At 73.3% G+C, this 55,535-nt stretch carries 56 protein-coding genes (2 of these 56 cut by a window edge); 24 read left to right on the forward strand and 32 right to left on the reverse strand.

The window, feature by feature from the left end:
- Positions 1-25, reverse strand: partial view of a ferric reductase-like transmembrane domain-containing protein gene (locus tag ACZLKG_RS09620; RefSeq protein ID WP_463648604.1) — the 5' end (the start) only. Its footprint begins 1,022 nt before the window's first position; the window shows 25 of its 1,047 coding nt (coding positions 1-25); it begins with the start codon at positions 23-25; its stop codon lies beyond the left edge, outside the window.
- A gap of 195 nt (positions 26-220) precedes the next feature.
- Here ACZLKG_RS09620 and argF point away from each other — a divergent pair, with 195 nt between their 5' ends.
- The gene (argF, locus tag ACZLKG_RS09625) at positions 221-1,231 is read left to right on the forward strand and encodes an ornithine carbamoyltransferase (protein ID WP_425708630.1); all 1,011 of its coding nucleotides are present in this window, start codon (positions 221-223) and stop codon (positions 1,229-1,231) included.
- Between the two features lie 99 nt (positions 1,232-1,330).
- Here the strand turns inward: argF and ACZLKG_RS09630 are convergent, their stop codons facing one another.
- Entirely contained in the window at positions 1,331-2,542 is a 1,212-nt protein-coding gene (locus ACZLKG_RS09630) for an N-acetylglucosamine-6-phosphate deacetylase (protein WP_425708631.1), read from the reverse strand.
- A 160-nt stretch (positions 2,543-2,702) separates the two neighbouring features.
- Between ACZLKG_RS09630 and ACZLKG_RS09635 the strand changes: the two genes are divergently transcribed.
- Positions 2,703-3,068: a hypothetical protein gene (locus tag ACZLKG_RS09635; protein WP_425708632.1), complete on the forward strand. Its 366-nt coding sequence runs from the start codon at positions 2,703-2,705 to the stop codon at positions 3,066-3,068.
- Positions 3,069-3,240: 172 nt separating this feature from the next.
- Positions 3,241-3,648, forward strand: a complete 408-nt coding sequence (locus ACZLKG_RS09640) for a hypothetical protein (RefSeq protein ID WP_425708633.1) — start codon at positions 3,241-3,243, stop codon at positions 3,646-3,648.
- Positions 3,649-3,722: 74 nt separating this feature from the next.
- Here the strand turns inward: ACZLKG_RS09640 and ACZLKG_RS09645 are convergent, their stop codons facing one another.
- A complete protein-coding gene (locus tag ACZLKG_RS09645; RefSeq protein ID WP_425708793.1) occupies positions 3,723-4,352 on the reverse strand; it encodes a TetR/AcrR family transcriptional regulator C-terminal domain-containing protein in 630 nt (209 codons plus the stop codon).
- A 333-nt stretch (positions 4,353-4,685) separates the two neighbouring features.
- Between ACZLKG_RS09645 and ACZLKG_RS09650 the strand changes: the two genes are divergently transcribed.
- The gene (locus ACZLKG_RS09650; RefSeq protein WP_425708634.1) at positions 4,686-5,321 is read left to right on the forward strand and encodes a GNAT family N-acetyltransferase; all 636 of its coding nucleotides are present in this window, start codon (positions 4,686-4,688) and stop codon (positions 5,319-5,321) included.
- A 142-nt stretch (positions 5,322-5,463) separates the two neighbouring features.
- On the opposite strand, the gene ACZLKG_RS09655 is transcribed toward ACZLKG_RS09650, so the two are convergent.
- The 6 genes from ACZLKG_RS09655 to argC all read right to left on the reverse strand — a co-directional run bounded on the left by ACZLKG_RS09655 (position 5,464) and on the right by argC (position 12,157).
- Positions 5,464-6,756 carry an argininosuccinate synthase gene (locus ACZLKG_RS09655; RefSeq protein ID WP_463648605.1) on the reverse strand — a complete coding sequence of 431 codons (1,293 nt, stop codon included), beginning with the start codon at positions 6,754-6,756 and terminating at the stop codon, positions 5,464-5,466.
- A complete protein-coding gene (gene argR, locus ACZLKG_RS09660; RefSeq protein ID WP_463648606.1) occupies positions 6,753-7,307 on the reverse strand; it encodes an arginine repressor in 555 nt (184 codons plus the stop codon). Before argR ends, ACZLKG_RS09655 begins: the two co-directional genes overlap by 4 nt.
- Positions 7,304-8,617, reverse strand: a complete 1,314-nt coding sequence (locus ACZLKG_RS09665) for an acetylornithine transaminase (protein ID WP_463648691.1) — start codon at positions 8,615-8,617, stop codon at positions 7,304-7,306. Before ACZLKG_RS09665 ends, argR begins: the two co-directional genes overlap by 4 nt.
- A 227-nt stretch (positions 8,618-8,844) precedes the next feature.
- Entirely contained in the window at positions 8,845-9,879 is a 1,035-nt protein-coding gene (gene argB, locus ACZLKG_RS09670) for an acetylglutamate kinase (RefSeq protein WP_425708637.1), read from the reverse strand.
- Positions 9,876-11,081, reverse strand: coding sequence for a bifunctional glutamate N-acetyltransferase/amino-acid acetyltransferase ArgJ (argJ, locus tag ACZLKG_RS09675; RefSeq protein ID WP_425708795.1), 1,206 nt, complete (start codon positions 11,079-11,081; stop codon positions 9,876-9,878). The genes argB and argJ overlap by 4 nt, the downstream gene beginning before the upstream one ends.
- An 11-nt stretch (positions 11,082-11,092) precedes the next feature.
- Complete coding sequence (gene argC, locus ACZLKG_RS09680; protein ID WP_463648607.1) at positions 11,093-12,157, reverse strand: N-acetyl-gamma-glutamyl-phosphate reductase; 1,065 nt, start codon at positions 12,155-12,157, stop codon at positions 11,093-11,095.
- Between the two features lie 363 nt (positions 12,158-12,520).
- Between argC and ACZLKG_RS09685 the strand changes: the two genes are divergently transcribed.
- From ACZLKG_RS09685 to ACZLKG_RS09700, 4 genes are read left to right on the forward strand one after another with little or no spacing between them, the layout of a single operon-like run.
- The gene (locus tag ACZLKG_RS09685) at positions 12,521-13,543 is read left to right on the forward strand and encodes a hypothetical protein (protein WP_463648608.1); all 1,023 of its coding nucleotides are present in this window, start codon (positions 12,521-12,523) and stop codon (positions 13,541-13,543) included.
- Entirely contained in the window at positions 13,543-13,713 is a 171-nt protein-coding gene (locus ACZLKG_RS09690; protein ID WP_463648609.1) for a hypothetical protein, read from the forward strand. The genes ACZLKG_RS09685 and ACZLKG_RS09690 overlap by 1 nt, the downstream gene beginning before the upstream one ends.
- A 14-nt stretch (positions 13,714-13,727) precedes the next feature.
- The gene (locus ACZLKG_RS09695) at positions 13,728-14,711 is read left to right on the forward strand and encodes a quinone oxidoreductase family protein (RefSeq protein WP_463648610.1); all 984 of its coding nucleotides are present in this window, start codon (positions 13,728-13,730) and stop codon (positions 14,709-14,711) included.
- A gap of 50 nt (positions 14,712-14,761) precedes the next feature.
- Positions 14,762-15,601 (forward strand): hypothetical protein, encoded by an 840-nt coding sequence (locus tag ACZLKG_RS09700; protein ID WP_463648611.1) that lies wholly within the window; start codon positions 14,762-14,764, stop codon positions 15,599-15,601.
- 6 nt (positions 15,602-15,607) lie between these two features.
- On the opposite strand, the gene ACZLKG_RS09705 is transcribed toward ACZLKG_RS09700, so the two are convergent.
- Positions 15,608-16,108 (reverse strand): flavodoxin domain-containing protein, encoded by a 501-nt coding sequence (locus ACZLKG_RS09705; RefSeq protein ID WP_463648612.1) that lies wholly within the window; start codon positions 16,106-16,108, stop codon positions 15,608-15,610.
- A 258-nt stretch (positions 16,109-16,366) separates the two neighbouring features.
- Here ACZLKG_RS09705 and ACZLKG_RS09710 point away from each other — a divergent pair, with 258 nt between their 5' ends.
- The 3 genes from ACZLKG_RS09710 to ACZLKG_RS09720 are packed head-to-tail and all read left to right on the forward strand — an operon-like array spanning position 16,367 to position 18,052.
- Positions 16,367-16,783, forward strand: a complete 417-nt coding sequence (locus ACZLKG_RS09710; RefSeq protein ID WP_463648613.1) for an SseB family protein — start codon at positions 16,367-16,369, stop codon at positions 16,781-16,783.
- Positions 16,780-17,049, forward strand: coding sequence for a hypothetical protein (locus ACZLKG_RS09715; protein ID WP_463648614.1), 270 nt, complete (start codon positions 16,780-16,782; stop codon positions 17,047-17,049). Before ACZLKG_RS09710 ends, ACZLKG_RS09715 begins: the two co-directional genes overlap by 4 nt.
- 4 nt (positions 17,050-17,053) lie before the next feature.
- Positions 17,054-18,052 (forward strand): hypothetical protein, encoded by a 999-nt coding sequence (locus ACZLKG_RS09720; protein ID WP_463648615.1) that lies wholly within the window; start codon positions 17,054-17,056, stop codon positions 18,050-18,052.
- A gap of 121 nt (positions 18,053-18,173) precedes the next feature.
- Here ACZLKG_RS09720 and pheT read toward each other — a convergent pair whose 3' ends face one another.
- The 3 genes from pheT to ACZLKG_RS09735 all read right to left on the reverse strand — a co-directional run bounded on the left by pheT (position 18,174) and on the right by ACZLKG_RS09735 (position 22,936).
- Complete coding sequence (pheT, locus tag ACZLKG_RS09725) at positions 18,174-20,807, reverse strand: phenylalanine--tRNA ligase subunit beta (RefSeq protein WP_463648616.1); 2,634 nt, start codon at positions 20,805-20,807, stop codon at positions 18,174-18,176.
- A 1-nt stretch (position 20,808) separates the two neighbouring features.
- A complete protein-coding gene (gene pheS, locus ACZLKG_RS09730) occupies positions 20,809-21,903 on the reverse strand; it encodes a phenylalanine--tRNA ligase subunit alpha (protein WP_463648617.1) in 1,095 nt (364 codons plus the stop codon).
- A 118-nt stretch (positions 21,904-22,021) separates the two neighbouring features.
- Positions 22,022-22,936, reverse strand: coding sequence for a LysR family transcriptional regulator (locus ACZLKG_RS09735; RefSeq protein ID WP_425708657.1), 915 nt, complete (start codon positions 22,934-22,936; stop codon positions 22,022-22,024).
- 152 nt (positions 22,937-23,088) lie between these two features.
- Between ACZLKG_RS09735 and ACZLKG_RS09740 the strand changes: the two genes are divergently transcribed.
- The 3 genes from ACZLKG_RS09740 to ACZLKG_RS09750 all read left to right on the forward strand — a co-directional run bounded on the left by ACZLKG_RS09740 (position 23,089) and on the right by ACZLKG_RS09750 (position 27,482).
- The gene (locus ACZLKG_RS09740; RefSeq protein WP_463648618.1) at positions 23,089-24,114 is read left to right on the forward strand and encodes an ABC transporter substrate-binding protein; all 1,026 of its coding nucleotides are present in this window, start codon (positions 23,089-23,091) and stop codon (positions 24,112-24,114) included.
- A 151-nt stretch (positions 24,115-24,265) separates the two neighbouring features.
- Positions 24,266-26,008, forward strand: a complete 1,743-nt coding sequence (locus ACZLKG_RS09745) for a thiamine pyrophosphate-binding protein (protein WP_463648619.1) — start codon at positions 24,266-24,268, stop codon at positions 26,006-26,008.
- 88 nt (positions 26,009-26,096) lie between these two features.
- Entirely contained in the window at positions 26,097-27,482 is a 1,386-nt protein-coding gene (locus ACZLKG_RS09750) for an NAD(P)/FAD-dependent oxidoreductase (RefSeq protein ID WP_425708660.1), read from the forward strand.
- A 128-nt stretch (positions 27,483-27,610) separates the two neighbouring features.
- Here ACZLKG_RS09750 and ACZLKG_RS09755 read toward each other — a convergent pair whose 3' ends face one another.
- A complete protein-coding gene (locus tag ACZLKG_RS09755; protein ID WP_463648620.1) occupies positions 27,611-28,090 on the reverse strand; it encodes an aminoacyl-tRNA deacylase in 480 nt (159 codons plus the stop codon).
- 84 nt (positions 28,091-28,174) lie between these two features.
- Here ACZLKG_RS09755 and ACZLKG_RS09760 point away from each other — a divergent pair, with 84 nt between their 5' ends.
- The 6 genes from ACZLKG_RS09760 (at position 28,175) to ACZLKG_RS09785 (ending at position 34,557) form a co-directional block, all read left to right on the forward strand.
- The gene (locus tag ACZLKG_RS09760; RefSeq protein WP_463648621.1) at positions 28,175-28,786 is read left to right on the forward strand and encodes a hypothetical protein; all 612 of its coding nucleotides are present in this window, start codon (positions 28,175-28,177) and stop codon (positions 28,784-28,786) included.
- Between the two features lie 46 nt (positions 28,787-28,832).
- Entirely contained in the window at positions 28,833-29,255 is a 423-nt protein-coding gene (locus ACZLKG_RS09765) for a CBS domain-containing protein (protein WP_463648622.1), read from the forward strand.
- A gap of 289 nt (positions 29,256-29,544) precedes the next feature.
- Positions 29,545-31,650, forward strand: coding sequence for an HNH endonuclease signature motif containing protein (locus ACZLKG_RS09770; RefSeq protein ID WP_463648623.1), 2,106 nt, complete (start codon positions 29,545-29,547; stop codon positions 31,648-31,650).
- 10 nt (positions 31,651-31,660) lie between these two features.
- Positions 31,661-33,373, forward strand: a complete 1,713-nt coding sequence (locus ACZLKG_RS09775; protein ID WP_463648624.1) for an ABC-F family ATP-binding cassette domain-containing protein — start codon at positions 31,661-31,663, stop codon at positions 33,371-33,373.
- A gap of 155 nt (positions 33,374-33,528) precedes the next feature.
- Entirely contained in the window at positions 33,529-33,909 is a 381-nt protein-coding gene (locus ACZLKG_RS09780; RefSeq protein ID WP_463648625.1) for a class I SAM-dependent methyltransferase, read from the forward strand.
- Between the two features lie 102 nt (positions 33,910-34,011).
- Positions 34,012-34,557 (forward strand): DUF488 domain-containing protein, encoded by a 546-nt coding sequence (locus ACZLKG_RS09785; RefSeq protein WP_425708667.1) that lies wholly within the window; start codon positions 34,012-34,014, stop codon positions 34,555-34,557.
- 22 nt (positions 34,558-34,579) lie between these two features.
- Here ACZLKG_RS09785 and ACZLKG_RS09790 read toward each other — a convergent pair whose 3' ends face one another.
- From ACZLKG_RS09790 to ACZLKG_RS09835, 10 genes are all read right to left on the reverse strand, one after another.
- Complete coding sequence (locus tag ACZLKG_RS09790; RefSeq protein WP_425708668.1) at positions 34,580-35,443, reverse strand: TrmH family RNA methyltransferase; 864 nt, start codon at positions 35,441-35,443, stop codon at positions 34,580-34,582.
- Between the two features lie 70 nt (positions 35,444-35,513).
- Positions 35,514-35,894, reverse strand: coding sequence for a 50S ribosomal protein L20 (gene rplT / locus ACZLKG_RS09795; RefSeq protein ID WP_425708669.1), 381 nt, complete (start codon positions 35,892-35,894; stop codon positions 35,514-35,516).
- 30 nt (positions 35,895-35,924) lie between these two features.
- Positions 35,925-36,119 (reverse strand): 50S ribosomal protein L35, encoded by a 195-nt coding sequence (gene rpmI, locus ACZLKG_RS09800; RefSeq protein WP_425708670.1) that lies wholly within the window; start codon positions 36,117-36,119, stop codon positions 35,925-35,927.
- An 80-nt stretch (positions 36,120-36,199) separates the two neighbouring features.
- A complete protein-coding gene (gene infC / locus ACZLKG_RS09805; protein ID WP_425708671.1) occupies positions 36,200-37,291 on the reverse strand; it encodes a translation initiation factor IF-3 in 1,092 nt (363 codons plus the stop codon).
- 368 nt (positions 37,292-37,659) lie between these two features.
- Entirely contained in the window at positions 37,660-38,463 is an 804-nt protein-coding gene (locus ACZLKG_RS09810) for an SseB family protein (protein ID WP_463648627.1), read from the reverse strand.
- Positions 38,460-39,281, reverse strand: a complete 822-nt coding sequence (gene priA / locus ACZLKG_RS09815; RefSeq protein ID WP_463648628.1) for a bifunctional 1-(5-phosphoribosyl)-5-((5-phosphoribosylamino)methylideneamino)imidazole-4-carboxamide isomerase/phosphoribosylanthranilate isomerase PriA — start codon at positions 39,279-39,281, stop codon at positions 38,460-38,462. The genes ACZLKG_RS09810 and priA overlap by 4 nt, the downstream gene beginning before the upstream one ends.
- Positions 39,278-39,934: an imidazole glycerol phosphate synthase subunit HisH gene (gene hisH, locus ACZLKG_RS09820; RefSeq protein WP_425708674.1), complete on the reverse strand. Its 657-nt coding sequence runs from the start codon at positions 39,932-39,934 to the stop codon at positions 39,278-39,280. The genes priA and hisH overlap by 4 nt, the downstream gene beginning before the upstream one ends.
- On the reverse strand, positions 39,935-40,702 hold the full coding sequence (locus tag ACZLKG_RS09825; protein ID WP_425708675.1) for a hypothetical protein: 768 nt from the start codon (positions 40,700-40,702) through the stop codon (positions 39,935-39,937).
- Positions 40,699-41,298, reverse strand: coding sequence for an imidazoleglycerol-phosphate dehydratase HisB (gene hisB, locus ACZLKG_RS09830; protein ID WP_463648629.1), 600 nt, complete (start codon positions 41,296-41,298; stop codon positions 40,699-40,701). The genes ACZLKG_RS09825 and hisB overlap by 4 nt, the downstream gene beginning before the upstream one ends.
- Positions 41,295-42,482, reverse strand: a complete 1,188-nt coding sequence (locus ACZLKG_RS09835; protein WP_463648630.1) for a histidinol-phosphate transaminase — start codon at positions 42,480-42,482, stop codon at positions 41,295-41,297. Before ACZLKG_RS09835 ends, hisB begins: the two co-directional genes overlap by 4 nt.
- Before the next feature lie 249 nt (positions 42,483-42,731).
- On the opposite strand from ACZLKG_RS09835, the gene ACZLKG_RS09840 reads away from it, so the two are divergent.
- Positions 42,732-43,100, forward strand: coding sequence for a DUF952 domain-containing protein (locus tag ACZLKG_RS09840; protein WP_425708678.1), 369 nt, complete (start codon positions 42,732-42,734; stop codon positions 43,098-43,100).
- A gap of 118 nt (positions 43,101-43,218) precedes the next feature.
- Positions 43,219-45,372 carry a RecQ family ATP-dependent DNA helicase gene (locus ACZLKG_RS09845; protein WP_463648631.1) on the forward strand — a complete coding sequence of 718 codons (2,154 nt, stop codon included), beginning with the start codon at positions 43,219-43,221 and terminating at the stop codon, positions 45,370-45,372.
- Positions 45,373-45,435: 63 nt separating this feature from the next.
- On the opposite strand, the gene hisD is transcribed toward ACZLKG_RS09845, so the two are convergent.
- Positions 45,436-46,773, reverse strand: a complete 1,338-nt coding sequence (hisD, locus tag ACZLKG_RS09850; protein WP_425708680.1) for a histidinol dehydrogenase — start codon at positions 46,771-46,773, stop codon at positions 45,436-45,438.
- A gap of 126 nt (positions 46,774-46,899) precedes the next feature.
- Between hisD and ACZLKG_RS09855 the strand changes: the two genes are divergently transcribed.
- Both ACZLKG_RS09855 and ACZLKG_RS09860 read left to right on the forward strand, forming a co-directional pair.
- Entirely contained in the window at positions 46,900-47,442 is a 543-nt protein-coding gene (locus tag ACZLKG_RS09855; RefSeq protein WP_425708681.1) for a DinB family protein, read from the forward strand.
- Between the two features lie 29 nt (positions 47,443-47,471).
- On the forward strand, positions 47,472-47,720 hold the full coding sequence (locus tag ACZLKG_RS09860; RefSeq protein ID WP_425708682.1) for an RNA-binding S4 domain-containing protein: 249 nt from the start codon (positions 47,472-47,474) through the stop codon (positions 47,718-47,720).
- Positions 47,721-47,733: 13 nt separating this feature from the next.
- Here ACZLKG_RS09860 and ACZLKG_RS09865 read toward each other — a convergent pair whose 3' ends face one another.
- The 7 genes from ACZLKG_RS09865 to ACZLKG_RS09895 form a co-directional block, all read right to left on the reverse strand.
- On the reverse strand, positions 47,734-48,333 hold the full coding sequence (locus tag ACZLKG_RS09865; RefSeq protein ID WP_425708683.1) for an SRPBCC domain-containing protein: 600 nt from the start codon (positions 48,331-48,333) through the stop codon (positions 47,734-47,736).
- Positions 48,330-51,890, reverse strand: a complete 3,561-nt coding sequence (gene dnaE / locus ACZLKG_RS09870) for a DNA polymerase III subunit alpha (protein WP_425708684.1) — start codon at positions 51,888-51,890, stop codon at positions 48,330-48,332. The genes ACZLKG_RS09865 and dnaE overlap by 4 nt, the downstream gene beginning before the upstream one ends.
- Before the next feature lie 117 nt (positions 51,891-52,007).
- Entirely contained in the window at positions 52,008-52,478 is a 471-nt protein-coding gene (locus ACZLKG_RS09875) for a GNAT family N-acetyltransferase (RefSeq protein WP_425708685.1), read from the reverse strand.
- 32 nt (positions 52,479-52,510) lie between these two features.
- Positions 52,511-53,446 carry an RluA family pseudouridine synthase gene (locus ACZLKG_RS09880; protein ID WP_425708686.1) on the reverse strand — a complete coding sequence of 312 codons (936 nt, stop codon included), beginning with the start codon at positions 53,444-53,446 and terminating at the stop codon, positions 52,511-52,513.
- On the reverse strand, positions 53,439-54,506 hold the full coding sequence (gene lspA, locus ACZLKG_RS09885) for a signal peptidase II (protein ID WP_425708687.1): 1,068 nt from the start codon (positions 54,504-54,506) through the stop codon (positions 53,439-53,441). The genes ACZLKG_RS09880 and lspA overlap by 8 nt, the downstream gene beginning before the upstream one ends.
- A gap of 7 nt (positions 54,507-54,513) precedes the next feature.
- Positions 54,514-55,296 carry a DivIVA domain-containing protein gene (locus ACZLKG_RS09890; RefSeq protein ID WP_425708688.1) on the reverse strand — a complete coding sequence of 261 codons (783 nt, stop codon included), beginning with the start codon at positions 55,294-55,296 and terminating at the stop codon, positions 54,514-54,516.
- 140 nt (positions 55,297-55,436) lie between these two features.
- A protein-coding gene (locus tag ACZLKG_RS09895; RefSeq protein WP_425708689.1) for a YggT family protein crosses the window boundary here: on the reverse strand, positions 55,437-55,535 show its final stretch. Its footprint extends 204 nt past the window's final position; only the last 99 of its 303 coding nucleotides appear in the window; the start codon falls outside the window, past its right edge — the gene reads right to left on this strand; it ends in the stop codon at positions 55,437-55,439.

Below are 55,535 nucleotides of genomic sequence, written 5' to 3' on the forward strand. Positions count from 1 at the left end.
GGCGTCCTGCCTCTGTCCTGGTCATCGGTGACCATCCTGTTCCCCCGGCCTGCGGGCGAAGCTCGTCGTCGAGCGCAGCACCCCTTCCGCTCACCGCTGTAATAAGGGTCCGCGCCCGTGGCCACACCCGGTCGGCCCGAAGTCGGAACGGACCACGAGGCGGGCCGGGAGCGAGCCGTTCGCCGTCGGGCACGTCCCGCGACCTACGTACGCTTGTGGCATGACCACCGCCCACTCCCTCACCGGCCGCCACCTGCTCAAGGAGCTCGACTTCTCCCCCGCCGAGTGGCTGCACCTCGTCGACCTCGCCGCCCGCCTCAAGGCCGAGCGCCTCGAGGGCCGCGAGGAGCGCCGGCTCACGGGTAAGGCGGTCGCGCTCATCTTCGAGAAGACCTCCACCCGCACGCGCGCCGCCTTCGAGGTCGCCGCCGCCCACCAGGGGGCCGCGACGACGTACCTCGACCCGTCGGGCTCGCAGATCGGGCACAAGGAGTCGATCCCGGACACCGCCGCCGTGCTCGGTCAGATGTACGACGCCATCGAGTACCGGGGCGACCACCAGGCCACCGTGGAGACGCTGGCCGAGCACGCCGGCGTCCCCGTCTACAACGGCCTCACCGACGACTGGCACCCCACCCAGATGCTCGCCGACGCCCTGACCATCAAGGAGCAGGTGGCCAAGCCCTTCTCCGACGTCGTGCACGCCTACCTGGGTGACGCCCGGTTCAACACCGGCCGCTCCCTGCTCGTCTCGTCCGCGCTGCTCGGCATGGACGTGCGGATCGTCGCGCCCGAGGCCTACCAGCCGCCGCCGGACGTGGTCGAGGCCGCCCGCGCCATCGCCGAGACCACCGGCGCCCGCATCACGCTGACCTCGGACGTGGCTCAGGGGGTGCGCGGGGCCGACGCCGTCTCCACCGACGTGTGGGTGTCCATGGGCGAGAAGAGGTCGGTGTGGGACGAGCGCGTCGCCGCGCTGCGGGGCTACCAGGTGACCGGCGACGTCATGGCCGCCACCGGCAACGACTCCGCGATCTTCCTCCACTGCCTGCCGGCGTTCCACGACCTGGGCACCGCCGTCGGGCGCGAGGTCTACGACGCCACCGGCATGGACGCGCTCGAGGTCACCGACGAGGTCTTCCGGTCCCCCGCCTCGAAGGTGTTCGACCAGGCCGGCAACCGGATGCACACGATCAAGGCCGTGCTCGTCGCGACGCTCGCGGGGGTCTGAGGCAGCTCGCGGAATGGCAGGACGGAACTCGCCGGAACGCCGGCACACACTCGCTGAAACGCCATGCGGAACTCGCCGGAACGCCGGCCGGGCCGCGCGTCAGCGCACGAGATCCCCGTCCCGGTAGACGGATGTCGGGCGCAGGTCGTGATCGGTGAGGACCACGTCGGTGCGGGTGCCAGGAGCGAGGCGACCGACGTCGGTCCGACCCAGCACCCGCGCCGGCCCGGCGGAGGCCATGAACACCGCGTCGACGAGCGGCACGCCGGCCCCGTGAACGGTGCGCACGACGTCGATCAGGTGGCTCGTGCTGCCGGCGAGCGCCCCGCCGTCGGCGAGGCGAGCGACGCCGTCGGTCACCGTGACGCGCAGGTCGGCGAGGTGGTGCGCGCCGTCGGGCATGCCGGTCGCGGCGGTCGAGTCGGTGACGAGGACCGCCGCGTCGCGTCCGACGATCTCGACGACGTCGCGCACGAGCGACGGGTCGAGGTGCACGCCGTCACCGATGAGCTCGACGACGACGAACCCCCTCGCGGCTGCGGAGAGGATCGCGGGGATCGGACCCGGGTCGCGGTGGCTGAACGGACGCATGCCGTTGAACAAGTGCGTGACGGTGGGCCTGTGCGAGCGGGGCGCGGGTCCGGCCGCTTCCACACTCGCGTCTACGAGGAGCCGGGCGGCGTGGGCGATCGCGGCGCGGGTGGTGGCGGCGTCGGCGTCGGTGTGGCCGAACGACGGGAGCGCGCCGCCGCGCGCGAGGGCCGCGACGACGTCGTCGGCCCCGGGGAGCTCGGGCGCGAGCGTCATCGTCGCGAGGTGCCCTCGGGCGAGGTCGATCAGCTCGGCGGTGAGCGCCGCGTCCGGCGGGCGGATCGCGTCGACATCCTGCGCGCCCGCGCGGGCGGCGGAGAGGAACGGTCCCTCGAGATGGATGCCGGCGAGCTCCCCGGCCTCGCACAGGTCGGCGAGCAGGCGGATGCGGGACGTGAGCGCCTCGGGAGGCGCGGTGACGAGGGAGGCGAGCATCGTCGTCGTGCCGTGGGAGCGGTGTTCGCGGACGGCGCGCAGTGTGGTGGCGGCGTCGACGGGGTCGGGGAAGCCCACGCCGGCACCGCCGTGATTGTGCAGGTCGACGAGTCCCGGGAGTACGTAGCCGTCGGTCTCATGACGGTCGACGCCCGTGAGGTCGAGGTCGCTCACGGGCGCGACGTCGACGATGCGGCCCGCCTCGACGACAACCGCGGCGTGCTCGAGCACCTCGTCCGGCGTCACGACCCGGCCGAGGAGCGCGAACCGGGCGGAGGTGGGCATGGTGCCAGCCTGCTACACGGGCGGCGGGGCGCGACGTCGCGGATCGCGCAGGGACCAGGGACCAGGACCCCGGCCGGGGCCGAGGGTGCGGGCGTGCGGCGTCAGGATCCGCCCTGGAACGTCGCGGCCGGCGGCGGTGCCCTCCGGCTACCGTGGCGCCATGCCTGGACGCCTCACCCGCACCCTCACCGGCGTGCTCGCCGCCGGTCTGCTCGCCACCGGCCTGGCCGCCTGCGGCGGTGGCGACGAGCTCTCCGAGGCCGACGCGTGCGAGCAGTACGAGACCACGTACAGCGAGTTCGAGGCGCGCGCCGCCGAGCAGGACAACGCCTCCGACGACATGTCGATGTTCGAGGAGTACGAAGGTGAGCTGACCTCGCTCGCCGAGCAGTCCCCGGACAACCTCGCCACGCTGTTCGAGTCCGAGGCCGAGCTCATGGCCTCCATCGCCGACGGCACCGCCGAGATCACCGACCTCGAGGCCTCCCAGCAGAACAGCCAGGCGATCGCCGACATCTGCGGCTGATCCCGGAGTCCGGTACAGGCTGCGGAGCGGGAGCCGTGCGGCCGTCCGCCCTATGATCGCCAACGGGTCGCGCGTCCCGCACCGACGACTCGCGCGTGTTGTCGTGGCCCCGTACCCACGAGACGCTCGTGCCGCTTCCGACCGATACCGACGACAGTCACGGAGAGCACCGATGATCAGCCGCCGTTCCGCCGCCGCCCTCCTCGCTGCCGGCACCCTGGCCACGACCCTTGCCGCGTGCGGCGGAGGGGGCGAGGAGCTGTCCGAGTCCGAGGCCTGCGACGAGTTCTCCACCATCTACCAGGACATGGAGAACCAGACGATCGAGCTCACCGACTTCACGGACATGGACGCCGTGTCGGACATCTTTGCCGAGTACGGCGAGCGGACCCGCGAGCTCTCCGAGCAGTCGCCGGACAACCTGCGTCCCCTGTTCGAGCAGGAGGCCGAGTTCGGCGAGAGCGTGAGCGGCGGCGACCAGCCGGACGCGGACGTCATCGCGAACAACGCGGAGAACGAGGCCGCGATCCGCGAGATCTGCGGGGAGTTCAGCGGCCTCGGCGGCGGCTCGGTCGGCTGACGGATCCCGGTCCGGCGGATCGGCCGGCAGGTCACGGGTCCGGCGACCGTCGGGCGCCTGCATGGACCGCACACTCAGTCGAGCGCCGTCAGGCCTCGAACCACGCGGTCGAGACCGTCCCGGAACGCGGCGTCCAGGTCCAGCGCTCTGGCCGGTGCGTCGCTGAGCTCCGTGAGCCATGGATGACGACGCGCGACTCCGGTGCGGTCCAGGCGCCGGACCTCACCGTCCCACCAGCCCTCGAGGCTCGCGAACGACCGCCGCGTCTCCTGCTGCTCCGCGACGAGCAGCAGGCCCATGCCCTGGATATAGGCGCTGAACGAGACGTACCGGTCCCGCGACACCTCGGCACCGAGGCCGAGCGACCGGAAGGCCTCGACCGCCGAGCGCGCGGCCGCCAGGACGGCAGGCACGAGCGGCGGACGCGTGCTCGCGAGCACCGGGACCAGCCAGGGGTGGCGGCGGTACGCCGTCCACTCGTCCAGGCCCAGGCGTCGCAGGACCGATCCAGGCACCGGATCCTGCGCCTCGCCCATCGTCCGGGCGGCGAGCACGCGCTGCACCATGGCCGCCACGAGCCGGTCGCGACTGCCGACCTCGCGCTGCACGCGGAGAAGCGGCACCCGGGCACGCGCCGCCACGGCACGCAGGGTCACCCCCTCGGTACCGTCGGAGTCGGCGATGGCGACCGCGGTGTCGAGCATCGTCACCCACTCGTCCCTGGAAGCAGGACCGTCGGCGGATCCGGAACTGCTCGGCGCACCCCCGACGGGCGCGCCACCGGCGGTCGAACCCCCGGCGGCTGCGTCGAGGCGTCCGCGATCACGACGGCGCCGGTACGCGCGCGCCTGGCAGGAACGTGAGCAGTAGCGCCGCGGCCGCCCCGTGCGCGCGGCCTCGTCGATCTGCTCCCCGCACTCCGCGCACCGCACGCCGCGCCACCCTTTCGTCACAGATTCAGTGTGACGAAACTACTGGAGGACCTGCCGACGTCGAGGGACGGTGATCGTCCCAGACGCCGACCCGGGAGCCGCCCCATGCCCGCCATCGCCCGCCGTCCCACCGCCCGTCGCGCCACGGCCGCGGACCTCGACCGCACCGTCGACCTGGCCCTGGACGCATTCGCCGACGAGGCCGTCATCACCTGGCTCATCCCCGAGCCCACCGCCCGCCGGGCCTATCTGGAGCAGACGTTCAGCGCCTCCGTGGCGGACGCGGTCCGGGCACGCCTGGTCGTCGTCGCGCAGGCACCGGGCGGCAGGCTGACGGCCGCGTCGTTCTGGCAGCCCCGCCACCAGTACGACGACGCGGATCCGCCGTCGGCGAGGGACGAGCAGGCAGGTCCGAACACGGAGACGAGCGACGACGACGGACCGACAGGCGCGCGCCTGGCCGCGCTCCTCGAGGCGACCGGCACCCGGCAACCGGACGTCGCCCACCTGCACCTCTCCGCCATGGCGGCGCTGCCTGACCAGCGCGGTCGCGGGTCCGGGTCCGCCATGGTCGCCGCCGGTCTGAAGCACGCGGCCGAGCTGGGGCTGCCGGTCTACCTGGAGGCATCGACGCCGGGCAGCCTCCGCCTCTACGCACGCCACGGGTTCGTGTCCCTCGGCGCATCCATCCGGCTCCCGGACGGCGGCCCCACCCTGCAACCGATGTGGCGCGACGCCTGAACAGCGCACAGGTTCACGAGAGCGGGGGTCGTGCGCGAGATCGCTGGATATCACCCGCGATCTCGAGCACGACCCCCGCTCTCGTCGAGGTGACGTGAGTTGAGGCGGAGTGAGGAGCTGCAGAGTCCCCCTCCGCCCCGCATCAGTCGGTGAAGAAGTCCACCCCGTTGCCGAACTTCTCGTCGCGCGCCGCCGACAGCTTCGAGGTGAGGCCGTAGATGTCGATGAAGCCGACCGAGCTCGACTGGTCGAACGTGTCCCCGGCGTCGTAGGTCGCCAGGTTGAAGTCGTACAGCGAGGAGTCCGAGCGGCGCCCGGTGACCGTCGCGCGGCCGCCGTGCATCGTCATGCGGATCTCGCCGGAGACGTAGCGCTGCGTCTCCGCCACGAACACGTCGAGGGCCTTCTTCAGCGGCGAGAACCACTGGCCGTCGTACACGAGCTCGGCCCAGCGCTCCGAGACCCGCCGCTTGTAGCGCGCGAGCTCCCGCTCGACGGTCACGTTCTCGAGCTCCTTGTGCGCGGCGAGCAGCGCCATGGCGCCGGGCGCCTCGTACACCTCGCGCGACTTGATGCCCACGAGCCGGTCCTCGACGACGTCGATCCGACCGATCCCCTGCGCGCCCGCCCGGCGGTTCATCTCCTGGATGGCCCGCAGCGGGGTGACGGCCACGCCGTCGATCTCGACCGGGATCCCCTGCTCGAACCGGATGATGACCTCGTCCGGCAGCGGCGGGTAGGTGGGGTCGTCGGTGTAGCTGAAGATGTCCTTCGTCGGGGCGTTCCAGATGTCCTCGAGGAAGCCGGTCTCGATGGCGCGACCCCACACGTTCTGGTCGATGGAGAACGGGTTGTTCTTCGTCGTCTCGATGGGCAGGTCGTGCTTCTCGGCGTACTCGATGGCGACGTCGCGGGTCAGCGCGAGGTCACGGACCGGCGCGATGCACTTGAGCTCCGGCGCGAGCGAGGTGATGCCCACCTCGAAGCGGACCTGGTCGTTGCCCTTGCCGGTGCAGCCGTGGGCGACGGTCGTGGCGCCGAACCGCTTCGCCGCGCGCACGAGGTGCTTGACGATGACCGGGCGCGAGATCGCGGACACGAGCGGGTAGGCGTCCTGGTAGAGGCCCTGGGCCTGGAGCGCCGGCATGCAGTACTCGGCGGCGAACTCGTCCTTGGCGTCGGCCACGTAGGCGTCGACGGCGCCGCAGTCGAGCGCGCGCTGGCGGATGACCTCGAGGTCCTCACCGCCCTGCCCGACGTCGACGGCGACCGCGATGACTTCCGCGCCCGTCTGCTCGCCGATCCAGCCGATGGCGACGGAGGTGTCGAGCCCGCCGGAGTAGGCGAGGACGACGCGATCCTTGGCCCCGCCGGTGGTGCCGGTGCCGGCCCCGCCCGAGGGAGCGGGGGTGGTCGGGGAGGTCTCGGTGGTCATGCGTCCTTCCTTTCGGCCTCATCGGGCCTGGTCGACTCCGCGTGGGAGGTGGAACGGGGCCCGCCGCGGCGGGCCAGCTCGAGGAGCCGGGCGACGAGCCCGGCGGCGGTGGGGTCGTCGCGCGTGATGACGAGGACCGTGTCGTCGCCGGCCACGCAGCCGAGCACACCCGGGAACCGGGACTGGTCGACGGCGGAGGCCAGCAGCTGGGCGGCGCCCGGCGGGGTGCGCAGGACGGCGAGGTTCTGTGCGTGGTCGGCGCTGACGAGGACCTCGACGCACCACCGTTCGAGGCGCGCGTGAACCTGGGCGGCGTCGGTGATCGGCGCGGGCGCGACGAGGGCGGGCAGCGCGTAGACCTGCGAGCCGTCGGAGCCGCGGACCTTGACGGCGCGCAGCTCGTCGAGGTCCCGGGACACCGTGGTCTGTGTGACCGTCACGCCCCGCTCCGCGAGCAGACCCTGGAGCTCGGACTGCGAGTGGACCTCCGCCGTGGAGATCAGCTCCTCGACGAGCGAGTGCCGCGCGGCCCTGGTGGTCGGGGCGCTCACCGTGGGATCTCCTCGACGCCGGTCGCGTCGGTGTCGGCGTCGGCGTCGGCGTCGGCGTCGGCAGAATCGCGCTCACTCGTCACGGGTGGCGGGGCAGAACCGCGCTCACTCGTGGCAAGGGCGCGCTCGACGCGGCCGAGAGCCAGGGCGAGCTTCTCGGCGGCCTCGGCCACGTCGTCGTCGGACAGGACGAGCGCCGGGGCGAGGCGGATCGCATCCGGCTGGACCGGATTGACGATGAGGCCGGCGTCCTGGGCGGCGGAGCTGATCGCGGCCGCGTGCTCGCCGCTCAGCTGGACGCCGATGTGCAGGCCCGCGCCGCGGGTCCCGGTCACGAGCGGGGACCCGACGGCCTCCACGGCGGCGCGCAGCGCGGAACCGGTCCGGTCCACGCTCTGAAGGAAGCCGGGCGCCCCGACGACGTCGAGGACCGCGAGCGCCGCCGCGGCCGCCACGGGGTTCCCGCCGAACGTCGTGCCGTGGGCGCCGGGACCGAGCTGCGCGGCGGCGTGCTCGCCGAGCGCGATCGTGGCGCCGATCGGCATGCCGCCGCCCAGGCCCTTGGCGAGGGTGACGACGTCGGGCACGAACCCGCCGCCGAGCTCGGGTCGATGGTGGCCGAGCCAGGTGCCGGTCCGGCCGATGCCGGTCTGGATCTCGTCGATCACGACGAGCGCTCTCGCCTCCCGGGCGGCCTGTCCGGCCGCCGCGAGGAACCCGTCGGGCAGCGGCGTGACGCCGGCCTCGCCCTGGACGGGCTCGAGGAACAGCCCGGCGACGTCGCCGACGGCGAGCTCGCGGCGCACCGCGTCGATGTCCCCGGGGGCGACGAAGGTGACGTCGGGGCCGAGCGGAGCGAACGGTTCGCGGTAGGCGGCCTTGTGGGTGAGCGCCAGCGCGCCGAGGGTGCGGCCGTGGAAGGCGTGCTCGAGGGCGAGTATCCGGCCCGGGCGGCCGGGGCCGAAGCGCGCCGACCCGTGGCGGCGGACGATCTTCACGGCTGCCTCGTTGGCCTCGGTCCCCGAGTTGGACAGGAACACGCGCGAGCCCTCGGGGGCGCCGCCGGGCACCGCGATCCCCAGGAGCCGCTCGGCGAGGCGCACCTGCGGCTCGGTGGTGAAGAAGTTCGAGACGTGCCCGAGACGGGCGACCTGGTCGGCGACCGCGCCGACGAGGGCCGGGTGGCCGTGACCGAGCGAGAGCACGGCGATGCCGCCGAGCAGGTCGAGGTAGGTGCGCCCCTCGGAGTCGGTGACGTGCGTGCCCGACCCGGAGACCAGCTCCAGGCGCGGGACGCCGAACGTGTTCATCACGGCGCCCGTGTAGCGGTCCTGCCAGGTGCGCGGCTCGGCCGACGCGGCGGGGGCGTCGGTGGCGGCGCCGGGCGACCCGGCCGAGGCGAAAGTCCCCTCACTCGTCGAGTCGGGGGAGTCGGCAGAGGCGGAAGTCCGCTCACTCGTCGGATCGGACGAGTCAGCGGGGATAAAAGTCCCCTCACTCGTGGGGCGGGGGTGATCACCGGGGTGCGGCGTCGTCGTCATGCGGGCTCTCCCCTGGTCTCGGTCGCGGCGTCGGCGGTGGGGGCGTCGTCGGGCAGGACGAGGGTCCCCACGCCCTGGTCGGTGAAGATCTCGAGCAGCATCGAGTGCGGCTTGCGGCCGTCGATGACGTGCGCCTGGGGCACGCCCGCGCGGACCGCCCGCAGGCAGGCCTCCATCTTCGGCACCATCCCGGCCTGCAGGCTCGGCAGGAGCGCGGCGAGCCGGCTGGCGGTGACCTGCGACAGGAGGGAGGAGCGGTCCGGCCAGTCGGCGAACAGCCCCTCGACGTCGGTGAGCACCACGAGCTTGCGGGCACCCACGGCCGAGGCCACGGCGGCCGCGGCGGTGTCGGCGTTGACGTTGAGGACCTGACCGGCGTCCTCGACGTCGACGGCGATCGTGGAGACCACGGGGATGCGTCCGGCGTCGAGGAGGTCGGTGATCGCGTCGGGGTTGACGGTGACGACGTCACCCACGTGCCCGACGTCGACGCTCTCGCCGTCGACCACGGCCCGGCGGCGGCGCGCCAGCAGCAGCCTCCCGTCCTCCCCCGACAGGCCGACGGCGTGCGCGACGTCGTGGTTGAGCAGCGTGACGAGCTCGCGCTGGACCTGTCCGGTGAGCACCATGCGCACGACGTCCATCGCCTCGCCGGAGGTGTAGCGCAGCCCGCCGCGGAACTCCGAGTCGATGCCGAGGCGGCCCAGCATCGACGAGATCTGCGGGCCTCCGCCGTGCACGACCACCGGCCGCAGGCCCACCTGGTGGAGGAAGAGGATGTCGGAGGCGAACGCGCGCTTGAGCTCCTCGTCGACCATGGCGTTGCCGCCGTACTTGACGACCACGGTGGCGCCGGCGAAGCGCTGCAGCCACGGCAACGCCTGGACGAGGACCTCCGCCTTCTGGTGCGGGAAGAGGTCGCGCTCGGTGTCGAAGTGGAAGTCGGGGTCCACGCCGGCCGCGGCGGCAGGAGCGGTGGCGGTCGCCGCGGGGTTCGTCGTCGCGGGGTTCGTCGTCGTCGGGTCGCTCATGTCGAGTACGCGCTGTTCTCGTGGACGTAGTCGTGCGTGAGGTCGTTGGTCCACACCGTCACGGCGGCGTCGCCGGCCTTGAGGTCGACGAGGACCGCGACCTCCCGGTCGGCGGCGAGGTCGACCAGCTCGCGCGGCTCGCCGACGCCGGCGTCGCGGCAGACCATGACCCCGTTGACCGAGACGTCGATCGTGGTGGGGTCGAACGGGGCGACGTCGGCGGGAACGGTGCCGGCCGCCGCGAGGATGCGACCCCAGTTGGGGTCGTTGCCGAACACCGCGGCCTTGAACAGGTTGGAGCGGGTGATCGCGCGGGCGACGGCGAGTGCCGCGTCCTCGTCGGTCGCGCCGGTGACGGTGACGGCGATGTCGTGGGCCGCGCCCTCGGCGTCCGCGATCAGCTTGCGCGCGAGATCCGCGCTCGCCGCGGTGAGGGCCTCGGTCAGCTCGTCCTCCCCCGGGGTGACGCCGGAGGCGCCGGACGCGAGCAGGACGACGGTGTCGTTGGTCGACATGCACCCGTCGGAGTCGACCCGGTCGAACGTGGTCCGCGTGGCGGCGCGCAGGGCGCGGTCGGCGGTGGCGGAGTCGACCGCGGCGTCCGTGGTGAGGACGACGAGCATCGTGGCCAGGCCCGGCGCGAGCATGCCGGCGCCCTTGGCCATGCCCCCGACCGACCAGCCGGCGGCCTCGACGTGCACCTGCTTGGCCACGGTGTCGGTGGTCATGATCGCGTGCGCCGCGTCGTCGCCGCCGGTGGTCGCGAGCGTCTCGGCGGCGGTGTCGATGCCGCCGAGCAGGGCGGGCATGTCGAGCCGCTCACCGATGAGCCCGGTGGAGCAGACGAGGACGTCGCCGGCGGAGACGTTCAGCGTGGCCGCCACGTGCTCGGCCGTGCGGTGGGTGTCGGCGAAGCCCTCCCGACCGGTGCACGCGTTGGCGCCCCCGGAGTTGAGCACGACGGCGTCGGCCCGGCCGTCGCTCGCCACCTGGCGCGACCAGGTGACGGGGGCGGCCTCGATGCGGTTCGTCGTGAAGACGGCGGCGGCGACGCGCTCGGGACCGTCGTTGACGACGAGCGCGACGTCGGGGGTGCCGGACGCCTTGAGCCCCGCGGTGACGCCGGCGGCCCGGAACCCGGCGGGGGCGGTGATGCCGGCGGGTGCGCCGTCGGGGGCGGAGGAACCGCCGGGGGCGGTCATGCCGGTGCTGCTCACGGGGCGACTCCCGTCGTCGGCAGGCCCGCGGTCTCCGGCAGGCCGAGGGCGAGGTTGAGGGACTGCAGGGCGCCGCCGGCGGTGCCCTTGACGAGGTTGTCGATCGCGCACAGCGCCACGATGCGGCCGGCGCGGTGGTCGACCGCGACCTGCACGGTCGCGAGGTTGGAGCCCGCGACCTGGTTCGCGGTGGGCCACGTGCCCTCGGGCAGGAGGCGGACGAACGGCTCGTCGTCGTAGGCGGCGTGCCAGGCGGCGGCGACGTCCCCGGCCGTGGCGCCCTCCGCGAGCGGCGCGGTGACGGTGGCGAGGATGCCGCGCGAGAGCGGGGCGAGGACCGGCGTGAAGGAGACCTTCGGCGTGGCCGCCCCGGCGACGGCGAGGTTCTGCTCGATCTCCGGCACGTGGCGGTGCGTGCCGGCCATGCCGTAGGGCTGGAGGTTGCCGGCGGCCTCGGCGGCCGTGAGGTGCGGCTTGAGCGACCTGCCGGCCCCGGAGTAGCCGACGGCGAGCACCGCGACGACGTCGGAGGAGTCGACGACGTCGGCCGCGACGCCGGGCTGGAGCGCGAGCGTGACGGCCGTGACGTTGCAGCCCGGGACCGCGACGCGGCGCGAGGTGGTGAGCGCGGTGCGCTGGATCGCGGGCGCGGTCTCGTCGGCGTGGAGGAGCTCGGGCAGACCGTAGGGCCAGGCGCCCGCGTGCGGCGTGCTGTAGAAGTCGTCCCACGCGGTGGGGTCGGTGAGGCGGTGGTCGGCGCCGGCGTCGAGCACCACGCCGTCGTAACCGAGGTCCTCCAGCGCGGCGGTGACCTCGCCGGAGGCGCCGTGCGGGAGGGCGAGGACGACGACGTCGTGCTCCGCCAGCCGCTCGGGGTCCGTGGGCTCGAGGATGCGGTCCGCGAGCGGGAGGAGGTGCGGCTGGTGGCGGTACAGCTGGTCGCCCGCGGAGCTGTTGGCGGTGAGGGCGCCGATGGTCAGGTCGGGGTGCGCGAGGGCGAGGCGGAGGACCTCGCCACCGGCGTACCCGGAGGCACCGGCGACGGCGATGGAGAAGGACACCGCATCATCATACATGGGTCCGTATATCAATGCGCGGGGGTGGGCTGGCCGGTGCGTCGGGCCTCTGCGCCCCCGGGCGTCCGCGCGCCATGGCCCCCACAGCTTCCCGGGCCTCCGTGCGCCCGGCCTTACCCCGCCTCACTCGACGAGATCAGAGGAAGTGCTCGAGATCAGGGGATACAACCCGTGCACTCGCGACCTTTCCTCTGATCTCGTCGATCAGGGCGACAGCAGAACAGCCCACACCCGCGATCAGCGGATCGGCTGCACCGCGGGATCCCCACACCGGCCGCCGGACGCTGCCGTCCACAGCCGGCCGCAGCCCGGCGGCGCCGTGCCCCGCCGTTGCGGCACCGTCGCGGCATGGAGCCGTCGTCGGTCAAGAAGCCCATCAGGCTCACGGTCGCGCCGTCGAGCATGCTGGAGGCCGTCCGCGCCTCGCTCCGCGACGGGGACGAGATCGTCAGGCTGAGGCGCGGGAGCTTCGCCGTCGTGCCGCCGGGTCTTGATCGGTGGCAGCGAGAGATCAGCCTGCACCTCGCACTGTGCGCGGCGATCAGTCGTGACGTGTCGGCGGAGCACGCGCTAGGTCTGACGTCGGCGGCACGCGTGCACGGGCTGCGCACATGGACGGTCGTCGAGAAGCCGCACCTCATCATCGGGACCAGGACGAGCTCACGGAGCGCCACCGATCACCACCGCCACCTCCTCGACCTGCCGGAGGAGGACGTCGTGGTCGCCGCGGGGGTGCGGGTGGTAGGGCTCGAGCGGGTCGCGGTCGACTGCGCGCGGTTCCTGCACCCGCGGGACGCGCTCGTCGTCGTCGATCACGTGGTGGCCGTGCTGTCGAGGGCCACGTTCAAGGAGCGGGTGCGGACCGAGCGTTCGGCCGCGACCGTGCGCCATGAGCTCACGGGGCGGATCGAGCGACTGCCGGGCAGGAGTCGAGGGCGGGCGCGCGCACGTGCCGTCATCGCCTGGTCCACGCCGTGGTCGGAGTCGGCGTGGGAGAGCCACCTGCGCTGGGTGGTGCTGTGCTGGGGGCGGCGGGACGTCGTCGTGCAGCAGGTGGTGCCAACTCGGCGCGGCACGTACCGCACGGACCTGTCGATCCCCCTCGAGGTCCGCCCCGGCGGCGGCATCCGGTGGCTGCACATCGAGTTCGACGGGCTCGTCAAGTACAGCGCCGGGGACCCGGAGGCGAATGCGCAAGCGATCGTCGACGAGCGGGAGCGTGAGCGGGCGATCGAGGCGACGGGCGACGTCGTCGTGCGGTTCACCTCGCAGGAGGCCCGCAGCGAGCTCCACGTCGTCCGGGCTCTCGAGCTGCACCTCCTGAGGTCGCCGCTGCACGCACGACGTCCGGTGCGCGAACTGGTGGTCTGATGGAGGGACACCGGCACCGGCTCCTGCCCGGGCACCGGCACCTGGACCTGCACCGGCACCTGCACCAGCTCTGGTCCGGGCACCGGCACGGGCACCAGCACCAGCGGCGCCCGCCGCGCCGTCGGCAACGCCTCGGCCCCCTCGGCAGCACCGCCCACGTCGCACCGTGAGGCACCATGGCCACATGCGCGCCATCGTCCAGACCGCGACCGGCTCCCCCGACGTCCTGCAGCTGACCGAGGTCCCCGACCCGGTCCCGGGTGCGGACGACCTACTCGTCGACGTCGCGCACGCGGGCGTCAACTTCATCGACACCTACCGGCGAAGTGGGCAGTACCCGATCGATCTCCCGCACACGCCGGGGACCGAGGGCGCCGGCACGGTGGCGGCGGTCGGCGAGAACGTCACCGGCTGGTCCGTGGGAGACCGGGTGGCCTACGCCGCGGGCCCGGGCGCCTACGCGGAGCAGGCGATCGTTCCGGCCGCGGTGGCGCTCCCTGTCCCTGACGAGCTGTCCCTCGACGTCGCGGCCGCGCTCCCCCTCCAGGGCATGACGGCGCACTACCTGGTCGACGGCGCCTCCCAGGTCACCGACGGCTCGACCGTCCTGCTGACGGCGGCCGCGGGCGGCGTCGGGCTGCTCGTCACCCAGCTCGCGAGCGCCCGCGGCGCACGCGTCCTCGCGCTCGTCGGCTCGCCGGAGAAGGAGGAGCTCGCGCGCGCCGCCGGCGCCGCCGAGGTGATCCACTACCGCGAGCTGGCCGACCTCACCGCCGAGCTCCCCCGCATCGTGCACGAGCTGACCGACGGGCGCGGCGTGGACGTCTCGCTCGACGGCGTCGGGAAGGACACCTTCGACGCCTCCCTCGCGTCGCTGCGCACCCGCGGCACGCTCGTGCTCTTCGGCGCCGCGTCGGGGCCGGTCCCCCCGTTCGATCTGCAGCGGCTCAACTCCGCCGGATCGGTGTTCGTCACTCGGCCGACGCTCGTGCACTACACGGCCGAGCGCGAGGAGCTCGAGCGGCGGTGGCACGAGGTCTCGGGCCCGGCCGCCGGCGGCGACCTCGACGTCCGGATCGGCCACCGGTTCCCGCTCGCCCAGGCTGCCGACGCCCATCGCGCGATCGAGTCCGGCACGACGACGGGGAAGATCCTGCTCGACGTCTGACGCACGAGTCGGCCGACCGCCCGCGCTCGCGCGCCAACTACCCTGAGTCCGTGGACGAGCAGCGGACGTACCGGCGCACCTCCGACACCGCTCCCCGTCCCCCCGAGTGGGACCGGCCGGTCACGCGCTTCTGGCCGGAGGCGCTGCTCGGCGTCCTCGCCGTCGGGCTCGCGTACGCCGCCGTGACGATGCCGACCAGCGGTGCGCTGCTGGGCACGATCGCGGTCTTCCTGCTGCCGCTCGCCGCTCTCCTCGGCCTGGCGGCCCTCCTCGGTCCGCGCTCGCGGCGCCGGCCGGGGACCCTCGTCGCGGCCCGCTCGCCGGAGGGACATCTCCGCCTCGAGGCCGATCCGTCGGTCGCCCGCCTCGCGTTCTCGGCCTTCCTCGCGGCGGGTCTGACGGGCCCGTTCTTCGCCGTCGACGTTCTTCTGCAGGGCTCGAGCGCGGTGCTGCCACCGCCGTGGCTCACGCTCCCGATGTTCGTCGCCACGCTCGCGGGCCTGCCCATGGCGTGGGAGATCGGCCGGGGCCGCCTGCGCACCGCGCGGATGACGATCACGCCCGAGACGTTCGTCGTCGACGCCGTGATGACCACGCGCACGGTGATGTGGTCGCGGGTCCGCTCGATCGAGCCGGTCCCCGGGGCCGGGGCACGCGTGAAGGTGTCGAGCTCGGCGCCCATCGGCCGCGAGCGCCGCGGCAGCACGGGCCGCGGGCGGGCGACGACGGTCGTCGAGGACCCGCAGCTCACCGAGACGTTCTCGCTGGCCTCCTACCCGGGCGACCCCGCCGTCCTGCTCTCGATCCTCCGCTCGCTCGCGGACTCCCCCGACGCCGCGACCCGCCTGCTCGCCGAGACCGACCCGGGACAGGCCGCCGCCGAGCTGTGAGCGCGCTCAGGCGCCGGCGTGCTCGGTGAGCTGTGCGGCGATCTCACCCGCGAAGGCCTCGATCTTGTCCCACTCCCGGTAGTCCCCCTCCATGCCGCCGGCCATGCGGATCACGCTGCGCTCCCGCAGGCCGAGCAGGCTCGGGTCCAGGCGGCCGCGGAACGTGCGGTAGTCGATCGGGTCCAGGGCGGAGATGAAGCGCGCGGCCCGCATCGGGTCCTGCACCTCACCGTGGGGCACGCCCGCGAGCCCCACCGAGAACACCCACACCGGTAGCGCCCTCAAGACGTCCGCGCGGCCGGTGACGAAGGAGCGCATCGACTCCATCCACTGCGTCATGTAGACGGCAGAGCCGACGACGACGGCGTCCACGCCGTCGAGCGAGACCGTGGCCGACGGCGCGACGCGACGCGAGAGGTGGCCGGCGGAGCGCAGCACGTCGACGATGCGGTCGCCCACCTCGTCGGTGGCGCCGTGCCGGGAGCTGGTGACGACGAGGATCTTCATGACCTCACGATGACCGACGACGACACTCACCCACCAGGGACCATCGTCCCCGGGGACGGACGGTCCGCTGGGCGAGCAGGACCGCTCCCGGCGCGGTGGAGGCGTCCGCATGCGGTCACGGCTCTGGCCGGGCCGTGCGGCCGGACCACCTCCACCCCCGCAGGACCGAACTCCCCCACCTCCACGCTGACGTCACCCCGCCGACCGAAATAACGTAAGTCCTCGTCCCCAGCTCACTCGTACCCCGTAAGGCGCCGCATGAAGATCCCCGTGACGAGCTCGATCGTCCTCCCTCCGATCGTCTACGTGCCGGTCAGCCCCGGCGCCCACAGCGGGTCTCCGCACCACGACCTGCTCGAGCAGGAGGACGGGCGCACGGGTCTTCCCGTCTACACCGCGCTCGACCGGCTCCAGTCCGCACGGGGCGTCGAGCACGGCTGGGCTCTCATGAGCCTCGCCGGCCTCGAGACCGCGATCAGCGAGGGCCTCGCGCACGTCGTCGTGATCGACCACGACGCCAGCCACCCGGCGCCCAGCGCCGAAGAACTGGCCGCCACTGCCCAGCTGGGGACCACCGGCCAGGCGGACACGAGATCCACTTCCGACAGGCCGCTGACGCGCGCGACACCACCCACCACTCTGAGGGCCATGCCCGGATGGAGCACCAGCCGATGAGTGACGTTCTTCAGCTCGACGAGATGACTTTCGATGCCATGAAGCGGTATCACCTCGAGGCCGCGGACGCCGGCGCCCAGCTCGCCGAACCGGCCGACGGCGACTTCGGCTGGGGCGACGTCGAGGTCGCGGGCATCGTGGCACGCATCGCGGAGTGGATCGGGAGCTCGATCACCCACAACGCCGAGGTGGCCGCCGTGCTCCAGTACACCTGGGACAACTTCCAGGAGGACGACGACGCTGCAGCACTCTTCGGGACGGTGTGACGCGATGCCGATCGATACCGAGGTGCCCGGTGACCCGGACGTCGTGCTCGAGGTCGCCGACTGGTTGAAGAAGGCGCACGAGGCACTGGTGGCCGCCTCGAACGGCGCCGCGCTCGCCGTCCAGCAGGGGAGCCAGGGGTTCTTCGGCGACGCCGGAGATGCCTACAACGGGTGGTGCTCGGACCTGAGCGACGCGCTCTCGGAGGCGAACCATCGGACGGACGACGCCGAGGGCAAGGTCCGCGCGTACAACACGAAGCTTCGGATGCTCCAGTCCGAGATGACGACCATCCGCACAGGGGCGGTCGACGACGGCCTCGAGGTCAGCGGGTTCCTCATCCTCGAGCCGGACCCGGCGCCGGGTGTCGCCGCCTGGAACCCGTTCAACCGGAACCGCACGTTCGGCGACTACCTGCGAGAGATGGAGGACCACCGCCTCCAGCACGAGAAGGTCGATGCCTACGACGATGCCTTGACGAAGGTCACGCGCGAGAAGGAGGAGCTTCTGGACTGGATCGACTCCGACCTGGGTCCGGCACTCGAGGCGGTGCAGGCCCAGGCGGGCCTGGACCTGCTCACCGGTGTCACGATGACGGCCGGGATGGAGATCGGTGAGGCCGGGCTGCGCGAGGCGGCCGAGCGGTGGGACCGGCGGGCCGAGGACTGGTATCAGCGGTCCGACGAGATGCCCGCCAAGGGCAACCGCCGGCCGCGCAGCCGAACCTGGCAGTACGGCAACGACAACGCCGGGGCGGCGAAGTGGACCAAAAGGATCGGAAAGTCGGTGCCGTTCGTGGGCTGGGGCCTGACCGGGTACGACCTCTATACCCGTGACGACGACTCGACCGTCCTGGTCGAGTCCATCCCGTTCATCGGGTGGGCCGCGGGCCCCTTCTACGAGAAGCATGTACCCGAGCACATCCGCACCCGCGCCGACGACCTCATCGACGACGTCACCGACGACATCTTCGACAAGGCCCAGAAGGTCTGGCCCTTCGGCTAGTCCGGATGATCGGCCGGTCCGCATGCTCGATCTGCGCGGACCGTGCTCGACGGGCGCGGACCGTGCTCGACGGGCGCGTACCGCACTCTCGACGAAGGGCTGCGCCCCGAACCGGTCAGGCTCAGCCGCGGAGCGTCGCCCCGTGCCGCGTGCCCACCTCGGTGACGATCCGCTCGCGCACGGCCGCGATGTCCTCGGCCGTGAGCGTGCGGTCGGGTGCCCGGAGGCGCACGGCCACGGCGTAGCTCACGCGGCCCTCGCCCACCTGGTCGCCGGCGTAGACGTCGAACAGGCGGACCTCCTCGGCGAGCTCGCCGGCCGCCTCGGCCACCGAGCCCACGACGTCCGCCGCCGGGATCACGGCCGCGACGACGAACGCGAAGTCCTCCTTCGCGGACGGATACGTCGACACGGCACGCACCTGCACGGGCTCGGTCGGGGCGGAGGTCAGCACGTCGAGGTCGAGCTCGAACGCGGCCGTGCGGGCCGGCAGGCCGAGCCCCTTGACCACGTCCGGGTGCAGCTCGCCGGCGTGCCCGAGCACCGCGTCCTCGCCGTCGGCCACGCCCACGCCGACGATCCGCGCGCTGCGGCCCGGGTGGAACGGCGCGATCGCGTCGGCCTCGACCCGGACCTCGACCCCCACCACCGCGGCGGCGGTGCGGGCGAGCTCGATGGCGTCGGCCCAGTCGGCGGCGCGCCCGGGAGCGAGCGGGCCGGCGGGGACCTGGACGCCCCCGAGCACGCCCGCGACGTGCCGAGGCTGGTCCGGGACGGCGGCGTCGAGGGCGGCCAGCTCGTCGTCCGACGGCCGTTCGGCGGCGCTCGGCGTGCTCGTCGCGACCGTCCCCGACGGGCGGGTGACGAGCCCGGTCTCCAGCAGCGCGAGCGGCCCGGAGCTGCGCGCGACGTTCCGGCGCGCCGCCTCGAGCAGCGTGTCGAGGATCGACGTCCGGAGCGCGCCGGCGTCCTCCGCCAGCGGGTTGGACAGGCGCACGACGGCGCGCCGTTCGTCGTCGGGGGCGTAGCCGAGAAGATCGTGGACGTCACCGATGAACGGGTAGGTGAGCACCTCGGTGAGGCCGGCCTCGGCCAGCGTCCGGGACACGTCCCGACGCCGGACCTGCGCCCGCGTGAGGCCGCCGCCCTGCGGGGCCGACGGGAGGATCGAGGGGATCGCGTCGTAGCCGTCGAGGCGGGCGATCTCCTCCACGAGGTGCGCGGGGCCCACGAGGTCGGGGCGCCACGACGGCGGGGTCACCGCCAGCGGCCCGGAGGGCTCGATACTCGCGTCGGTCTCGGACCCGAGCGTCCCGAAGCCGACAGCGCACCCGATCTGCGTGAGCAGCTCGACCACGCGCTCGCGGGAGTAGTCGACGCCGACGAGCCGGCGCGCCTCGGCCGGGTCGAACACGATGGCCTGAGGCAGGGCGGGCTCGCCGACGTCGCCGACCATCGCCTCGTCCGCGGTCCCTCCGCCGAGCTCGACGAGCAGGTCGACGACGCGCTGCGCGGCCACGGGCGCGAGCAGCGGGTCGACGCCGCGCTCGAACCGCTTCGCGGCCTCCGACGGCAGCCGGTGTCGGCGCGCGGTGCGGGCGACGCTGACCTGGTCGAAGTGGGCGGCCTCGACGAGCACGTCGGTCGTCGAGGCGGACACCTCCGTCGAGGCGCCGCCCATGACGCCGGCCAGGCCGAGCACCCGGGAACCGTGGCCCGCCGGGGAGTCCGTGATGAGCAGGTCCTCGGGGTGCAGCGTGCGCTCGACGTCGTCGAGGGTGGTCAGCCGCTCCCCCGCCGCCGCGCGGCGCACGACGATCGGGGCCGCCAGCGCGCCCAGGTCGTAGGCGTGGATCGGCTGGCCGAGGTCGAGCATGACGTAGTTCGTCACGTCGACGGCCAGCGAGATCGGGCGCATGCCGCTCGCGCGGAGGCGGGCGGACAGCCACGTCGGCGTCGGGCGGGCGGGGTCGATGCCCCGCACGACGCGGGTGACGAACCGGTCCGCGCCGGCGACGCCGTCGATCGGGGCCTCGTCGGCGAGCTCGACGCCGAAGGCACCGGCCGTCGGCGCGGGTACCGCGCCGCCGGGCAGGTTCTCGGGCAGGCCCGGGTCGGTGAAGGCCGCACCGGTGGAGTGGTGGTACTCCCGCGCGACGCCGCGCATGGCGAAGCAGTAGCCGCGGTCGGGGGTCACGTTGATCTCGAGGACCTCCTCGCCCAGGCCGAGGACGCCGGTGAGGTCCGAGCCGAGCGGCAGGTCGTCGGCCGCCTCGGCGCCGAGGAGGTCACCGAGGTCGATGATCCCGTCGTGGTCCTCGGACAGGCCGAGCTCGGCGGCGGAGCAGATCATGCCGTCGGAGACGTGCCCGTACGTCTTCCGGGGCGAGATCCGGAAGTCGCCGGGCAGGACGGCGCCGGGCAGGGCGACGACGACGAGCTGGCCGGCGTACACGTTGGGCGCCCCGCAGACGATGCCGCGGGAGGCGACGTCGGCGGGCTCCTTGCCGGTACCCGGGGCGTCGTTGAGGTCTCCGACGTCGACCCGGCAGTAGCCGACCGTCTTGCCGTTGGCGTGGGTCTCCTCGACCCGGGACAGCACGCGGCCGACGACGAGGGGCCCCGTGACGGCGGGCGGGACGACGCCCTCCTCCTCGAGCCCGACGCGGACGAGGTCCTCGGCGAGCTGCTCGGCGGAGGTGCCGGCGGGGACGGCCGCGTGCTCGACGAGCCAGGAGATCGGGACGTACGGCATCTCAGTTGCCCCTTCCGGTGGTGCCGAACTGCTGGGTGAAGCGGACGTCGCCCTCGACGATGTCGTGCATGTCGGCGATGCCGTGACGCAGCATGAGCGCGCGCTCGACGCCTACGCCGAACGCGAAGCCCGTGTAGCGCTCCGGGTCGATGCCGACGGCGCGCAGCACGGCCGGGTTGACCATCCCGCAGCCGCCCCACTCGATCCAGCCGGCGCCGCCCTTCTTCTGGGGGAACCACAGGTCCATCTCGGCGCTCGGCTCGGTGAACGGGAAGAAGCTCGGGCGCAGGCGCGTGCGCGCCTCGGGGCCGAACATCGCGCGGGCGAAGTGGTCGAGCGTGCCCTTGAGGTGGGCCATCGTCAGACCTTCGTCGACGGCGAGGCCCTCCACCTGGTGGAACACCGGGGTGTGCGTGGCGTCCAGGGCGTCGGTGCGGAACACCTTGCCCGGGCAGGCGATGTAGACGGGCGGCTCACGGTCGAGCAGCTCGCGCGCCTGGACGGGTGAGGTGTGGGTGCGAAGGACGAGGCCGTCCGCGGCGCCGTCGATCGCCGTCCCGGACGGATCGGTGACCTCGCCGACGTAGAACGTGTCCTGCATCTGCCGCGCCGGGTGGTCCACGCCGAAGTTGAGGGCGTCGAAGTTGAACCACTCGTGCTCGAGCTCGGGGCCCTCGGCGATCCGCCAGCCGAGCGAGCTGAAGTGGTCGGAGACCTCGTCGATGAGCCCGGTCAGCGGGTGGCGGGCGCCGGCGGGGCGCGGTCGGCGCACGGTGACGTCGACCGTCTCCTCGCGCAGGACCCGCTCGGCCTCCTCCGCCTCGAGCTCGGCCTGCCGGGCGGCGAGCGCCCGCTGGACGCGGCCCTTGGCCTGGTCGAGGATCTTGCCGGCGGCGGGCTTGTCGGCCTTGTCGAGATGCCGGATCTGCTGGTTGGCACCCGAGATCGGCGAGGAGTCGCCGACGTGGGCGAGGCGCGCGGCCTTGAGCTCCTCGAGCGTGGCCGACGCGGCGAACGCGTCGGTCGCGGCGGTGACGGCGGCATCGATGCCGGCCTCGTCGAGCGGGCTCAGGGGCTGCGGGTCGTCGATGGGCACGGTTCCCGATCCTACCGACGCAGCGGGCCGGGCCTGACCGCGGGATTGCGGCGCCCGGGGTGGCGGAGCCCGGGGTGGCGGAGCGCGGGGTGGCGGAGCGCGGGGTGGCGGAGCGCGGCTACGCCTCGGGGTCGGCCCAGTCGTCGGGCCGGACGGACGCGGCCACGACCGTGCGGCGCAGCCACTCGACCGCGGGCGAGAGCCCCTCGCGGCGGTGGTAGAGCCGGACCGAGACCTCGGGGACGTCGAACGGCAGGCTGCGCGTCACCAGGCCCGCACGCCCCGGGTAGGACCGGTAGGCGCCCCACGGGAGGACGGCCACGAGGTCGGTGCGCTCGAGGATCGCGGGGACGGCCGCGAACGTGCGCGTGCTCAGCGCGACCCGGTGGTCGATGTGCAGCCGGTCCATCACCTGCTCGGGGATCCGGTGCCCGACGGCGACCGGCACGACCACGTGGGAGGCGGCGGCCACGTGCTCCGGCGTGAGGCGCACGTGCGCGAGCGGGTGCCCGCGGCGCATCGCGAGCACGTACCACTCGTCGAACAGCAGGTCGTCGGCCAGTCCCCCGCCCAGCGTCGTGGTGGCGACCGCGAGGTCGACCTCGCCGGTGAGCAGCCACGTGCGCGCCTGGTCGACGTCCATCGCCACCACCTCGAGGTCGACGCGCGGCGCCTCGTCGACGAGCCGCTCGACGACGCCGGGCAGGATCGCGGTCTCCCCGAGGTCCGTGAGGGCGAGCCGGAACCGGCGCTGCGACGTCGTGGGGTCGAACCCGCGCGCCCGCTCGACGGCGACCCGCAGCGCACCGATCGCGCCGGCCGAGTCGCGGTAGAGAGCGTCGGCGAGCTCGGTCGGCCGCACCCCGCCGGGAGCGCGCACGAAGAGCTCGTCGTCGAGGCGCCGTCGCAGCCGGCCGAGCGCGTGACTCACCGTCGGCTGGGACAGGCCGAGGTCCGCCGCCGCCCGCGTGACGTTGCCCGCCTCGTAGACGCGGACGAACGTCGCGAGGAGATCCAGGTCGACGTCGGCCATCCGCCGATCATAGATGTGGTGCATGTCGATGGAGAAGCAATGTCATTGGTCGTGCATACGGAGCGCCGCTAGCATCACGGGTGGCGGCCTCCCGACGTGCGGGGCCGCGTGCCGGTCACCGCCGACCGGGCCAGCCGCACGAAGGAGTGCAGATGAGAACCTCGAGAGCACTGCCGACGCTCGCCGTCGCCATGCTGACCCTGGCCGCCTGCGGGGGCGGCGACGACTCCACCGAGGACGACGGCGGCGCCGGCGAGGACACGGCGGCCGACGAGAACGGTTCCGACGGCGGCGGGGACGCCGGAGGCGGTGAGCTCACGCCCGTCACGGTGGCCGCCATCCCCATCGCGGACACCGCGGCCGTGTGGCTCGGCGTCGACGAGGGCTTCTTCGAGGAGGAGGGGCTCGACGTCACGATCACGACGACGGGCGGCGGCGCGGAGGCCATGGCCGGCGTCGTGTCCGGGGAGAACGAGTTCGCCTTCAGCAACGTCATCTCGATCATGCTCGCCGTCGAGCAGGGCCTGGACGTCCGGTTCGTGACCAACGGGACCTCCGCCGAGGGCTCCGAGGGCGGCTTCGGCGCGCTCGTCGTCTCCGAGGACTCCGAGATCCAGAGTGCGGACGAGCTCGAGGGCCTCACCGTCTCGGTGAACAACTTCTCCAACATCACCGGCGCGACGGCCAGCTACTCGATCGAGGCCGCGGGCGGCGACCCGGACACGGTCGAGTGGGTGGAGATCGCCTTCCCGGACGCGCAGGCCGCCGTGGAGGCCGGCAACGTCGACGCGGCGATGATCGTCGAGCCGTTCATCACCGCGGCGGTCGAGAGCGGCAACCGGGTGATCGCCTGGCCGTTCCAGGAGATCCCCGACCTCGACATCGCCGGCTACTTCGCGTCCGGCGACACGATCGAGAACGACCCGGAGCTCGTCGCCTCGTTCCGGTCTGCGATGAACCGCTCGCTCGAGTACGCCGCGGAGAACCCCGACGCCGTGCGCGACATCATCGGCACCTACACCGAGATCCCCGAGGACGTGCTGGCGGAGATCGCGCTGCCCACGTTCCGCACGGAGTTCAACGTCGAGGCGATGACCGAGCTCGGCGAGGCCGCCACCCGGTTCGGGATCCTCGCCGCCGAGCCCGACCTCGAGCTCGTCCTCCCGCTCGAGGAGTAGGCCGGAGCCCGAGCACGCACCACCGGCGACGTGGCCGCACCGCCCGCGGCCGCGTCGCCGGGGCGTGCCCGGACAGTCGTACCAGACCAGCAGACCCACCGGGCGTACCGGCACACCCTCTCGCCGGACCCGGCAGATCAGGAGCAGCACCATGCGCGTCGCAGAAGCAGTTGGCCGGACTCTCGTCGAGCTCGGAGTCGAGCAGGCGTTCGGCGTCGTCGGGAGCGGGAACTTCCACGCCACCAACGCCCTGACCGACCACGGCGGAAGGTTCGTCGCGTCCCGGCACGAGGCCGGGGCGGCGCTCATGGCCGACGCCTACGCGCGCCTCACGGGCCGGGTCGCCGTCGTCAGCCTCCACCAGGGCTGCGGCCTGACGAACGCGATGACGGCCCTGACCGAGTCCGCCAAGAGCGGCAGTCCCGTCGTCGTCATCGTCGGGGACACCCCGCCGACGGCGCGTCACACGTCGAACTTCTGGATCGACCAGGCGGGCGCCCTGCGCGCGCTCGGGATCGAGGTCGCGCGGGTGCACAGCGCGCGGACCGCCGTCGCCGACACCGCCGCCGCCCACCGCCTCGCGCTCGAGCACGGCCGGACGGTCGTGCTCAACATGCCGCTCGACGTCCAGGAGGAGGACGTCGAGTGGTCCCCGGAGAGCGTCCCGGCGCCCGTGCCCGTCCACGTCCCGGCACCGGACCCGGCCGGTGCCGACGAGATCGCGCGACTGCTGGCGAGCGCCGACCGGCCCGTCATCGTCGCCGGGCGCGGGGCCCGCCACGCGCGCGCCGAGCTGGAGCGCCTCGCCGAGGCGAGCGGCGCACTGCTCGCGACCTCCGCCGTCGCGCGGGGCCTGTTCGCGGGGAACCCCTGGGCGCTCGACGTCATGGGCGGGTTCTCCTCACCGGGCGTCGCCGACCTCATCGCGGGGGCGGACCTCATCGTCGGGCTCGGCGTCGCCCTCAACAGGTGGACGTGCCGCAACGGCGACCTCGTGGCGAACGCACGGCTCGTGCACGTCGACCGCGACGCCGCCGCGATCGGGAAGCACCGCAGCGTCGACCTCGGCGTCGTCGGGGACGCCGCGCTCACCGCGACCGCGGTGACGGACCGCCTCTCGACGTGGGCGCGAGGATCCTCCGCGCGCGGTCCGGAGGCCGGCTCCGCGCCCGCCCCGCCGGCCGGCACCTCGAACGGCTTCGCAGCCGGCTCCGCCCCCGGCGGTGCCGCTCCGCGCGAGGGGTACCGCAGCGCACGGGTGCGCGCGCTGCTCGACTCCGGCGTGCTCTGGCCCGACGTCCCCTACGAGGACACCTCCGGGGACGGCCGCATCGACCCACGCACGCTCACGCTCGCGCTCGAGCGCGTGATCCCGGCCGAGCGCGTCGTCGTCACGGACGCCGGCAACTTCACCGGGTATCCCGCGAACTTCCTGTCGGTGCCCGACGCCCGCGGCATGATCCTGCCGCTCGCCTTCCAGTCGATCGGGCTCTCGCTCGGCATCGGGGTCGGGGCCGCCGTGACGCGGCCGGACCGCCAGGTGGTCGTCGCGGTGGGCGACGGCGGCTTCATGATGAGCCTCGTCGAGCTGGACACCGCGGTGCGCGAGCGGCTCCCGCTGATGGTGGTCGTCTACAACGACAGCGCCTACGGCGCCGAGATCCACCACTTCGACGCCGGCGACGACATGACGACCGTGACGTTCCCCGAGACCGACGTGGCCGCGATCGCCCGCGGCTTCGGGTGCGAGGGCGTCACCGTGCGCGAGGTGGGAGACGTCGAGCAGGTCCGGGCGTGGCTCGACGGCGACCGCTCGCGCCCGCTCGTCGTCGACGCGAAGACCACGGTCTTCCGCTCGTGGGTCGAGGAGCACGTCTTCCAGGGCGACGCGTAGCGGTCCGACCGGGCCGCGCACCCGACGACGTCGTCGGGGTGGCCATCGCCACTCGCCCCTGGGGCGGAACCGGTTCTACGGTTGTGGCATGACCGTACCGACCGAATCAGACGTCCCCGGCCTCAAGCGGCTCGAGCCCAGCCCGAACCGTCGCGGCGTGCGCGAGCACATCGTCATCGTGGGCGGAGGATTCGGCGGACTGGCCGCCGCGCGCGCCCTGAAGAACGCCGAGGTCGACGTCACGCTCGTCGACAAGAACCTCTACAACACGTTCCAGCCGCTGCTCTACCAGGTGGCCACCGCCACGCTGAACCCCGGCGACATCTCCTACTTCCTGCGCTCGGCCCGCGGCAAGCAGAAGAACCTGCGCGTGGTGCGCGGGGAGATCACCGGCGTCGACGCCGAGGCGCACCGCGTCCAGCTCGCCGACGGCCGACGGATGCGCTACGACCGCCTGGTCCTCGCCGTCGGGGTGACCGCGAACTTCTTCGGCACGCCCGGCGCCGACGAGCTCGCCTACCCGCTCTACACACGCAGCCAGGCCATCCGCCTGCGCGACACCCTGTTCGCCCGGCTCGAGGCGGCCGCCCAGCACCCCGACCCGGGTGACGTGCGCGTCGTCGTCGTCGGAGGCGGCGCGACGGGCGTCGAGACGGCCGGGGCACTGGCCGAGCTGCGCAACAAGGACTTCCCCATCGCCTACCCGGACATCGACAAGGCGCGGATGCACGTCACGCTCGTCGACATGGCGCCGAACCTGCTCTTGCCCTTCTCCGAGCACAGCCAGCGCTACACCGCCAACGCCCTGCGCGAGCGCGGCGTGGACCTGCGGCTCGGCAACGGTGTGAAGGAGGTGCGCTCCGACGGCGTCGAGCTCGCCGACGGCACGTTCCTGCCGGCGATGGTGGTCATCTGGGCCGGTGGCGTCACCGCCTACCAGCAGGTGGGCGAGTGGGGCCTGCCGCAGGGCAAGGGCGGCCGGTTCGAGACCGACGAGTACCTCAGGGTGGTCGGCGTCGACGACGTCTACGCCGTGGGCGACGCCGCGATCAGCCCGGCCGGTCTGCCCCAGCTCGCGCAGCCGGCCATCCAGGGCGGCGAGTACGTCGGCGCCGTCATCGCCGAGGAGACCGGCGCGGCCCGCGACCACCGGCCCGCGCGCCGGGCGCGACCCTTCACGTACGACGACCAGGGCATCCTCGCCACGATCGGCCGCAGCTCGGCGGTCGCCGAGGTCCGCGGGCTGCCGAACCTCACCGGGTTCCCGGCGTGGACGATCTGGACCGGCGTGCACCTCATCTCGCTGCTCGGCCAGCGCAACCGCGTCGCGACCATGGTCAACCTCGGCTCGCGCTACCTCACGTGGCGCGGCGGACACAACATCATCGTCGGCGACGCCCCGCCCGAGGCCCGGTTCCCGCGCACGCACGTGTCCGGTGGCAAGCCCGAGATCAAGGCCCCCGCGGGGACGTAGCCGCCACAGGTGTGAGCGCGCCGGCCCGCCCCCGTCCGCGGGGTGGGCCGGCGTCTCGCTGCTCCGGTCGCGCGTCCGGCGGGAGACGACGAACGGCCGACGAGGAACGGCGGGCGAGCTCGCTCCTGCTACTCCGAGATGTCGGCGAGGCGTGCCCTCAGGGCCGCGACGACGTCGTCGGCCTGCGCGGTGATGCCGATACCGTGCGCTCCCCCGCCGATCGAGATCCGTCTGCCGGAGACGGCCTCGTCCGCGATCACCGGCCACGCGGTGGTCGACCCGAAGGGCGTGATCGTGCCGCGCTCGTATCCGGTGACCTCGAGTGCGCGCGCGGCGTCGGGCATCGACAACCGTGAGACACCGAGGAGCGCCCGGAGCTTGGGCCAGGAGATCTGGCGGTCGCCGGGGACCAGGGCGATAACGTAGTGCTCGTCGTCGATGCGCACGACCATCGACTTCACGAGGTCGCGGGGCTCGACGCCGCGCGCGGCTGCCGCCTCCTCGAGGGACGAGACGCGGCCGTGGCTCGTGATCTCGTGCTCGATGCCGGACGCACGGACCGCCTCGGTCGCCGGGGTCGACACCGACGTCTCGCTCTGCTCGCTCATGGCCCGAGACTACGGCGCCCGCCGGCTCGGTCGGTCGCCGCGGGCCAACGCTCCCGGCCGGGGCCGGGCCCGTAACCTGGACGGATGCGCAGCACGGAACGACTCAGGAACGTGGCGAACGCCGCCGTCACCGGTGGGATTGTGTGCGTCTGGTACGCCTTGCCCGACCACCTGACCCGCAGGGGACAGCGCGTACCCGCCAAGATCGGCCTGCTGCTCGGCGGCATCGCCCTCTCCGCCGCCCTCAACCGTTCGAGCGACGGGGCTCAGCAGCACGGGTCCGAGCTCCACGAGGACCTCGCCGAGCGGGGTGGTGACGCCGGTGTCGTGCGCGAGGGTGCGGCTGCCGTCACATCCGCGGTCGGCCGCGGGCCGGCCGTCCCGGCCACGCACGAGCAGACTGCGGCGTCCGACCTTCCGTCGGACGACGCGCCAGCGAGCGGCCTCGCAGGCGCGCTCGGTCGCCTGTCCCCAGCCGCCGTCGTGGGCGTCGTCGGCGGCGTCCTCGCCCTGACGACGGTCGCCACGGTGGTGCAGGAGCGCCTGCTGCACCGACTCGGCGAGCGCCTCGGGCGACGGGGAGTCTCGTCCCCGCACACGAAGGTGGGTCTCGCGCTCGGCGCCGTCGCCGCTCTCAGCACGGCGGTACGGCCCGCAGGCGAGGGTCCGATCCCCTCAACCCCGGACGTCTCGTAACCCCGCGGCGCGTGACCCACGCCATAGGAGCGACTACCATCGCTCCATGCGCATCGACGAGGTGGTCCGCCGCAAGGGGCACGAGGTCGTCACCATCCGTTCCGACGCCACCATCGGGGAGCTCCTCGACCTGCTCGAGCAGCACCGGATCGGCGCCGTCGTCGTGTCGGACTCCGACGGTCGGGTCGACGGGATCGTCGCCGAGCGCGACCTCCTGCCGCTCCTGCGCGAGAACGGCGCGACGAGCCGGCACGTCCGGGACGTCATGGTCCGCGACGTCGTCACCTGTGCACCAAAGGACGAGCTCGAGACCCTCGCCCGCACCATGACCGAGCAGCGGGTGCGGCACCTGCCCGTCGTCGACGAGGAGCGGATGGTCGCGATCGTGTCGATCGGCGACGTCGTGAAGAATCGGCTCGACGAGCTGCAGGCCGAGCGTGACCACCTCGAGGGGTACGTCCACGGCTGACGTGCGCGTGCTGCGCTGACGGACGCGTGCGGCGCTCTGCGCCACGCCCACGGGCTGACAGGAACATCGGCCGCGGGGTGCAGCGCCCGTGACGATCCCCGCGACCGCCCCGCTGCGACGCCGGCCAGCGGGCCACCCGGAGACCACCCGGAGCATCCGCAGGCCCTCCGCCCTGCTGGGGCTGATCTCCCTCCCTCCGCCTCCGAAACTGAGTCCCCACAGGGCTTGCATTCGAACACCAGTTCGACTAGGGTGGGGTGTACAGCGCTTCGAGGGGGTGAGAGCAATGATGCCGACGACCACTGACATCGGGGAGATCGACGTCCACAGGCTCTCGTCCGAGCTCGAGGACTGGTGGGACGAGCAGGCCCTGCGGGACTGGGCGGCCGAGGACCCGCTGGCCGACCAGGACCTGGCAGCGCTCCCTCTTCGTGAGGCCGACCTGCAGAGCTGGATGGCCGACTTCCTCGGCCCCGACGCCGAGCACGAGCTGATCGGCACCACCGGTGTCGACGCGGACGTCGAGCCGTACATGTCCGGGTCCACGGCCACCGACCCTGTCCACCGCAGCGGCGAGGTGCAGGACCATGGCGAGGACGCCGGCACGCCCAGCACCGCCGTAGGGACCCTCGATACCGGCCCTGATACCCGCGCACAGTCGTTCAGCCGACCGGGTGCCGCCACCGGTTCCGTCAGTGATCCGGTCGAGCTGCTGTCGTCAGCGGTCGCGGCGTGTGACGCGGTCACCGCCGCGGACTGGCACTCCCTCCCCGGGGACCGGGTCCACCAGGCCCAGCAGCTGCTCGAACAGGTCGAGCGCAAGCTCAGCGCTGCTCGTGCCGGCGTGCTCACCGCCGCCGAGGGCAACGGGCTGTGGGCGTTGGAGGGGTGGCGGACCTTCAAGGCCTACGTCCGACACCACACTGGCACCAGCAATGCGTCCGCTGGCCGCCAGATCACCATGGCCCGCACCATGCGCGACCACCTCCCCCGCACCGCCACGGCCCTGGCCGAGGCGCAGATCGGTGTCGAGCACGTCAACGTCCTGGTCCGCGAGGCCGTCACCACCGACGAGCTGCGGGCCAGGCTCGACGACGACGGACTCGGCGAGGCGTTCCTCGTCGCGCAGGCGAAGGTCATGCACGCCAACGACTTCGCCCGCGTGGTCAAGAAGTGGGCCACCATGGCCGACCCCGACGCCGCGGACCGCGCCTGGCGCGAGGCCGACACCAAGGAAGAGCTCAGCATCTCCCCCACCCTGGGCGGCTACCACGTCAACGGCTGGCTCGACGAGCTCTCCGGACAGGTCGTGCACACCGCACTGACCGCCCACATGGGCACCAAGAACGCCAACGACACCCGCACCCCCGCCCAACGCCGCGCCGCCGCCCTGGTCTCCCTCGCCCACCAGTCCCTGGACACCGGACTCCAAAGCGCGCACGCCCGCGTCCGACCACACGTCACCGTCACCGTCGACATCAACACCCTCCGCGGCCTCGCCGCAGCCACCGGATCCGTCATCCCACCCAGCACCCCGGCAGAGAGCACTGCGGGTAGGAGTCGCAGCGGCGGCGCCACGACCGCAGCCGACGGCAGCACCGGCTACCCGCCGGGCGCGAGCTTCGGCCTCACCACCAGCACCGGCACGGGCGCGGGCGCGGGCGATTCCTCATGGCCGGTGACGGCAGACGCGACACTGTCCGCCCCGGGCGGGCCCCGCGATCCCGGCACCAACCTCACCCTGTTCGACCTCTCCGACGACGCCCGTCAGTGGCTCGACGCCTGGGCCCCCGGCGACTACCACGTCATCTCCACCGCCATCGACCACCAGGCCATGACCGGGCTCGAGCCCGCCACCCTGGCCGACGGCACCCCCATCCCGCCCACGCTGCTGGCCCGCCTGGCCTGCGACAGCGCCCTGTCCCGCGTGATCTTCGGCCCCGAGTCCACCGTCCTGGACGTCGGGAGAGAAAAACGCATCTTCCCCGCCAACATGACCAAGGCGATCATCGCCCGCGACGGCCACTGCCAGTACCCCGACTGCAGCGAACCACCAGGCTTCGGCGAGATCCACCACTCCCTGCAGTGGTACCGGGACAACGGACCCACCAGCGTCGAACACGGCATCCTGCTGTGCTGGCACCACCACGACCTCGTCCACGCCCGCAACATCACCATCACCCGCCGCACCGGCCACTGGCACTTCCACGACCGCAACGGCCACCCCATCGAACCCACCACACCCATGGCACTCGTCACCGATCCCGGCCCGACCAAGAACGACACGACAGGCACGAGCACGAGCACGGGCATCGACGCCACCAGCACCCGGATCACATACGACCGACCCCGCACGAGCAGCAAAGCAGTCGCGCCGACCGAACCGCCTGCTTGATGATCTGAGCATGGCCCATCTCGACGTCGCCGGCATCACCTACGCCCTGCCCGACGGGCGTCCCCTGCTCAACGAGGTGAGCTTCGCCGTCGGGGACGGTGCGCGAGTGGCGCTCGTCGGGCCGAACGGGACCGGGAAGACCACGCTCGTGCGCCTCGTCACGGGCGACCTCGACATGCAGGACGGCGCGATCACCCGCCAGGGCGCCATCTCGCACATGAGCCAGCTCGTCGGCCGCGCCGGCGACGGGTCCACCGTGCGGGACCTGCTCCTCGGCGTCGCGCCCGAACGGATCCGGGCGACCGCCCAGGCGCTCGACGACGCCGAGCTCGCCGTCATGGAGATCGACGACGAGCCCGCCCAGATGGCCTACGCCCAGGCCCTGTCCGACTGGGGCGACGCCGGCGGGTACGAGTTCGAGACGACCGTGTGGGACACCGTCTGCACACAGGCACTCGGCCTCCCCTACGAGCGGGCGCGCTGGCGCGACGCCGCCTCGCTGTCCGGCGGCGAGCAGAAGCGCCTCGTCCTCGAGGCGATGCTCTCCGGCCCCGCCGACATCCTCGTCCTCGACGAGCCGGACAACTTCCTCGACGTACCCGCCAAGATGTGGCTCGAGGACCGGCTGCGCACCTCGTCGAAGTCCGTCCTCCTCGTCAGCCACGACCGCGAGCTCCTCGCGGCCACGACGACCGCCGTCGTCACGCTCGAGCCCGGCGCCGCCGGCGCGGTCGCCTGGACGCACCCGGCCTCGTTCGCGACCTGGCACGAGGCCCGCGAGGCCCGCAACGCCGACCTTGCCGAGCAGCTCAAGCGCTGGGAGGAGGAGCGCACGAAGCTCCGCCGCCTCATGCAGATGTACAAGCAGAAGGCCGCATACAACTCGGACATGTCCTCCCGGTACTCCGCCGCCGTCACGCGCCTCGAACGGTTCGAGGTCGCCGGTCCGCCGGAGAGGGTGTCGATCGAGCAGGACGTACGGATGCGGCTCGTCGGCGGGCGCACCGCCAAGCGGGCGATCGTCACCGAGTCCCTGGCGCTGCTCGACCCCGGGGACGCCTCGGGCACGCGACCGCTCATGGACGCCTTCGACGCCGAGATCTGGTTCGGCGAGCGCGTGGCCGTCCTCGGTTCGAACGGGTCGGGCAAGTCCCACCTCCTGCGCATCCTCGCCGGGGGCGGCACGACGCCGGAGAAGGAGCACCTCCCGGTGGGCGACACGGTCGTACCACCCGTCGCGCACACCGGTACGGCGCGCCTCGGATCACGCGTGCGGCCGGGCTGGTTCGCCCAGACCCACGACCAGCCGGCGCTGCACGGCCGGACGCTGGTGGAGATCCTCCACCGCGGGGACCAGCACCGCGCCGGGCGACCCCGCGATCTCGCGGCGCGGGCGCTCGACCGCTACGGGCTCGCGCGGTCCGCCGAGCAGACCTTCGACTCACTCTCCGGCGGCCAGCAGGCACGCTTCCAGATCCTCCTGCTCGAGCTGTCCGGCGCGACCCTGCTGCTGCTCGACGAGCCGACCGACAACCTCGACCTCCACTCGGCCGAGGCCCTGCAGGAGGCTCTGGCCTCGTTCGAGGGCACCGTGGTGGCGGTGACGCACGACCGGTGGTTCGCCCGGAGCTTCGACCGGTTCCTCGTGCTCGGGGCCGACGGCACCGTGCGCGAGACCACGGAGCCCGTGTGGGACGAGGGACGGGTCGCTCGCCAGCGATGAGCGACGACGACGCGGCCCGGGGTGACGCCGCGGCATCGCGTCGGTTCGACGTGCGAGCATCCGCGAATCCCCTCGTCCGGCGGGTCTCGCGCGCACTCGCAGCGGTCAACGCCCGACATCCGTGGAGCCACAACGACCACTTCCACCCCTGGATCGTGCGCCGCCTTCCACGCAACAGACCACGCGCACTGGACGTGGGCTGCGGACAGGGTCGGCTCCTCCGGACACTCGCCGCCCGCGTCGGGGACGTCACGGGGACCGACGTCGACGCCGAGATGCGACGGCAGGCGACCGAACGCTGCGCAGGGCTGACGAACGTCCAGATCGTCGACTCGCGGCTCGGCGCGCTGGACGGGCCGTACGACGTCGTCACCATGATTGCGGTCCTGCACCACCTGGACGACGACGTCCCGACCGCCGAGCCGACGATGCCCTACGACGAGCTGCGCGCCGTCGTCGGTCGGGTGCTGCCTGGCGCACGCATGCGGCGTCGGCTCGGCTTCCGCCACACGATCGAGTGGGAACGTCGCTCCTGACGGCCACCAGCGTGGGCGCCCCTCCCGGCGGCGACCAGTGAAGGCGCTCCGGTTCACGGCATCACACGGCAGACCATCACCCACCGTGCTTACCCTGGACGGATGACCAGTGTGCTGACCGTCGGGCACGGGCGGCAGAGTGCTGAGGAGCTGCTCGGGCTGCTGACCGGAGCGGGCGTCACGCGGCTCGTCGACATCCGCTCGTTCCCCGGCAGCCGGAGGAACCCGCAGTTCGGCCGGACCGAGATGGCGGCGTGGGTGCCCGACGGCGGCATCGAGTACCGCTGGGCCAAGGCGCTCGGCGGTCGGCGTCGACCGGTGCCGGACACCCGGCACGTGGCACTCCGGCACGAGTCGTTCCGCGCCTACGCGGACCACATGGAGACCCCGGAGTTCCTCGGCGGCGTGGAGACACTGCTCGGCCTCGCGAACGAGGCGACGACCGCGGTGATGTGCAGCGAGTCTGTGTGGTGGCGGTGCCATCGCCGGCTGCTCGCCGACCACCTCGTGCTCGTGCGCGGCGTGGCGGTCACGCACCTCATGCCGGGCGGACGGAACGCCGAGCACCGGCCGACCGAGGGTGTCCGGGTCGAGGGCGAAGGCGCCCGGCTCGTCTACGACGTCGGGGCTACGCCGCCGCTCGTGTAGGGCGCCGGACGCGAGGAGGCCCTCAGACCTCGCGGCGCTGGGCCCGGGCGCTGGCGTAGAGGCACAGCGCGGCGGCGGTGGCGAGGTTGAGGGACTCGGCCCGGCCGTGGACGGGGACGCGGACGACGGCGTCGGCGAGCTCGCGCTGGGCGCGGGTCAGACCGTGCGCCTCGTTGCCGAGCAGCCAGACCGTGGGCACCGCGAGGTCGGGCGCCAGCAGGTCGGTCGCGGCGAGCTCGCCCTCGACGGACAGCTGCAGCCCGTGCGCCCGCGCCAGGGCACGGTCCGCCAGCTCGTCGAGATCCCACTCCCCCGCGCCGTCGGCAGCGAGGACCTGCAGTCCGGCCGCGCGCAGCTCGGCAACAGCCTCATCGATCTCGAGACCACCCACCACGGGAAGGTGGAAGAGTGACCCCGCGGTCGCCCGCACCACCTTGGGGTTCGTCACCTCGACGCTGCCCGCACCCAGGAGCACGGCGTCGGCGCCGGCGGCGTCCGCGGAACGGATGACGGTCCCGGCGTTGCCGGGGTCACCGGCCGCGACCAGCACAGCGACCAGGGACGGACCGGACGCGACAACGGAGGTGAGGTCCGGCGTCGTGGCGGGCTCGGTGCCCACGACGTCGGCGACCGCGAGCACGCCCTGCGCGTCGGCGCTCATCGCGCGGACGACCTCGGCGGTCGCCTCGTGCAGGTGGAGGCCCGCGCCGATCGCCGCCTCGACGACGTCGTGGTGCGTGAGCGCGGCGTCCTGGGCCACGTAGACGTCCCGGACCCGGCCGGGGGCGAAACGCACGAGCTCCCGCACGGCCTGCGGACCCTCGACGAGGAACTGGCGGTACCGGGAACGCGACGAGCGCCCGGACAGCGCCGCGACCCTCCGCACCCGCTCGGAGCGGGGGTTGGTCAGCAGCGTGTCCGGGCGCTCGGAGCGACCGGTGCCGTTCGGCGTCAGGTCAGGCCGCCGGCGCGTTGACGTCGGCCGGCAGAGCCTTCTTGGCCACCTCGACGAGGGCGGAGAACGCGGCCGGGTCGGAGACCGCGAGCTCGGCGAGCATGCGGCGGTCGACCTCGACGCCTGCGGCCTTGAGGCCCTGGATGAACCGGTTGTACGTCAGGCCGTCGGCGCGTACCGCGGCGTTGATCCGCTGGATCCACAGACGACGGAAGTCACCCTTGCGCGCCTTGCGGTCGCGGAAGGCGTAGGTCTCCGAGTGGAGGACCTGCTCCTTCGCCTTGCGGTAGAGCCGCGAGCGCTGTCCGCGGTATCCCGATGCCTTCTCGAGGGTCGAGCGGCGCTTCTTGTGGGCGTTGACCGCCCGCTTCACACGTGCCATGTCAGGTGCTCCTCAACCTCTGCTCAGGCCTTACAGGCCGAGCATCTTCTTGACGTTCTTGGCGTCGCCGCCGGTGATCTCGCCGTCGTTGGACAGGCGACGGACCTGGCGGCGCGACCGCTCGGCGAACTTGTGCACCTTGCGCGTGCGCTCGTGCATGATCTTGCCGGAACCGGTGACCCGGAACCGCTTCTTCGCACCGGAGTGCGTCTTGTTCTTCGGCATGCTTCCCTCTCGGTCGCGCCCTCGCGCGACGTAACTGTGCTCCCGGGACCTGACGGCCGTCGGACGTTCCTTGCTGGACGCTAGGCCGACGCCTTGGGGGCGCTCGGCCTCGGCGCGGCCGGCCGGGGCGTCGCCGACGGCTTCGGCGCTCCCGGCTTGGGTGCAGCGGCCGGCCTGGCGGTGGTGGCCGGCGATGCTGCGGGCGTGGGCGTCGAGGCCGGCGTGGTGCCGGTCGACGGGGCGGGCGTCGTCGACGAGCCCGACGACGCCGGGCGGGCGGACCCGCTCGTGGACGAGGCCGGGCGGGCGGACCCGCTCGAGCTCGAGGCCGGGCGGGGCGAGCCCGACGCCGGACGGGCCGAGCCGCTCGCGGACGAGGCCGGACGGGACGTGCCCGACGACGGGCGCGAGGAGCCGGACGACGGGCGACCGGAGCTCGCGGGGCGCGTGCCCGACGACGAGCGCGACGGGCCCGACGAGCGCGGGGCACCCGTCGACGCGGGGCGCGCCGGGGCCGAGGTCCGCTCCGACGGCGGGGCCTTGGCGAAGACCGGAGCCTCGATGACCGGGGCGTCGGGCGCGGCGGCCGGCGCCTGGGCGGCCGGCCTCGCGGCCTCGGCCTGCTTCTTCTCGCCCTTGTGCTCCTCGGAGGACGCCTTCCGGGCCTCCTTCTCGGCCGCACGCTTCTTCAGCTGCTCGGTGTGCGCCTCGGACTTCTTCCGGTGCGGACCGATGACCATCGTCATGTTGCGGCCGTCCTGGCGCGGGGCGGACTCGACGGAACCGAGGTCCTCGACGTCCTCCGCGAGCCGCTGGAGCAGCCGGATCCCCATCTCCGGGCGCGACTGCTCGCGGCCGCGGAACATGATCATGACCTTGACCTTGTCGCCGCCCTCGAGGAAGCGCACGACGTGACCCTTCTTGGTCTCGTAGTCGTGGGCGTCGATCTTCAGGCGGAAGCGGATCTCCTTGAGCATCGTGTTCGCCTGCTTGCGGCGGGCGTCACGCGCCTTCACGTCCGACTCGTACTTGAACTTGCCGTAGTCCATGAGCTTCGCGACCGGCGGTCGCGCGTCGGGGGCCACCTCGACGAGGTCGAGGTCCGCCTCCTGGGCAAGCCGAAGGGCGTCCTCCACGCGGACGACGCCGACCTGCTCTCCGCCAGGACCCACGAGTCGGACCTCGGGGACGCGGATACGGTCGTTGATACGGGTCTCGCTGATGCTGAGCTCCTTGATCGTGGATGGGCCGAGACCGACCGTCAGGAGCCACGAGAAAGGCCTCCGACGCAAGAGCGCGGAGGCCTGGGTGTGCGCAGCTACGCACGTGGACGAGACACCATGCCCCGCCCGACCAGATACCCGGTACCCCAGGGGTGCCAAGGTGGGATCTCTCCGCTTGCTCGCCGGTGCCGCGGACGGTACCGGCCGGTCAGCCACCCACTCTAGCAGGAGCCGGCGCCGCGCCCCAGTGGTGGGGCACGTGCCGTGCGTCTCGGGCGGAGCGCTGCCCGGCGACGATCGCTGCTCGGGCCGCAGCGCTACTCGGCGACGAGCGCCGGGTACAGCTCGAGGGAGTCGACCCGGTGGCGCAGCTCCTCGAGCTCGCCCAGCCGGGTGGACACGCGCGCGAGCTCGGCCTCGAGGCCGGCGCGGTCGAACCCGGGCCGTACCGCGAGCACCACCCGCAGCTCGGCCCGCACGCCCGCCTCGAGCCGGACGCCGAGGATGTCGGACGAGCCGCGCAGGGCGGACGTGATCGCCGTCGGCAGCTCCTCGTCCTCCCAGGGCGGCACCCAGTCCTCGCCGGCCGCGACGGCCCCGACGGCCGGCCGGCCGACGAGCACCGGGCGGTCCGAGGCCGGGTCGAGCACGAGGATCTGGTCCGGGGTCTGCGTGGCCGAGGCCGCGGCCCGGGTCCCCTCGACCGGGACCGGCCGCGCCGCCGGGTCCCACGCCCGCATGGCGTCGTAGCTCGAGAAGGCCGGGAGCGCGGCCCGTCCGTCCGGGGTCGCCACGGTGACGGACGCGGCCGACGCCACGGCGTCGGCCTGGGCGTCGCCGGAGATCTGCTTCTCGTGCCGCGCGACCTCGCCGGCCTCCCGGCCCGGGTGGTCGTGGGCGACCACGGGCACGAGCACGCGCCCGGTGCGCAGCTCGGCCACGACGTCGACGATGCGCCGTGCCGGGTCGGTCTGTGCCAGGGCAGCCGCCATGGACTCGGTGACGGAGCCGTCGTCGCCGGCGAACGGGTTCGCCCTGAGCATGCGGCCCGCCCACGCCTGTCCCGCGGAGTCCGAGAGCTCCGTCGGGCGCCGGCCGGACCCGGGGACGATCTCGCTCATGCCCGACCCGCCACCTCGAGCGCCTCGGGGAGCGTGAACGCGCCGGCGTACAGCGCCTTGCCGACGATCGCACCCTCGACGCCGACCGGCACGAGCTCGCGCAGGGCCGCGAGGTCCGACAGGCTCGAGATGCCGCCGGACGCCACGACCGGGGCGTCGGTGCGCGCGGCCACCCGGGCGAGGAGATCGAGGTTCGGTCCCTGCAGGGTCCCGTCCTTCGTCACGTCGGTGAGGACGTAGCGGGAGCAGCCGTCGGCCTCCAGGCGGTCGAGCACGTCCCACAGGTCGCCGCCGTCCTCGGTCCAGCCCCGGGCCGCGAGCGTGGTCCCGCGGACGTCGAGTCCCACCGCGACCTTCTCGCCGTGCTCGGCGATGACGCGGCTCGTCCACGTCGGGTTCTCGAGCGCGGCGGTGCCGAGGTTGACGCGCGTGGCACCGGCGTCGAGGGCGCGGGCGAGCGACGCGTCGTCGCGGATCCCGCCGGAGAGCTCGACCGAGACGCCGAGCTCGCCGACGATCCGGCCGAGCAGCTCGTGGTTCGAGCCGCGCCCGAACGCGGCGTCGAGGTCGACCAGGTGGATCCAGGTTGCGCCGTCGGCGACGAAGCGGCCAGCGACGTCGGCGGGCTCGCCGTACTCCGTCTCCGAGCCGGCCTCGCCCTGGACGAGCCGGACCGCGCGGCCGTCGACCACGTCGACCGCGGGCAGCAGGACGAGCGGTGGCGCCTGGCCGGTGGACGAGGTGGCCCGGTCGCCGGGAGCTGAGGCGGTGGGCGCCGCGGGGGCGGGAGCGGGAGTCGCCGGGTCGGGCGTGGTCATCGGGATCCTCCGAGCTGGTCCACCCAGGTGCGCAGGAGGTGCGCGCCGGCGTCGCCGGACTTCTCGGGGTGGAACTGGGTCGCGGTCAGCGGGCCGTTCTCGACGGCGGCCACGAAGGGCGCGCCGTGCTCGGACCAGGTGACCTGTGGCGGGGTGGTGCGGCCGTCGGCGAACGGCGCGGCCGGGTCGGTGAGCACCCCGTAGGAGTGCACGAAGTAGAACCGCTCGTGCTCGACGCCGGCGAACAGGCGGCTGCCGGCGGGCGGCGTCACCGTCGCCCAGCCCATGTGCGGGACGACCTCCGCGGGCAGGCGCGTGACCTCGCCGGGCCACTGGGCCAGCCCGTCGGCCCGGACACCGTGCTCGGTGCCCGCCTCGAACAGCACCTGCAGGCCGACGCAGATGCCGAGCACCGGGCGCCCGCCGGCGAGACGCCGGTCGAGCAGGCGCGGCGCGTCGACCGCGCGGAGCTGGTCCATGACGGCGGCGAACGCGCCGACACCGGGGACGACGACGCCGTCGGCCGCCTCGACGTGGGCCGGGTCGGCCGTGAGCGCGACGTCGGCGCCCGCGCGCTCGAGGGCGCGCACGGCGGAGCGCACGTTGCCGGAGCCGTAGTCGAGGACGACGACGCCGGGCCGGTCGGTGCCCACTCAGCCTCCCCGGCCGAACAGGCGGCGCTTCGGGCCGCGCCCCGTGACGTCGATCGCGCGCACGGCGCCCGGGATCTCGTCGGGCGCACGACGGCCGAGGACGATGTCCTCGACGACGTCGTCGGCGTTCGCCAGCAGCAGGCCCGGCGCGACGTCATTGCCGGGCTCGCCGGCCGTCCACTCGCGGGCGACCAGGTGCCCGGCAAGACCGGACTCGAGGCCCGAGTCGACCCCGAGATCGGCCTGGACGAGCACGACGCCGCGGCGCGTGATCGTCGACATCGCCGTCGCGAGCTCCTCGCCCGCGTTCTCGCTCGGCTCGGGCCGGTGGGCGGCGGTCACCGCGTCGTCCGCGGTGATCTCGTCGGCGGTGATCTCGTCGGCAGCGGGGGCGTCAGGGCTGGTCGCGTTGGAGCCAGTGGCCCCAGGGGTGCCGGCGGTCTCGCTGGTCCCCATGGTCCCGCCGGCCTCCGGTGTACCTGCGCCGGCCGGAACGCCCGGAGCGTCCAAGGCTTCCGGGCTGTCCGGGATCGTCGGGTCGGACGCGGTCGCGCCGGACGCGCTGGCGTCGCCCAGCAGCTCGGAGATGTCCCAGTCGGTGTGCTCCACCCTCGCCGGCAGCGGCCGGGTCACGACGACGCCGGAGCGCGACGGCACCGCCACGGCGTCCGTCATGCCGAGCTGGCGGCACGCGGCCGCGACGACGTCGGGCCGGGCGAACGGCGTGAGCACGATCGCGAGCCGCTCCGGAGCGCCGGGCACGCTCACAGCGCGCCCTTCGTCGACGGCACGCCCGTCACGCGGGGGTCGATCGCCACCGCCTCGCGCAGCGCCCGGGCGAAGGCCTTGAACTGCGCCTCGACGACGTGGTGCGGGTCGCGGCCGGCGAGCACGCGCACGTGCAGGCAGATCGCCGCGTGGTGCGCGACCGACTCGAAGACGTGCCGCGTGAGCGAGCCCGTGAAGTGGCCGCCGATCAGGTGCATCGCCTGCGCCTCGGACTCTCCCGTGTGCACGCAGTACGGCCGGCCGGAGACGTCGACGACGACGTGGGCGAGCGCCTCGTCGAGCGGCACGGTCGCGTCCGCGAACCGCGTGAGGCCGACCTTGTCGCCGAGCGCCTGACGCAGCGCCTGGCCGAGGCTGATCGCCACGTCCTCGACCGTGTGGTGCACGTCGATCTCGATGTCCCCGGTCGCGCGCACCGTGAGGTCCATCCCCGAGTGCTTGCCCAGGGCGGTGAGCATGTGGTCGTAGAACGGCACCGACGTGGAGATCTCCGTCCGCCCCTCGCCGTCGAGGTCGAGCTCGACGAGAACCTCCGACTCGGACGTCGTGCGCTCGACGCGTCCCGTCCTGCTCATGACAGCACCTCTTCCAACGCCGCCCGGAAGCGGACGTTCTCCTCGGGCGTGCCGACCGACACGCGCAGCATCCCCTGCGGGCCGACCTCGCGGATGAGGACGCCCCTGGCCACCAGAGCGTCCCACACCGCGTGGCGGTCCTCGAAGCGGCCGAACATGACGAAGTTCGCGTCCGACTCGACGACCTCGAGCCCGCGGCCGCGCAGGTGGTCGACGAGGGCGTCGCGCTCGTCGCGCAGGAGCTTGACCTGCCCCATGAGCGAGTCGCGGTGCGCGAGGGCGGCGAGCGCCGCCGCCTGCGTGATCGCGGACAGGTGGTAGGGCAGGCGGACGACGCGCAGGTGGTCGATCAGCTCGCGGGCCGCGGCGAGGTAGCCCAGTCGCAGGCCCGCCATCCCGAAGGCCTTCGACATGGTGCGCGCGACCGCGAGGTGCGGGTGGTCGGCGAGGAGCTCGAGCGCCGAAGGGGTGCCCTCGCGACGGAACTCGCCGTAGGCCTCGTCGATCACCACGACGGTCGCGGTGGTGCTGCCGTCGCCGCTGGTGGGGGCGCCGACGGCCGGTCCGGTGGAGGCGTCGGCGGCGGGGCCGGTGGTCCGTGCGTGGTCGAGCAGCGCGACGAGGTCCCGGTCGGCCAGCGCCGTTCCCGTGGGGTTGTTCGGGCTGGCGAGGACGAGCACCGCCGGACGGTGCTCCGTCATGGCGGCACGGGTGGCCTCGAGGTCGACGGTGAAGTCCGCGGCGCGGTCCACGGTGACGAAGGACGTCTGCGTGTCGCGCGCGTACTCGGGGTACATCGAATAGCTCGGCGTGGCCGTGAGCAGCGTCCGGCCCGTCCCGCCGAAGGCCTGGAGGACGTGGAGGAGGACCTCGTTCGAGCCGTTGCCCGCCCACACCTGCTCCGGGCCCAGCTCGACCCCGGACTCGACCGCGAGGTAGGCGGCCAGCTGCTCGCGCAGCTCGGGGAAGTCCCGGTCCGGGTACCGGTTGAGGCCCGTCGCCGCCGCACCGACGGCGCGCGCGATGTCCTGGGCCACCTCGGGGGCCGGCGAGAACGGGTTCTCGTTGACGTTGAGGATCACCGGTACGTCGATGCGCGGCGCACCGTAGGGGCTCAGGCCCGCCAGGTCGGGGCGCAGCGGCAGCCGGGGTGGTCCGGGGTTCGTGCTCGGGCTCGTGCTCACCACCCGATCGTAGGAACTCCCGCCCCCGCGTGGCACGCGGTCTCAGCCGCGGGGACCGGGCGTGGGGTTCGACGTCGGGCGTGGGGTTCGAGGTCGGGCGTGGACGTGGGCCGGAGCACATGGGGTGGCGCCGACCACGCTCGGATCGAGACGTGGCACAACCTTTGCCCGCTAGCGGTGTCCGGTCTCACGAATCAGGTGCGCCTCGCCCCCTGAGCAGGCGCGGACGGCGCGGCTAGCCTGGCTGCTGTGGAGCACATCTGGCACCTGGCGTACGCGGCGGACCTCGCTGACGCGCGCGAGACGGGGATGTACCGGGTATCGACCCGCGGCGCGACGCTGGAGTCCGTCGGGTTCATCCACGGCTCCTACCCCGACCAGCTCGCCGGCGTCGCCGCGGCACTGTACGCGGACGACCCCGAGCCGCTGGTGGTGCTCGTGCTCGACGCGCACGTGCTGCGCTCGTGCGGCCTCGAGATCCGCGAGGAACCGGACCCCGCCGACCCCACCGGGCCCGCGTACCCGCACATCTACGGCCCCATCCCGATGGACGCCGTCGTGGCGGTGCGGCCCGCCGCCCTGGCCGCCGGCGAGCTCGTGGTGGGCGCTCCCGCCTGACGGGCGTCGGACCTGCGCGCAAGCCCGCGGGGTCCACACGTGCCGCGGCCGACGCTGCGTCCACAGTCGGCAGGGAACCGGCGGCGCGGATGTCCGGCGTCGTGCGTAGCGTGACGGCATGATCTCGACCGACCCCGCCGTGACCGCTCCTGCCCTCACCGAGCTGCGCGACCGGGCCGAGGGCGTGCTCCGCGCGCTCGTGGGGCGCGACGACGTGGCGCTGCGCGAGGACCAGTGGCGGGCGATCGAGGCGCTCGTGGGTGGGTCGAGGCGCGTGCTCGTCGTCCAGCGCACCGGCTGGGGGAAGTCGGCCGTGTACTTCGTGGCGACCGCGCTGCGGCGCCTGGCCGGGGCCGGGCCGACGGTCATCGTCTCGCCCCTGCTCGCGCTCATGCGCGACCAGATCGCGGCGGCCTCGCGGGCGGGAATCACGGCCGTCACCCTCAACTCCACCAACGTCCAGGACTGGGACGAGGTGCACGCCGACATCGCCCGCGGCGCCGTGGACGTGCTCCTGGTGAGCCCGGAGCGGCTCAACAACCCGCAGTTCCGCGACCAGGTGCTGCCGCGCCTCGCGGCGGACGCGGGCCTCGTCGTGGTCGACGAGGCGCACTGCATCTCCGACTGGGGACACGACTTCCGTCCCGACTACCGGCGCATCCGCACGCTGCTCGCCGACCTTCCGGGCGGCGTCCCCGTGCTCGCGACGACCGCCACGGCGAACTCGCGCGTCACACGCGACGTCGCGGAGCAGCTCGGCGGCGCGGACGACGTGCTCGTGCTGCGCGGCAGCCTCGACCGGCCGGCGCTGCACCTGGGCGTCGTCGACCTGCCGGACGACGCGGCGCGGATCGCCTGGCTCGCGGGGGCACTTCCCGCCTGGGACGGGTCGGGGATCATCTATGCGCTCACCGTCTCGGCCGCGCACACCGTCGCCGAGCAGCTGCGCAGCGCCGGGCACGAGGTGCGCGCCTACACGGGACGCACGGAGCCGGCGGAGCGCGAGGTGCTCGAGGCGGACCTCAAGGACAACCGCGTCAAGGCGCTCGTCGCCACCTCCGCGCTCGGGATGGGGTTCGACAAGCCGGACCTGGCGTTCGTCGTCCACCTCGGCTCACCGTCCTCGCCGGTGGCCTACTACCAGCAGGTCGGGCGTGCGGGCCGCGCCGTCGACCGTGCCGACGTCGTGCTCCTCCCGGGGCGCGAGGACCGGGCGATCTGGCAGTACTTCGCCTCCCTCGCGTTCCCGCCCGAGGAGTCGGTGCGCACCGTGCTGGACGTCCTCGCCGAGCAGGGCGTGCAGTCCACGCCCGCGCTCGAGACGGCCGTCGACCTGCGACGCACGCGGCTGGAGACCATGCTCAAGGTCCTCGACGTCGACGGCGCCGTGCAGCGGGTGCGCGGCGGGTGGGAGAGCACCGGGCAACCCTGGACCTACGACGCGCAGCGCTACGAGCGCGTCGAGGAGTCGCGGCGCACGGAGGCCGAGGCGATGCTCGCCTACGCGCGTCTGGAGGCGCCGCAGTGCCGGATGGCGGTGCTGCGCGCCCACCTCGACGACCCCGACCTGGCCGAGGGCTGGCGGTGCGGGCGGTGCGACCTGTGCGGCGGCATGGAGCTGGCGTCAGGCGTCGACGAGCGGGCGGCGGAGCAGGCGCGGGCCGGGCTGGACCGTCCCGGGCTCGAGATCGAGCCGCGCAGGCAGTGGCCGTCCGGGATGGCCCGGCTCGGCGTCGAGCTGTCCGGGAAGATCCCCGAGGGCGAGCGCGCCGAGACCGGCGTCGCCGTGGGTCGGCTCGACGGCGTCGGGCTCGCAGGCGCGCTGCGCACCGCCCTCGGGCCGGCGGCGGGCGACGGGCCGGTGCCCGCCGACCTCGTGGGACCGCTGCGTCAGACCCTCACCGCATGGGCGGCCGGCACCGATCCGGTCGCCGGGATCGTCGCGGTGGACTCCACGACGCGGCCGCAGCTCGTGCGCGACCTGGCCGTGCACGTCTCGCAGACGCTCGGGGTGCCCGTCGTCGGCGCACTGGCACCCGCCCCGGGGACCGAGCCGGGTCGGCACGACGTCAACTCGGCGAGCAGGCTCGCCTCCGTGGTGCGCCGCCTCGAGCTGGGGCTGTCCGAGGCCGCGCTCGCCGGACTGCCCGGTCGCCGCGTGCTGCTCGTGGACGACTCCACCGACTCCGGATGGACGCTGACGGTCGCGGCGCGGATGCTCAGGCGCGCCGACGCGGACGCCGTCGTGCCGCTCGTGCTCGGGGTGCGCTGACGCGGACCGCGGAGCCGTTCGGTGAGCGGGGCTCGGCTCGACCGGCGGGCTCGGCCGCCCCCGTCAGCGGCCGGAGAAGCGGCGGACGTTGACGGCGTCCGCGTGTGCCGGGAGGTCCTCCGCCTCGGCCAGTGCCCTGAGGTAGGGGGCCTCGGCCGCGAGCGCGTCCTTGGAGTACTCGACGAGCTGCACCGGCCGGAGGTAGGCCATGACCGACAGGCCGGCCGTGAACCGGGCCGTCCCGCCCGTGGGCAGCACGTGGTTCGAGCCCGCGAGGTAGTCCCCCAGCGGCACCGGCGAGTACCCGCCGACGAAGATGGCGCCCGCGTTGCGGATCCGGCGCGCGACCGCCGGCGCGTCGGCGGTGTGGATCTCGAGGTGCTCGGCCGCGTACGCATCGGCGACCGCCACGGCACGGTCGAGGTCGTCGACGACGACGCTCGCCGACTGCGGACCGGAGAGGGCCGTGGCGACGCGCTCGTGGTGCCGTGTCGAGGCCGCGAGCTCGGTGAGGTGGCGCTCGACGGCGTCGGCGAGCGCCTCGTCGTCCGTGATGAGCACGCTGGCGGCGGCCGGGTCGTGCTCGGCCTGGCTGAGCAGGTCCGCGGCGACGTGCAGCGGGTCCGCGCTCGCGTCGGCGACGACGGCGATCTCCGTGGTGCCGGCCTCGGCGTCGATACCGACGACACCGCGGACGAGGCGCTTCGCGGCGGCGACGTAGACGTTCCCCGGCCCGGTGACGACGTCGACGGGCTCGGCGAGCGCCTCGCCGTCGGACGTGCCCTCCTCCCCCGCCGCGCCGTATGCGAGGAGCGCGATCGCCTGGGCGCCGCCCGCGGCGTAGACCTCGGTCACCCCCAGGAGGGCGCAGGCGGCCAGGATCGTCGGGTGCGGCAGCCCACCGCGGTCCGCCTGCGGCGGGGACGCGACGACGAGCTCCTCGACGCCGGCGGCCTGGGCGGCGACGACGTTCATCACGACGCTCGAGGGGTAGACCGCGAGGCCGCCGGGCACGTAGAGGCCGACGCGACGCACGGGCACCCACCGCTGGTGGACGAGCCCGCCGGGAGTGATCTCGGTGGTGACGTCGGCCGGGACCTGCGCGGCGTGGCCCGCGCGCAGGTGCTCCGCCGAGCGGGACAGGGCCTCGCGGACCGCCGGGTCCAGGGAGTCGAGCGCGTCGACGAGCGCCTCGGCCGGTACCCGCAGGTGATCGGGGCGGACCCCGTCGAAGCGCTCGGCCGCATCGCGCACGGCGGCGGCACCTCGGGCACGGACGTCGTCGACGACGGGCGCGACGGCGGCGGCCGCCGCCTCGACGTCGAGGGCGGCCCGGGGCAGGGTGTCCGCCAGCGCGGCGCGCGTGAGAGCGCGGCCCCGAAGGTCGATTCGACGCAGCATGCGTTCAGCCTAGGGCGCGAGCCCCGGCGGTGCCGCGGGACATCGCCGTACGGACGCCGCCTGCGAGGCATCGGTCGCGACCTCGGCGCGCGGGGGCCACCCGGCGCCGTCGGTACGCTCCGGGCCATGACCACCGACATCGACGAGCAGGGCCGTCACGAACCGCCGCTGGAGGGCGACGAGTGGGAGACCCTCACCGGCTTCCTCGACTTCCAGCGCGCGACCCTCGGTTGGAAGACCTCCGGCCTCGGCGCCGAGGCCCTGGCACGCACGCTGCCTCCGAGCACGATGACCCTCGCGGGACTCCTCAAGCACCTCGCCTACGTCGAGGACGACTGGTTCTGCCGGTGGCTGCGCGACGAACCACGCAGGCAGCCGTGGTCCGAGATCGACTGGTCGGCGACCCCGGACTGGGACTGGGACTCCGCCGTCGACGACGAGCCCGCGGTGCTCCGCCACCTGTGGGGCCGCAGCGTCGCGCGTGCGCGGACCGCCGCCGAGGACGCCTACCGGGACGGCGGACTGGACCACCCGGCCGCGCGAACCTGGCCCGACGGGCGATCCCCCAGCCTGCGCTGGATCCTCGTCCACATGATCGAGGAGTACGCACGGCACAACGGGCACGCCGACCTCCTCCGCGAGGCCGTCGACGGCCTCGTCGGCGAATGACGGGCCGATCCGTCTGGGACGATGGGCCCGTGCCTGCCCAGCCCGCCGACATCCCGGTCCGCGTGCCCGTGCGCCTCGGTCAGCTGCTGCAGCTGTCCGGCATCGCCGACACCGGGTCGGACGCCCGCACCCTCGTGGCCGACGGCGACGTCCTCGTCGACGGCGCGCCCGAGCTGCGGCGCGGCCGTCAGCTCACCGGCGGCGAGATCGTCGAGGTGCGCCGGTCGAGCGGCGTCGAGTCGGTCCGGGTCGTGGCCGACGGCCGCTCGGAGGGCTGACCGGCCGTCCCTCTCACCCGACCGGCAGCATCCGGCCGAGCTCGACGGCCGCCGCCAGACGCTGGATCGCGCGTAGCGCCGGGGACCCGACCCCGGTCTCTGGCACCTGCTCGAAGAGATCGCCCAGCGCGTCGAGGAAGCCGAACCACCCGCCGAGGGCCGATCGCACCTGCTCCTCGTCGTCGCAGGCGTAGGTGAGGGTGAGCAGGACCTGCACGGGTGCGTCGTCCACCTCCCGCCCGACCTCGGGCGAGCCGGTCGAGGACGGGTAGTGCGCCGCGGCCGGCTCGCCGATCTCGATCCGCACGTCGGCCCGCCCCTCGCCCGTCGTCCGCCACGACGTGTCCACGGACCGACCCGGATCGACGTCCCGGACGACGACCTCCGACGTCGCACCGCCCCCGTGATCGATCCGGACCGTCCCGGCCCCGCTCAGCGGGGCGTCGAGCTCGCCGAGCCACGCAGGCGTGTACCGCGGGTCGGTGAGCGCGGCCCACAGCGTGGCGGGCTCGACGGCCCACATCCTCTGCTGCACGAGCACCGTGCGACCGTCCTCCCCACGGGTGATGCTGCCGATCTCGTGGGGCGCGAGGCCGCTCAGGGGCGCGTTCATGCGGGCGTCACGGTCCCCAGGCAGCCCGGCCCGAGGAGGGCCTTGAGGTCGCCGTAGAGGGCGGGGGAGGACGAGACCCGGTACCGGTCCGACAGCGAGAGGACGGTGTGCACGGTGGAGTTCTCGACCACCACGCGCACCTCGGTCGATCCGGGGTGCTCGCCGAGGACCCGGCCGAGCCGGTCGACCATCGCCGGGTGGATCCGGTGCTCCGGCAGGAAGATCGACAGCGGCCCGGTCCCGTCCTGCAGGGTGGGGATCGTCATGGAGTCCGCGACGACCTGCACCTGCTCGTCGCGTACGGAGGCGCGCCCCTTGATGGAGACGATCGTGTCCTCGGCCAGCGCGTGCGAGACCCCGATGTAGGACTGCGGGAAGAACATCACGTCGATCTCGCCGGACAGGTCCTCCAAGGTGGCGATCGCCCACGGGTTGCCCTGCTTGGTCAGCTTGCGCTGGACGCTGGTGACCAGCCCGGCCAGCGTGATGCGGCGCCCGTCCACGGGGTTGTCCTCCGAGGCGGCGAGCAGGTCGGAGACGGCGGCGTCCGCGTGCTGACCGAGGGAGCCCTCGAGCCCGGCGAGCGGGTGGTCGGAGACGTACATGCCCAGCATGTGCCGCTCGAAGGCGAGCTTCTCCCGCTTGTCCCACTCGGGCAGGTCCGGGATCTCGATGTCGAAGCTCGCCTCGGCACCCTCCACCGCGGCGAACAGGTCGAACTGGCCGACGGCCTCGTTCCGCTTGACGTCCACCACCGCGTCGACGGCCTCCTCGTGCCGGGCGACCAGGGCACGCCGGGTGCTGCCGAGCGTGTCGAATGCCCCGGCCTTGATCAGCGACTCGATCGTGCGCTTGTTGCACACCACCGCGGGGACCTTGTCGAGGAAGTCCTGGAAGCTCGTGAACCGGCCCTTCTCCTCACGAGCCTCGATGATCCCCTTGACGACGTTCGCCCCGACGTTGCGGATGGCACCCAGACCGACCTTGATCTGCTCGCCGACCGGCGTGAAGTCGGCGGCCGAGGTGTTGACGTCGGGTGCCTGCACCGTGATGTTCATGTGCCGGCACTCGGACAGGTAGAGCCCGAGCCGGTCCTTGTTCTCCTGCGAGTTCGTCAGGAGCGCCGCCATGTACTCGACCGGGAAGTGTGCCTTGAGGTACGCGGTCCAGTACGAGACCAGGCCGTACGCGGCGGAGTGTGCCTTGTTGAACGCGTAGTCGGAGAACGGCAGGAGCACGTCCCACAGCGCCTTGACCGCAGCCGCGGAGTAGCCCCTCTCGAGCATCCCGGCCTCGAAGGTGACGAACTGCTTGTCCAGCTCCGCCTTCTTCTTCTTGCCCATCGCGCGCCGCAGGAGGTCGGCCTGTCCGAGCGTGTACCCGGCGACCTTCTGCGCGATCGCCATCACCTGCTCCTGGTAGACGATGAGGCCGTACGTGGTCCCGAGGATCTCCGACAGCGGCTCCTCGAGCTCGGGGTGGATCGGCTTGATCGCCTGCTGCCCGTTCTTGCGCAGCGCGTAGTTCGTGTGGGAGTTCGCGCCCATCGGGCCGGGCCGGTAGAGGGCGCCGACGGCGGAGATGTCCTCGAAGTTGTCCGGCTTCATCTGGCGCAGCAGCGTCCGCATGCCGCCGCCGTCGAGCTGGAACACTCCCAGGCTGTCTCCACGCGCGAGGAGCTGGTACGTCCCGGCATCGTCGAGCCCGAGGTGCTCGAGGTCGACCTGCTCCTTGCCGTTGAGCTCGATGTTCGTCATCGCGTCGTCGAGGACGGTGAGGTTGCGCAGCCCGAGGAAGTCCATCTTCAGCAGACCGAGCCCCTCGCACGTGGGGTAGTCGAACTGCGTGAGGATGAAGCCGTCGCGTGGATGACGCATGACGGGGATGACGTCGGTGAGCGCCGTGCTGGACATGATGACGGCGCAGGCGTGAACGCCCCACTGCCGGGTCATTCCCTCCAGCCCGGTGGCCATCTGGTAGACCCGGTTGGCCTCGGGGTCGGCGCTGAGCACGCCCCGGAACTCGCCGGCCTCTGCGTACCGCTTGGACTGCGGGTCCTGGATGTCCTTCAACGGGATGTCCTTGGCCATGACCGCGGGAGGCATCGCCTTGGTGAGCTTCTCCCCCATCGCGAACGGGTAGCCGAGCACGCGCGCGGAGTCCTTGAGCGCCTGCTTGGACTTGATGACGCCGTAGGTGACGACCTGGGCGACCCGGTCGTCGCCGTACTTGTCCACCACGTAGTCGATGACCTCACCGCGCCGGCGCTCGTCGAAGTCGACGTCGAAGTCCGGCATGGACACGCGGTCCGGGTTGAGGAACCGCTCGAAGATGAGGCCGTGGACGAGCGGGTCGAGGTCGGTGATGCGCATGGCGTACGCGACCATCGAGCCGGCGCCGGACCCACGCCCCGGACCGACGCGGATCCCGTTCTCCTTGGCCCAGTTGATGAAGTCGGCGACCACGAGGAAGTACCCGGGGAAACCCATCTGCGTGATGACGCCGACCTCGTACTCGGCCTGCGTGCGGACATGGGCCGGGATACCGTCCGGGTACCGGTAGCGCAGGCCTCGCTCGACCTCCTTGACGAACCAGGAGTGCTCGTCCTCCCCCGGCGGCACGTCGAACCGGGGCATGAAGTTGGCCCCGTCGGCCGCGGTCGTGAACGTGACCTCGCACTGCTCGGCGACCAGGAGCGTGTTCCGCACGGCGTCGGGGTGGTCGGCGAACAGGTTCCACATGTCCTTCGACGAGCGCAGGTGGTAGCCCGTGCCGTCGAACTTGAAGCGGTTCGGGTCGTCCAGGGTGGAGCCGGAGTTGAGACAGAGCATGGCGTCCTGCACGGACTTCTGCTCGGCGGTGACGTAGTGCGAGTCGTTGGTGGCGAGCAGTGGCGCGTCGATCCGCTTCGCGAGCTCGAAGAGCTGCGGCATCGTCTTCTTCTCGAAGTCGTTGCCGTGGTCCATGATCTCGACGTAGAAGTTCTCGCGGCCGAAGATCTCCTGGAGCTCACCGGCGGCGCGGACCGCCTCCTCGGTCTGGCCGAGCCGGAGCCGCGTCTGCACCTCGCCGGACGGGCAGCCGGTGGAGGCGATCATGCCCGCCGCGTACTGCTGCAACAGGTCCCGGTCCATACGGGGCCACTTGCCCATCTGCCCGTCGAGCGACGCGTGGGAGGCCATCCGGAAGAGGTTGTGCATGCCCTCGGTGGTGCGGGCGAGCATGGTCAGGTGGGTGTAGGCGCCTGACGCGGACACGTCCTCGCCCTTCTGCCAGTCCTCGCCCCAGCGCACGCGCGTCTTCTTGTCGAACCGCGAGGTCCCGGGCGTCACGTACGCCTCGACGCCGATGATCGGCTTGATGCCCTTCGCGGTGGCGGCCCGGTAGAGCTCGAAGGCCCCGAACACGTATCCGTGGTCGGTGATCGCGACGGCCTTCTGCCCCTGCCGCTCGACCTCGTCGACGAGCGCCTCGATCTTCGCCGCCCCGTCGAGCATCGAGTAGTCGGTGTGGACGTGGAGGTGGGCGAAGTCCTGCTGCGCGGGGGTCGAGGCCATACCCACGATCGTAGGTTCGCCCACCGACGCTTCGGGGCCCGATCCGCCCGACCGGCGAGGTCCCCGGCGTGTCAGGGCGTGTCCCGGCGTGTCGCGGTCGCACCACCCCCGACGGGCTCAGTGCCGCAGCGTGAGTGCCATGTCCTTGTGCCAGATCCCGGCGTCGAGGTACCGGTGCTGCGAGACCAGCTCGTACCCGAGCCGGTCGTAGAACGCGATCGCGTGCTCCTGCGCCTCGATGTCCACCCGGACGGATCCGTCCGGGCCCAGGTGCTCACCGACCGCCACGTCGTGCAGTGCCTGCATGACCGCGCGTCCGGCCCCCGTCCCGCGGGCGCCGCGCAGGACGGCGACCCGCCCGATCCGTACGAGCCCGGGTCCCGCCGGCAGGAGACGCGCCGTCGCGACCGGGTCCTCGCCGCCGGCCCGGTCGACGGTCGCGAGCACGTGCGTGGTGGTGGGGTCGGTGTCGAGCGCGTCGATCTCCTCGTCGCCGGGGACGTGCTGCTCCTCGACGAACACCTCCCACCGGATGCGCCAGCACGCCTCGAGGTCGTCCCGCCCGGTGACGATCCGCGTGCGCGGCATCGGTAGGGGCACCGGGTCCGCCGACGGGCCCGTCACAGGCCGGCGGCGCGCAGGACCTCGAGCGCCCGGTCGAGGTCGTCCGGATAGGGCGAGGCGACCTCGACGCGGTCGCCGGTCACGGGGTGGGCGAACCCGAGCCCGACGGCGTGCAACCACTGCCGCGTCAGCCCGACCCGTGCGGCGAGCGTGGGGTCCGCCCCGTAGGTCGTGTCGCCCACGCACGGGTGCCCGACGGCCGAGGTGTGGACCCGGATCTGGTGGGTGCGCCCGGTCTCCAGCTGGACCTGGAGCAACGACGCCCCACGCATCGACTCGAGCGTCTCGTAGTGGGTGACGGCGTCCTTGCCTCCGGTGACGACCGCCATCCGGTAGCTGTGCCGTGGGTCCCGCCCGACCGGTGCGTCGATCGTGCCCGCGCTCGGGTCCATCTGGCCCTGGACGAGCGCGTGGTAGGTCTTGTCGACCGTGCGCTCCTTGAAGGCCCGCTTGAGCGCTGTGTAGGCCCGCTCGGACTTGGCGACGGCCATGAGGCCCGAGGTCCCGACGTCGAGGCGGTGCACGACGCCCTGTCTCTCCGGCGCCCCCGAGGTGGAGACGCGGCGACCGGAGGCGGCGAGCGCGCCGACGACGGTCGGACCGTCCCACCCGGGCGAGGGGTGCGCGGCGACGCCGACGGGCTTGTCGACGACGACGACGTCGTCGTCCTCCAGCGCGATCAGCATGCCCTCGACGGCGGTCGGCTCCGGAGGGCCGGCCGGGCGCTCGGGCTCCGGGAGGGTCACCTCGAGCCAGGCGCCGGCGACGAGCCGGTCGGACTTGCCGACCACCGCTCCGTCGAGCACGACGTCGCCGCTCGCGGCCAGCTCGGCGGCGCGGGTCCTGGACAGACCGAGCAGGCGGGAGATCGCGATGTCGACGCGTTCGCCGGCGAGCCCGTCGGGCACGGGCAGGGACCTGACCTCAGGCACCGGGCTCGTCCGTCCGGGCCGCCCGCGCGGCAGCCTCGGCCGCCTCCCGACGACGGCGCAGCTCACGCCGCGTGATCCGCTCGCCCGGGGCGGCGTCCAGCGTCTCGGCGGGCATCGGTCGGTCGCCCGGGGTGGCGCTGCCCGTGGTCGTCGCGGTCTCGGCCCCCGCTCGCGGCTCAGCCTCCGGGCCGGGCCCGACGCCCGCATCCGGCGCGTCGCCACCGCCGGCCCTGTCGGTCGTGGCGTCCGCCGTGAGCACGGAGTCGTCGGGCTCCGGCTCCGCCGACCGGTGCTGCTCGGGGGCCCCCGCAGGCTCGCCCGCCGCTCCAGCTGTCCCGCCGGCGCCGGTGCCGACCGCGAGGCGGCGCTCCCACCAGGCCTCGGGGTCCTCGTCGTCGGCGCGCGGGGTGCCCGGCCCCGTACTCGCCGCCACCAGCCAGTCGGGATCGGTCCGGGCGGCGTCGTCGGCCTCGCCCGCACCGACCGTCCCGCTCCCCCCGTCCCGCTCGTCGCTCGCCCCGTCGCCCGCCGCCGAACCGTCGGTCGCCGACCGGTCCCCGAGGCGGGTGCCGTCGATCTCCCGACCCAGGAGCGCGAGCACGCAGATCATGCTCGCCGCCACGACGATGGCGATGTCGGCGACGTTCCCGACGAACCAGTTGTAGTAGGCGATGAAGTCGATGACGTGGCCCTGGAACACGCCGGGGTCGCGGAAGATCCGGTCGATGAAGTTGCCGACCGCACCGCCCAGGAGCAGCCCGAGCGCCACCGCCCACGGGACGGACCGCAGCCTGCGGGCGTAGAAGAGGATCACCACCACGACGACGGCGATGATGACCGTGAACAGCCAGGTCGTGCCGCTGCCGAGGCCGAAGGCCGCTCCGGGGTTGAAGACGAGCCGGAGACCCAGGTACTCCCCCAGGAGCTCGATCCTGCGACCGTCGGCGAGCTGGTCGAGCGCGATCGCCTTGGTCACCTGGTCGATGACGGCGACGGCGGCCGCCAGCCCGAGTAGGAGGGCCGGCAGCCGCCGTGACGCGCCGGGGGCGGCAGAGGTCATGGGGTGGTCAGATTCCGCTCTCGCGGTTGCCGGTGCCGCCCTCGACCGTGCTGAGGAGCTGGTTGAGGTAGCTCTTCAGGCGCGTGCGGTAGTCGCGCTCGAACGTGCGCAGCTCGTCGATCTTGCGCTCGAGGAGCGAACGCTCCTGCTCGAGCTGCGAGAGCGTGCGGTTGGAGTGGGCCTCGGCCTCGGTCACGATGCGCTCGGACTCGGACTGGGCCTCGGAGACGAGGCGGGCCGCCTCGGCCTGGCCGTCGGCGACGTACTCGTCGTGCACGCGCTGCGCCATGGCGAGCATGCCGGCGGCGGAGTCGGACGCGCCCGTGGTGGCCGCCGGTGCGGCCGGGGTCGTGGCCGGCGCGGCCGGGGCCGACTGCTCGACCGGCTCCGCGGCGGGGACCTGCGTCTCCGCGGGCGACTGGGGCTCCGCGGTGGCGGCGGCTGCGTAGGGCTGCGGCGTGGCGGGCGCCGCGTCGTGCACGGAACGGCGGTTGGGGGCGGAGGTGACGGAGGGGGTCTCCGCCGTGTCGTCGGCGGCGGGCACCTGGGCCTCGGCGTCCGGGGCGTCCTCGGTCGCCGCAGCGTCGCCGGAGTGTCCGGACAGCTCCGCGACGCGGGCCTCGGACGCCTCCAGGCGGGCCTTGAGCTCCTCGTTCTCGGCGTAGACGGACCGGAGCGTGTCGACCACCTCGTCGAGGAAGTCGTCCACCTCGTCCTGGTTGTATCCCTCGCGGAACTTGGTCGCCTCAAACTTCTTGTTGAGGACGTCGTCGGCGCTGAGCAGTGCCATCTCGTCTCACCTCGATCTTGGTCGGTCGTGGCTGGACGCCACGCGCGTCCGCGCCCCAGATTACTCGGAGGAGCGCGGATGCATCGGTACCCGGGCCGGTGCGCCGCGGCCCGCCCGCGGCGCCGTCGTCCGGGTGGGCGTCACAGGAGCGCCGCGGCGAGGACCGGCAGCAGGAACCCACGCACGAGCTGGACGCCGAGGAACAGGATGATGAAGCCCAGGTCGAGCGAGATCTGGCC

Source organism: Georgenia sp. Z2081 (assembly GCF_055326445.1).

Excerpts from the sequence above, each read along its gene's own strand:
- argF (WP_425708630.1), top strand. The coding sequence starts at position 221 with ATGACCACCGCCCACTCCCTCACCGGCCGCCACCTGCTCAAGGAGCTC.
- ACZLKG_RS09630 (WP_425708631.1), bottom strand. The coding sequence starts at position 2,542 with ATGCCCACCTCCGCCCGGTTCGCGCTCCTCGGCCGGGTCGTGACGCCG.
- ACZLKG_RS09635 (WP_425708632.1), top strand. The coding sequence starts at position 2,703 with ATGCCTGGACGCCTCACCCGCACCCTCACCGGCGTGCTCGCCGCCGGT.
- ACZLKG_RS09640 (WP_425708633.1), top strand. The coding sequence starts at position 3,241 with ATGATCAGCCGCCGTTCCGCCGCCGCCCTCCTCGCTGCCGGCACCCTG.
- ACZLKG_RS09645 (WP_425708793.1), bottom strand. The coding sequence starts at position 4,352 with ATGCTCGACACCGCGGTCGCCATCGCCGACTCCGACGGTACCGAGGGG.
- ACZLKG_RS09650 (WP_425708634.1), top strand. The coding sequence starts at position 4,686 with ATGCCCGCCATCGCCCGCCGTCCCACCGCCCGTCGCGCCACGGCCGCG.
- ACZLKG_RS09655 (WP_463648605.1), bottom strand. The coding sequence starts at position 6,756 with ATGACCACCGAGACCTCCCCGACCACCCCCGCTCCCTCGGGCGGGGCC.
- ACZLKG_RS09665 (WP_463648691.1), bottom strand. The coding sequence starts at position 8,617 with ATGAACACGTTCGGCGTCCCGCGCCTGGAGCTGGTCTCCGGGTCGGGC.
- argB (WP_425708637.1), bottom strand. The coding sequence starts at position 9,879 with ATGAGCGACCCGACGACGACGAACCCCGCGACGACGAACCCCGCGGCG.
- argJ (WP_425708795.1), bottom strand. The coding sequence starts at position 11,081 with ATGACCGCCCCCGGCGGTTCCTCCGCCCCCGACGGCGCACCCGCCGGC.
- ACZLKG_RS09685 (WP_463648608.1), top strand. The coding sequence starts at position 12,521 with ATGGAGCCGTCGTCGGTCAAGAAGCCCATCAGGCTCACGGTCGCGCCG.
- ACZLKG_RS09690 (WP_463648609.1), top strand. The coding sequence starts at position 13,543 with ATGGAGGGACACCGGCACCGGCTCCTGCCCGGGCACCGGCACCTGGAC.
- ACZLKG_RS09695 (WP_463648610.1), top strand. The coding sequence starts at position 13,728 with ATGCGCGCCATCGTCCAGACCGCGACCGGCTCCCCCGACGTCCTGCAG.
- ACZLKG_RS09705 (WP_463648612.1), bottom strand. The coding sequence starts at position 16,108 with ATGAAGATCCTCGTCGTCACCAGCTCCCGGCACGGCGCCACCGACGAG.
- ACZLKG_RS09710 (WP_463648613.1), top strand. The coding sequence starts at position 16,367 with ATGAAGATCCCCGTGACGAGCTCGATCGTCCTCCCTCCGATCGTCTAC.
- ACZLKG_RS09715 (WP_463648614.1), top strand. The coding sequence starts at position 16,780 with ATGAGTGACGTTCTTCAGCTCGACGAGATGACTTTCGATGCCATGAAG.
- ACZLKG_RS09720 (WP_463648615.1), top strand. The coding sequence starts at position 17,054 with ATGCCGATCGATACCGAGGTGCCCGGTGACCCGGACGTCGTGCTCGAG.
- pheT (WP_463648616.1), bottom strand. The coding sequence starts at position 20,807 with ATGCCGTACGTCCCGATCTCCTGGCTCGTCGAGCACGCGGCCGTCCCC.
- ACZLKG_RS09735 (WP_425708657.1), bottom strand. The coding sequence starts at position 22,936 with ATGGCCGACGTCGACCTGGATCTCCTCGCGACGTTCGTCCGCGTCTAC.
- ACZLKG_RS09740 (WP_463648618.1), top strand. The coding sequence starts at position 23,089 with ATGAGAACCTCGAGAGCACTGCCGACGCTCGCCGTCGCCATGCTGACC.
- ACZLKG_RS09745 (WP_463648619.1), top strand. The coding sequence starts at position 24,266 with ATGCGCGTCGCAGAAGCAGTTGGCCGGACTCTCGTCGAGCTCGGAGTC.
- ACZLKG_RS09750 (WP_425708660.1), top strand. The coding sequence starts at position 26,097 with ATGACCGTACCGACCGAATCAGACGTCCCCGGCCTCAAGCGGCTCGAG.
- ACZLKG_RS09755 (WP_463648620.1), bottom strand. The coding sequence starts at position 28,090 with ATGAGCGAGCAGAGCGAGACGTCGGTGTCGACCCCGGCGACCGAGGCG.
- ACZLKG_RS09760 (WP_463648621.1), top strand. The coding sequence starts at position 28,175 with ATGCGCAGCACGGAACGACTCAGGAACGTGGCGAACGCCGCCGTCACC.
- ACZLKG_RS09765 (WP_463648622.1), top strand. The coding sequence starts at position 28,833 with ATGCGCATCGACGAGGTGGTCCGCCGCAAGGGGCACGAGGTCGTCACC.
- ACZLKG_RS09770 (WP_463648623.1), top strand. The coding sequence starts at position 29,545 with ATGCCGACGACCACTGACATCGGGGAGATCGACGTCCACAGGCTCTCG.
- ACZLKG_RS09775 (WP_463648624.1), top strand. The coding sequence starts at position 31,661 with ATGGCCCATCTCGACGTCGCCGGCATCACCTACGCCCTGCCCGACGGG.
- ACZLKG_RS09785 (WP_425708667.1), top strand. The coding sequence starts at position 34,012 with ATGACCAGTGTGCTGACCGTCGGGCACGGGCGGCAGAGTGCTGAGGAG.
- rplT (WP_425708669.1), bottom strand. The coding sequence starts at position 35,894 with ATGGCACGTGTGAAGCGGGCGGTCAACGCCCACAAGAAGCGCCGCTCG.
- rpmI (WP_425708670.1), bottom strand. The coding sequence starts at position 36,119 with ATGCCGAAGAACAAGACGCACTCCGGTGCGAAGAAGCGGTTCCGGGTC.
- ACZLKG_RS09810 (WP_463648627.1), bottom strand. The coding sequence starts at position 38,463 with ATGAGCGAGATCGTCCCCGGGTCCGGCCGGCGCCCGACGGAGCTCTCG.
- priA (WP_463648628.1), bottom strand. The coding sequence starts at position 39,281 with ATGACCACGCCCGACCCGGCGACTCCCGCTCCCGCCCCCGCGGCGCCC.
- hisB (WP_463648629.1), bottom strand. The coding sequence starts at position 41,298 with ATGAGCAGGACGGGACGCGTCGAGCGCACGACGTCCGAGTCGGAGGTT.
- ACZLKG_RS09845 (WP_463648631.1), top strand. The coding sequence starts at position 43,219 with ATGATCTCGACCGACCCCGCCGTGACCGCTCCTGCCCTCACCGAGCTG.
- hisD (WP_425708680.1), bottom strand. The coding sequence starts at position 46,773 with ATGCTGCGTCGAATCGACCTTCGGGGCCGCGCTCTCACGCGCGCCGCG.
- ACZLKG_RS09855 (WP_425708681.1), top strand. The coding sequence starts at position 46,900 with ATGACCACCGACATCGACGAGCAGGGCCGTCACGAACCGCCGCTGGAG.
- ACZLKG_RS09865 (WP_425708683.1), bottom strand. The coding sequence starts at position 48,333 with ATGAACGCGCCCCTGAGCGGCCTCGCGCCCCACGAGATCGGCAGCATC.
- dnaE (WP_425708684.1), bottom strand. The coding sequence starts at position 51,890 with ATGGCCTCGACCCCCGCGCAGCAGGACTTCGCCCACCTCCACGTCCAC.
- ACZLKG_RS09875 (WP_425708685.1), bottom strand. The coding sequence starts at position 52,478 with ATGCCGCGCACGCGGATCGTCACCGGGCGGGACGACCTCGAGGCGTGC.
- lspA (WP_425708687.1), bottom strand. The coding sequence starts at position 54,506 with ATGACCTCTGCCGCCCCCGGCGCGTCACGGCGGCTGCCGGCCCTCCTA.
- ACZLKG_RS09890 (WP_425708688.1), bottom strand. The coding sequence starts at position 55,296 with ATGGCACTGCTCAGCGCCGACGACGTCCTCAACAAGAAGTTTGAGGCG.